Raw genomic sequence first — 44743 nt, 5'->3', positions numbered from 1 at the left:
CTGACCCCATGCCGAACTCAGAAGTGAAACGCCGTAGCGCCGATGGTAGTGTGGGGTCTCCCCATGTGAGAGTAGGGAACTGCCAGACATCAAACAAGTAGAAAGGCCATCCGAAAGGATGGCCTTTTTGCGTTATCTCTCCAGCTAAACCAATTCCCTCATTCGATGTTTTCACTGGTGCCGTTAATACCTTACGGACGTAGCGCTTTACCCTACTGAAACTGAAGTGGTGAAATGCATCCTGCTGGCTCGCAGTAGCGTTAAATGAATTAAATGTTATGCCAAATACTGTACAGGTAAGGGATATAGCGAGGAGTAAGGTAGCGTATTGAATTTAATTAATATCTGATGCTATTCGTGATGGGGAATATACGTTTCTTATATCAGGTAAAAATAAAAGCGCGGCCATCACCGCGCTTTTAGAAGCCTTATTTAGTCAGGGCGACAATACCGAGTGTCAGGCCAGCGATTGCCGCGGCGCCACCAGCAATCGCACCTGCTGTTTCCCAGTTATCCTGGGTAGTGCCCTTCATACAGGTATTGGTGTGAACCAGTCGCCCCTGATCGTCGTATACCGGTACACATGGAGAGTCGTGCGCGCAACCAGCAAGCAGCGCAGCGAGAAGTGCAACGGAAAGGAATCTTTTCATGATGTTACCTCAATATGATCACCTATTCGCTAAAGAGCCGATGCGGCAATTAACGAATCGATGATTATTTTACCACCGCACTAATACCATGCAGCACGGGGAATAATCTCAATTTGTGTGGATTGTAAAAATTATGAAGAAAAAAGCGCGGGCACTGATTATTAATGGAGGAAATGTGAAGAGGCGGCGTTTTATTACCTTGTTTTCAGGAAATAAAAAAGGCACCAGAGGTGCCTTTATGATTTTCATTAATCCTTGTGCTTTGTAAATCGTCTCCGGACAACCACAAAGAAAACAGGAACAAAGAAAATGGCCAAGAGGGTGGCTGACAGCATCCCGCCCATCACGCCCGTCCCGACCGCATTTTGTGCCCCACTACCTGCACCGCTGCTGATGACCAGAGGCATAACACCAAGGATGAATGCCAGGGAAGTCATCAGGATAGGACGCAGACGCATACGCGAGGCTTCAAGCGTGGCTTCGATAATCCCTTTGCCTTCTTTATCCATGAGATCTTTGGCGAACTCAACGATCAGTATGGCGTTCTTGGCTGATAAACCAATTGTCGTAAGCAGACCAACCTGGAAGTAAACGTCATTGTTTAGCCCTCGCATTGATGCAGCCAGAAGCGCGCCGATCACACCCAGAGGCACAACCAGCATGACCGAGAAGGGAATAGACCAGCTTTCATAGAGAGCCGCCAGACACAGGAACACCACAATCAGTGAAATGGCGTACAGCGCCGGAGCCTGATTCCCGGAAAGTCGTTCCTGGTAAGACATCCCCGTCCAGTCGTAGCCGATGCCGGAAGGCAGTTTTGACGCAAGGCTTTCCATCAGCGCCATTGCCTCACCGGTACTTTTGCCTGGTGCAGACTCACCGAGGATCTCCATTGATGGCATCCCATTGTAACGTTCCAGACGCGGTGAACCGTACACCCAGTGAGAGCTGCTAAAGGCAGAGAAAGGCACCATTTCGCCGTTAGCGCTACGCACATACAGGCCGTTAATGTCTCCGGGTAGCATACGGAAGCGAGCATCAGCCTGGACATAAACTTTTTTCACCCGTCCGTGATCGATAAAGTCGTTCACGTAGGTGCCACCCAGCGCTGTTGAAATCGTCTGATTGACGTCAGACACGCTCACACCCAGCGCCTGTGCCTTCTCCTGATCGACATCCAGCTTGAACTGTGGCGTGTCTTCCAGTCCGTTAGGACGCACGCGGACCAGTAAGTCAGGATGTTCTCTCACCATGCCCAGCAGCTGGTTACGCGCCTGCGTTAACTGCGTATGTCCCAGGTTTGCCTGGTCAATCAATTCAAAGTCAAAGCCTGTTGCGGTACCCAGTTCAATAATGGCAGGCAGGTTAAACGGAAATACAAGACCATCTTTGATCTGGCTGAACGCTTTCGTCGCGCGGCTGACAATCGCCTCAACGCCGTTTTCCTTGCCCGGACGCTCTTCCCATGGCTTCAGGCTGACGAAAGCGATACCGGAGTTCTGCCCCTGTCCGCTAAAGCTAAACCCGTTTACGGTAAAGACCGATTCAACGTTCGCTTTCTCTTTCGACAGGTAATAATCCTGAACCTGATCGAGTACCTGCTGGGTACGCATCTGCGTCGCCCCTGCCGGCAACTGAACCATCGTCATAAACACCCCCTGATCCTCTTCCGGCAGGAAGGAGGAAGGCAGGCGCAGGAACAGTACTGCCATGCCGCCGACGATGATGACGTAAACCAGCAGATAGCGGCCGGTCTTACGTAAAATGCCGCTTACGCTGTTGCTGTAGTGCTCCACACTCTTATCAAAGAGCGCGTTAAACCAGCCGAAGAAACCACCTTTCTTTTCATGATGTTCGCTGGAAACCGGTTTGAGCAGCGTGGCACAAAGAGCAGGCGTTAATATCAACGCCACCAGTACCGACAAGGCCATCGCGGAGACAATGGTCAGCGAGAACTGGCGATAGATAGCCCCGGTTGAACCACCAAAGAATGCCATCGGAATAAATACCGCCGAAAGCACCATGGCAATGCCCACCAGAGCGCCCTGGATTTGCTCCATCGACTTCTGCGTCGCCTCTTTTGGCGGCAGCTTGTCCTCAACCATGACGCGTTCTACGTTCTCGACCACCACGATGGCGTCATCGACGAGAAGACCTATCGCCAATACCATCCCGAACATCGTCAGGGTGTTAATGGAGAACCCGAACGCAGCCAGTACCGCAAAGGTGCCCAGTAACACCACGGGCACGGCGATAGTGGGAATAAGCGTTGCCCGCAGGTTTTGCAGGAACAGGTACATCACCAGAAACACGAGAACAATCGCTTCAAACAGCGTCTTCACCACTTCATGGATGGAGATCTTCACGAATGGTGTGGTGTCGTACGGATATACGACTTTCAGACCCTGAGGGAAGAAGGGCTGCAACTGCGCCAGTTTACTCTTGATGGCGGCAGCGGTATCCAGCGCGTTTGCGCCAGTCGCCAGCTTGATCCCCAGCCCCGTTGCTGCCTGGCCATTGATTTTGGTGACCATGTTGTAGTTTTCGCCACCCAGCTCAATGCGGGCCACATCTTTCAGGTGGACCATTGAGCCGTCCTGGTTCACCTTCAGCGTCACACGACCAAACTCCTCCGGCGATTTCAGGCGCGTTTGAGCAATAATTGAGGCGTTCAGTTGCTGCCCAGGTACGGACGGCGTTCCTCCCAACTGGCCCGCAGCAATCTGGTCGTTTTGCGTTTTCAGCTGGTTAATAACATCCAGCGGCGTGAGCTGATATTTGTTCATCGCGTTGCTGTCCAGCCAGATGCGCATTGCATACTGGGCACCGAACAGCTGCACGTCACCGACGCCGGAAGTACGGCTGATCGCATCTTTTACGTTAGAAGCAACATAGTCGGAGATATCATCCTGCGTGAGGTTTTTATTGTCCGACACAAAGCCAGCAACCAGCAGGAAGCTGCTGCTGGATTTCTCCACGCCGATACCCTGCTGCTGCACTTCTTGCGGCAGCAGCGGCATGGCGAGCTGGAGTTTGTTCTGAACCTGCACCTGCGCGATATCAGGATCCGTGCCAGACTGGAATGTCAGCGTAATGGTGACGTTACCGGCGGAATCACTGGTGGACGACATGTACATCAGATTATCAATACCGTTCATGTTCTGTTCGATAACCTGAGTTACGGTGTCCTGTACCGTCTGGGCATCAGCGCCAGGGTAGGTTGCTGTCACTGCCACCGCCGGCGGCGCAATGGTCGGATATTGTGCGACCGGCAGTTTTAAAATGGCCAGCCCGCCCGCAATCATCAGAATGATGGCGAGTACCCAGGCGAAAACAGGCCGTTGAATAAAGAAATTAGCCATGTCGTTATTCCTTAACTGGCTGGAGTCGCGGCGGTATCAGGAATAGCCACGACGGTAACGCCAGGGCGAACTTTTTGCAGGCCGCTGATAATGACGCGGTCGCCGTTTTTCAGGCCTTCCGTGATCAGCCAGCGATCGCCAATCGCCTGCGGTGCAACGACAGTGCGTGATTCCACCTGGTTTTTATCGTTTACCACAAGCACGGTGGCATCCCCGCGTGGTGTGCGGGTTACCCCCTGCTGGGGAACAAGAATGGCGTCAGGTTGCGTGCCTTCATCAATGCGCGCACGGACAAACATACCTGGTAACAGCATATGCTGTGGATTAGGGAAGAGGGCGCGAAGGGTGATTGAGCCGGTACTTTCATCTACCGTGACATCAGAGAACTGGAGCGTTCCTTTCAGCGGATAAGGCTGACCATTTTCCATCAGCAACTCGACGCTGCTGGTGTCTCCTTTTTGCAGGCTCGTCTGCTGCTTCAGGCGCATAAAATCGCTGCTGGATTGCGTCACATCGACATAAATGGGATCGAGTTGCTGAACCGTCGCCAGTGCAGTTGACTGACCATTAGTGACTAACGCCCCTTCGGTGACGCTGGATTTACCAATACGCCCGTTGATTGGGGATGTAACTTTCGTATAAGCCAGGTTGATCCGCGCGCTTTCAACGCCAGCCTTCGCGGCAACGACGCTCGCATCCGCCTGCTGGGCGGTTGCCACCGCCTGATCGTACTCCTGCTTGCTCACATATTGCGTACCGACCAGCGGAACGTAACGTTTCACCGTCAGATGAGCGATATTGGCCGCCGCCTGTGCTTTTACCAGTTCACCTTTCGCATTGTCGTAGGCTGCCTGATAGGTGGCCGGATCGATCTGATAAAGGGAGTCACCCGCTTTGACGTCGCTGCCTTCGGTAAAATTACGGTGCAGAATGATACCACTTACCTGGGGACGAACCTCCGCAACACGATACGCGTCAGTTCTGCCAGGCAATTCTGTCGTTACGGCCAGTGGCGCGCTTTTAACAATATGAACACTGACCTGAGGAGCTTGCGCATGCTGCTGTGGGTTTTCTTGCCCATCGCACCCGGTGAGCAGAGCGGCACAGACAATGAAACCGTATAAGGGTAAGCATCTGAAGTGATTCGTCATTACTGTTCCTTAAACTACCCCTGAACCGATATTTGTCATGAATCGGTGAAAGGGTGTGAGGCAAAAAAAGAAATGTAGCTGCGTATAATAATGAGGGTATTTAATGTTTTTTAATTTATACGTGCTGATGGAGCTTTTAAAAAGTAAAAATCGGAATCTGACCCAGTGCATTCGACACGCTATTTCTGTCAGGATAATCAACGAAATGCTTTTGGGTGAATGCCATTCATATCTTTTATGTATTTAATGCATTCGATTTATTCACAGGATTTATAAATTAAATGAATTGACTTTTTTTGTGCAAAACTAATACGGATTTTGGTTAATACTTTGTCTGACACGACCACGGCAATATCCTTTGATAACGTATCAATCTTGTAAGTAACGAGTAGCAGGTTATGGCGCGCAAAAAGAAAGAAGAGGCTCAAAAGACCCGCCAGCAGCTGATTGAAGCCGCTATCAGGCTATTCGCGACGCGTGGCGTGGCCAGCACCACGCTTACCGACATTGCCGATGCTGCTCAACTCACTCGCGGGGCGGTTTACTGGCATTTCTCGAGTAAAGCGGAAATATTTAACGCAATATGGGAACAGCAATTGCCGCTGCGTGAAATCATTCGTGGCAGGCTAATGCTTTCCGAAAATGACGACCCTTTGTTAATGCTTCGTGAACAATTTATTGTCGCGTTGCAATATATTGCGAGCGAACCCCGACAGTATGCGCTTTTACAAATTTTGTATCATAAGTGTGAATTTCATGACGATGTGATTTCAGAATGTGAAATACGCAAGCGGATCGGTTTAAACGATGATTATCTTCGCAAGACGCTAAAACGATGCATTGCTCATAACATTATCTCTTCACAAACTAATATTGAACTGGCGCTGATTGTTTTCCATGCCTTTTTTAGCGGAATCATTAAAAACTGGTTAATGGATAACACCCGTTTTAATCTGTACAAACAAGCACCGGCGCTGGTGGATAATATTCTGGCGACACTAAATATCACCCGAGTGGCGCCAGTGGTTTACGATACAGCCTTATGACTGCGCCCGGGGTGGCGACATCTCCCCGTGCTGGCACTGTTCCATAATAGCTTGCGCGGTAATTGGTTTGCCCAGCAGATAACCCTGTAGCGTATTGCATCCCAGTTCTGTCAGGAAGGTCTGCTGCGCTGCGGTTTCGACCCCTTCCGCCACGACCTTCAGATTCAGCGTTTTTGCCAGGGCGACAATCGCCGAGACAATTGTCGCATCTTCGCTCTCTCCACTTAACTCTTTCACAAAAGCACGATCGATTTTCAACTCGCAGGCGGGAAGCCGCTTAAGATAGAGAAGGCTTGAGTAACCTGTACCAAAATCGTCTATTGAGGCTTTTACTCCCGCATCCGTCAGCGCGGTCAGGACGCGTACGCTTTCGTCCGGATTGTTCATTGCCGTGGTTTCAGTCACCTCAAGGATCAACATGCCGGGCGGCACGCTATGGCGCGTCAGACAATCGAGAACCGTTTTAACCAGCGACGGCTGTTCGAACTGCAACGTAGAAAGATTCACCGCCATTGACCAGTCCGTGTGGCCCTGAAGGTGCCATTCACGCAGCTGGCGGCAGGCCTCGTCGATTACCCAGTTTCCAATGGGAATAATCAGCCCCGTTTTTTCTGCCAGCGGTAGAAACAGGTCGGGGGGGAGTAACCCCTGTTTGGGATGCTGCCAGCGTAACAGCGCTTCGAACCCGAGAACCGGCCCGGCAGGGGCGTGGAATTTAGGTTGATAAAGCAGGCGTAACTCATTACGGTCGATGGCCTGCCACAGATCATTCATCAGCTGTAGATGCGTCTGCGCCAGCGTATTCATTGACGGCTGGAAGAAGTGATAGCCGTTACGACCCATATGTTTTGTGTGGTACATCGCAGCATCAGCGTTAAACATCAGTTCACGATCGGTTTTGCCATCGTGTGGATAGAGCGCAATGCCAATGCTCAGGGTGACCATCAGTTCGTAAGGATCGAGATGGAACGGGCTATCAATGACGCGCACCAGTGAATTTGCCAGTGAGGCAGCATCATCCGGAGTGGCGGTTTCGGCCAGCAGGACGAATTCATCCCCACCGATACGCGCCAGCGTGTACTGACCTTTCAACTGCAACAGCAAACGCTGAGTCACCGCTACCAGAAGCTTGTCACCGACATCATGACCATAGGCATCGTTGACGGTTTTAAAGCCGTCGAGATCCATAAACATCAGCGCGAAAGGGCTTCCTTCGCGATCGGCCTTGCTGATGGCCTGATCGAGGCGATCCTCAAGCAGAATACGATTGGGTAATCGCGTCAGCGTATCATGCAACGCCAGCTGTGCGAGTTCACGGTTCGCTTCTGCCAGTGATGAGGCCAGCAGCGAGGTACGAGCCTGAAGGCGGGCATCGAACATCGACACCAGCAGCGTAATCCCCAGAATAGCGAGCGCGACCACGCTAACCAGTATCGCCAGCCAGCTCCCGTTAATGCCATGATGGTGGACCATCGTCGACATCGGAAATTGTGCTGCTTCCATGCCAGCGTAATGCATGCCAGCGATAGCGATGCCCATGGTGATCGCCGCCCCCAGCCGCATCAACGCCATTCGTGCAGCTTCCTGACGTAAACGGAACGTCAGCCAAAGAGCGGCCAGTGAAGCGGCAAGGGCTATGACCACAGAGATAGCCACCCACGTTTTATCCCAGACAATACCCGGTGTGACCTCCAGGGCAGCCATACCGGTGTAGTGCATGGCAACAATGCCCGTTCCCATCACGACGGCGCCAGGCAGTAACCGACGCAAACGTAGCTGCTCGCCGCTAACGAGCCACAGGGCGAACATTGACGAGCTGATGGCGATGACCATCGAAAGCACGGTCAGGGCCGCGTTGTAACTCATGCTCATGGAAAGATCCATCGCCAGCATACCGATGAAATGCATCGCCCACACGCCAATCCCCATCGAAACACCGCCACCTGTCAGCCAGACGCGTGCAGCGACGCCCTGGCTTCCGGCAACGCGCGCAGCCATATTCAGTGCGGTATAGGCGGCAAGAATGGCAACAATAAAGGAGATGACTACGAGGATTTGGTTGTATTGGCTAACCAGCATGGTCTGTTCACTCGTTGTGAGACGTTAAGCAAGAGCGGTTGGAAAGGGCACAGACATTATCATCGTCAGGAAATGACGAAAAGTGATTTAAATCCCTGTTTTTATTAGGTGTTAACAGGGGTTTTACAGGATGGAAGCGGTTAGTCCAGCTCTGAGCAGTTGACCAGTTTAAGCGGGTTCACGGAATTCATATTGCGACATTTATCGGTTTCGGTGCTCATCAGTTCAATCCACTGCATCAGCAGCGCATCGAAAATGAAAACAGAGACAGCAAAAACGACCAGCCACCAGTATTTACGAATCATGTGTCATTCCGCGAAAAGAGAGCCTGTAAGTCGGTGGAAATATACACGAAAAGCGGGCGTTGAAAAGTGGGGAAAGGGAAGGTTTACAAAGCGTTGACGGTTGCCCGCCCGGACGATAAAAAAGGCGCTTCCCCATGCCGAAGAGCGCCTTTTTAAACAAGCAGTTAGCTAATCGAAATTAGTTCATGCCGTATTTTTTCAGTTTCTTACGCAGGGTACCACGGTTGATGCCCATCATCAGGGCAGCGCGGGTTTGATTACCACGGGTGTATTGCATCACCATGTCCAACAGTGGCTGTTCAACTTCAGCCAGTACCAGCTCATACAGGTCATTAACATCCTGACCGTTCAGTTGAGCAAAATAGTTCTTCAGTGCCTGTTTAACCGAGTCACGCAGGGGCTTTTGAGTCACCTGATCCTGAGAGTTAACGGTAGAAACGGTCAGTACGTCAGAATTTACGCGTTGTTCGAACATAGTTCTGTCAGCTCTTTATTTCATTACGCAAGATTTTCGAAGTATGCCTCCAACGCCTCCAGCTGTTCGCTGGCATCCTCAATGGCGTTGAATGTGCGCCGAAACTGGTCATTTGGAGCGTGCTCCTGGAGATACCAGGAGACGTGTTTACGCGCAATTCGGTACCCTTTTGCCTGGCCGTAGTGGTCATGCAATTCCCGAACATGCGAACAAAGCAAGCGCTTGACCTCTGCCAGAGGCAGTGGGGCAAGCAGCTCCCCAGTGTCCAGATAATGCTGGATTTCCCGAAAGATCCAGGGTCTTCCCTGAGCGGCACGTCCTATCATCAGAGCATCAGCTCCCGTATAGTCGAGCACAGCTCTGGCTTTAAGCGGGTCAGTAATGTCGCCATTCGCGATAATCGGAATGGAAACTTTCTGCTTAACTGCCCGAATGCTGTCGTATTCAGCTTCACCGTTGAACAAACAGGCGCGAGTGCGTCCATGAATGGTCAGGGCCTGAATGCCACAGTCTTCGGCCAGTTGGGCAATCTCTACGCAGTTACGGTGTTCCGGCGACCAACCCGTGCGAATCTTCAACGTAACAGGAACGTCCACTGCGCTGACAACCGCCGTCAGGATTGACTTCACCTGGTCGGGGTATTGCAGAAGGGCTGAACCTGCAAGCTTGCGATTCACCTTTTTGGCCGGGCAACCCATATTGATATCAATAATCTGGGCGCCACTTTCCACGTTAATACGCGCGGCATCTGCCATCTCTTCAGGCACGCTTCCGGCAATTTGCACGGTGCGGATACCTGGTTCATCCACGTGCACCATCCGAAGGCGGGATTTGTCGCTTTCCCAAACCTGCGGGTTAGACGACATCATCTCGGAAACGGTTAATCCTGCTCCCATCTCGTAGCACAGCGTCCTGAACGGCCGGTCGGTAATACCTGCCATTGGGGCTGCGATCAGGCGATTTCTGAGCTGGTGGTGTCCGATGCGCATGAGTTAAGAAATGACCATACTGTGACTGCAAGGCGGCGTATATTACGCATTTTTTGCACGAGATGAAAGGCCAAACTTTGAACAATCCTCTGTTGTAGATCAAGGAATCGCCAGTCATTCTTTTCGGATAAGATTATTCGCTATTTAAATCATTGTGTTATGAATAAATGAACATTTTGTGGGCGCTTACAATTTCCCGTAACTTCTCATCATTTCTGAATAAATGGATCAATTGTCCGGGATAATCTGCTGCTATAAGCAGCAGATTATGGCGCTTCTTTGCGATCTGCGTCGCATTTCAGCACAGGATATCAACGTACAAAATCGACTTATTCAACAACCAGACGGCCATGAAGCGGCTGAACCGGGCGGCTGTTTTCGTGGTGCATGGTGTGAGTGAATTTTTGCAGCTGTTCAGCAGAGACGGTCAGCGGATGCTTGAGCACCAGCCACGTTACCCCTTCTGAACACGGTGGCGTGGTCAGAGAGCCGCTAAAACGCCAGTAGGTTTTATCCGCGGGCAGTAATTTATTCACATCGAGGGTTGGCTTAATCGTGACGTTCTGGTCAACCTGTCCTGGCATCACGCCCCAGAGTTTATCCAGCTCAGTGTTTGCCGCGCCCTGATCGAACATAACGGCAACGACCGTCAGTTCGCCGTCAGCGTTTTTATGGACCAGATGCATTTCCATTGCGTATTTTTTACCGTGCACCGTGTTTTCGGATGGTGCATGGAAATGGAACTGCTGTAACGTCCAGCGCTGTTTATCAAGCGTGATGCTGTCGCGTGTATCGGCATTTTCACTCGCCTGGATAGTATGGCCGTTGTTTGTCAGAATGACCGGGCCGTCGATATAGTGCGTTTCCAGCGGAGAGATGTGGGCTTTGACCGTGTTGTCTATGTTGACCGGCGACTGATACATTCCGCTTTTACACGTCTTGTACGCCTCGTCCAGTTCGCCCCAGTGTTCCGGTGCGCCTTCACCCTGATAGCTCCAGTGTGATGCGTAAGCCGTAGCCGAAATCATGCTCAGCGCCAGCAGCGCTGCCTTGCCTGAAATGTGTTTCATCATATTCTTCCTGTGAATTTTATTATCCAAATCAATAATTAACATTATTATTTGTGTGGTTATTTTATCGAAGAAAGGAAGAAGGCGGGAGAAAAAACCGAAGGGAAAAGGCGTGGTCAGACGACCACGCCAAACGCTTATTTTTTACGGCCGGTGATGCGACACCACTCTTCTTTCTCGACCACCGGGTCGAGCGCAAAGAGATCGGCGTAGGCTTCACAGACGCTGTCTGCCTGGCTGGCAAGGATACCGGACAGGCCCAGCAGACCGCCTTCAACCGGCAGGACGCTGATTAACGGCGCCAGCTCGCGTAACGGGCCAGCCAGGATATTCGCGACCACCACATCGGCTTTCATCGCCTCTGGCTGGGCGTCCGGCAGATACAGTTCAAGGCGATCGGAAACGCCATTACGCTCGGCGTTATCACGGCTGGCCTGAATCGCCTGCGGATCGATATCGATCCCGATGGCTTTTGCCGCGCCCAGTTTCAGTGCTGCGATAGCAAGGATCCCGGAACCGCAACCGAAGTCGATCACGGTTTTGCCTTCCAGATCCAGGCCATCCAGCCATTGCAGGCACAGGGAGGTTGTCGGGTGAGTACCGGTGCCGAACGCCAGACCCGGATCCAGCATCACGTTGACGGCGTTTTCATCGGGCACTTCACGCCAGCTTGGGCAGATCCACAGACGCTGACCAAACTGCATCGGATGGAAGTTGTCCATCCACTCGCGTTCCCAGTCTTTGTCTTCCAGCTGTTCAATTTTATGCGCGAAACCCGCGCCCAGCAGCGGATGGTTTTCCAGAATCGCCACGACCTCTTTCATGTCGGTTTCTGCATCGAACAGGCCGATAACGTCCGTATCACCCCACAGGCGCGTTTCGCCTGGCAGCGGCTCAAAGACAGGCGTGTCATGCGTGTCCTGGAAGGTGATAGAGACCGAACCGGCCTCCATCAGCGCATCACTCAGTTCTTCGGCGTTCGCGCCGGTTGTGTTCAGTTTTAATTGGATCCACGGCATGGCAAAACTCTTTATTTATCAGTAGAAATCAGGGCAGTTTGTGGCACCGGTCGACCAAAACGGTTTCCCACCACAAACGCCAGTAAACTTAACAGTAACGAAGGCACGATCGGATGGAAGCCCAGATACTGTATTTTAAACGTGGCGAGAACGGCATACAGGACGCCCCCGACAATCATACCGCTTAATGCACCCGCGGCATTCGCGCGTTCCCAATACAGCCCCAGCACCAGCGGCCACAGGAAAACGGCCTCAAGCCCGCCAAAGGCGAGCAGGTTCAGCCAGATGATCATCTCCGGTGGACGCCATGCGGCCAGCAGCAGCAACGCCCCCAGCACCAGGGTAATCACCGCCGACATACGCTTGAGGCGTCGCTCATTTTCGACCTGTTCAGGGCGTAAATTCAGATAGAGATCTTTAATGATCGTAGCGGAACTTTGCAGCAACTGAGCGTTGATGGTCGACATAATGGCCGCCATGGGTGCGGCGAGGAAAATCCCGGCGGCAAACGGCGGAAGCACTTTCACCATCAGGGTCGGAATGACCAGATCCGGTACGGTAAGGTCAGGGATCACTGCGCGTCCCAGCGCGCCCGCCAGGTGCATACCGAACATCAGGATCGCCACCACAATTGTCCCGATAATGATCCCGCGGTGCACCGCTTTGCTGTCTTTATATGAGATGCAGCGCACGGCGGTATGCGGCAGGCCAATCACGCCAAAGCACACCAGCACCCAGAACGAGGTCATAAAGGTTGGCGAGAGGATGTCATCCGCCCCCTGCGGCGAGACCAGTTTCGGATCGATCGCTTCTAGGGTTTCAACCGCATGGCTCAGGCCTCCTGCGGCATGCACGATACCTACCAGAAGAACGAGGGTGCCAATGAGCATCACCATCCCCTGCATCGTGTCGTTGAGTACGCTGGCGCGGAACCCGCCAAACGCGGTATACAGCGCGATACTCACACCGAAAATGACCAGACCTGTCTCATAGGGGATACCGGCTGCCGTCTCCAGCAGTCGCGCCCCGCCGATAAACTGCACCGTCATTGCGGCAATAAACGCCACCAGCAGACTCAGGCTTGCCAGCCATACCAGCAAGCGACTCTGATAGCGGGCAAACAGCATATCGTTCAGCGTTACGGCATTGTAGCGACGGGCCAGAATGGCAAACTTTTTACCCAGTATGCCCAGAGAGAGCCAGATGGCAGGCAGCTGGATCATGGCCAGCAGTACCCAGCCCAGCCCGTACTTATAAGCGGCGCCGGGGCCACCGATAAACGAGCTGGCGCTGATGTACGTGGCGGTCAGCGTCATGGCCAGCACGACGCCACCCATAGAGCGGCTCCCGAGGAAATACTCGTTCAGAAAGGTGCCGGTCGAACGTTTACGCATCGCATAAACCGACAGGCCAAACACCAGGAACAGGTAAGCGATAAGGGGCAGAATGACTTCAAGCTGCATCATCGTCCTCCAGTGAAATATCGCGATAGATGAATTTCACCATCGCCCAGCACAGCAGGATAAACACCAGCGGCAGCAGCAGGCAGGCCATTTCAAACCAGTGCGGGAGGCCGGTAATGCCAATCGCCGAATCAGGTAAGTAAGCAGTTACTAACCACGCGGCGAGATAGAGAAGGGTCAGCCACAGCGCCCAGCGCGCTTCTTTATGGGCCTGAACAAAACGTTTGTCCATTTTTTGTCCCTTGTGGATGAAGAAAGCGGGGATTGTACATGATGGGGCTTAGCGATCCCCAGAAATAAAAAAGGCCGGATAATCCGGCCTTTTAGCAACACTGGTCTCTTACTTCTCGTTCAGACCGAGTTTTTTCTCCAGGTAGTGGATGTTAGTCCCACCATTCTGGAAGTGCTCGTCGCTCATAATGCGCATCTGGAGATCAACGTTGGTTTTGATCCCGTCGATGATCAGCTCCTGAAGGGCGTTCTTCATGCGGGCAATGGCCACGTCACGGTTTTCGCCGTAGCAGATCAGCTTACCAATCATTGAGTCATAATACGGCGGTACGGTGTAACCGGCGTAGATATGGGACTCCCAGCGCACACCAAAGCCACCCGGCGCGTGGAAACGCGTGATTTTACCCGGGCTTGGCAGGAAGGTATTCGGGTCTTCGGCGTTGATACGGCACTCTACCGCATGGCCTTTAACCACAACTTCTTCCTGTTTGATGGACAGCGGCTGACCGGCAGCGATACGCAGCTGTTCTTTGATCAGGTCAACGCCGGTGATCATTTCAGTAACCGGGTGTTCAACCTGAATACGGGTGTTCATCTCAATGAAGTAGAACTCGCCGTTTTCGAACAGGAACTCAAAGGTACCTGCACCGCGATAGCCGATATCGACACACGCTTTGGCGCAACGCTCGCCGATGTAGCGACGCAGTTCCGGCGTAATGCCCGGCGCTGGCGCTTCTTCGACCACTTTCTGGTGACGACGCTGCATGGAGCAGTCACGTTCTGCCAGATAGATCGCGTTACCCTGACCGTCAGCCAGCACCTGAATTTCGATGTGGCGTGGGTTTTCCAGGTATTTTTCCATGTACACCATGTCATTGCTGAAGGCCGCTTTCGCTTCCGCTTTGGTCATGGAGATGGACTGCGCCAGTTCAGCATCGCTGCGTACAACGCGCATACCGCGACCGCCGCCGCCGCCGGACGCTTTGATGATCACCGGGTAGCCAATGCGTTTAGCATGGGCGCGGTTAGCATCCATATCGTCGGTCAGCGGGCCGTCAGAGCCCGGTACGGTTGGCACTCCAGCTTTTTTCATCGCGGTGATGGCAGACACTTTGTCACCCATCAGGCGAATGGTGTCGGCTTTCGGGCCAATGAAGATAAAGCCAGAGCGTTCAACCTGCTCAGCAAAGTTGGCGTTCTCAGAGAGGAAACCATAACCCGGGTGAATCGCGACCGCGCCAGTGATTTCGGCGGCGCTGATGATCGCCGGGATGTTCAGATAGCTTTTTACGGACGGAGCCGGACCGATACAGACCGTCTCATCCGCCAGCAATACGTGTTTTAAATCGCGATCCGCGCTTGAGTGCACGGCCACGGTCTTGATGCCCAGCTCTTTACAGGCACGAAGAATACGCAGTGCAATCTCGCCACGGTTGGCGATAACAATTTTATCCAGCATGTTCGCCTCGTTACTCGATGACGACCAGCGGCTCGTCAAATTCTACCGGCTGACCACTTTCGACCAGGATCGCTTTCACAGTACCTGATTTGTCTGCTTCGATCTGGTTCATCATTTTCATGGCTTCAACGATGCACAGGGTATCGCCTACGTTGACTTTCTGACCCACTTCGATGAACGCCTTCGCGTCCGGGCTCGGGGTGCGGTAGAAAGTACCAACCATTGGGGAACGTACGATGTGACCACTGATTTCTGTTGCAGCCGCAGGTGCCGCTTCTGCTGCCGCTGGCGCAACGGCTGCGGAGAGCGCAGGCTGCTGCACTGGCGCAGCGTAAGCTTGCTGCATTACCGGGAAGCTAGCGGCTGGGGCTGCACGGCTGATGCGTACAGACTCTTCGCCTTCAGAAATTTCCAGTTCGGAGATGCCTGATTCTTCAACCAGCTCGATCAGTTTTTTAATCTTACGAATATCCATGAGTGGGTTCCGTACTCTTGTTTAGTGTGATTGTGACAAGCGTTTTACCGCTGTCTGTAAAGCGTATGAATAGCCGTCTGCACCCAGCCCACAAATCACGCCAGCGGCGATATCTGACAGGTAGGAATGGTGGCGGAACGGCTCTCGGGCGTGCACGTTACTCAGGTGGATCTCGATAAACGGGATACTCACCGCGAGCAGTGCGTCGCGTATAGCAACACTGGTGTGCGTAAACGCGGCCGGATTGATCAGGATATAGTCCACAGTGTCTTTAGCCTGATGAATACGGTCGATGATTGCGTACTCCGCGTTTGACTGAAAATGGTCCAAATCCACATCCAGCGACGCTGCTTCCGTACTCAGACGGTTAACAATTTCGCTCAATGTCAGCGTGCCGTACTTCTCTGGCTCACGGGTGCCGAGCATGTTCAGGTTCGGTCCGTTTAAAACTAAAATTTGGAATTTATCAGCCATTGTGCCGCTATCTCCTGCGATTTTCGGGTAAAAAACAACATATACCCTCAAAGCGCAATTGTCACCCTTTCAGAGGTCTAAAACCCCTGTCCGGAAAACCGAAGTCGCACATTATAACGATTTCGTAGCATTTGGCAGCTAAATACTGGTCTTATCAGGGAAGATTATCAACCGCTATCCGAAAAAGATTCGCGGTTGATAAATAATCTGCGGGAAAACGCACAGTTTCGTGAACTATCGCAACCACTGGCGGAACTTCTTGTAACGCCACGCTAAAAGGGCCAGGGCCAGCAGGGCGTAGATGACCGGCTGAGGGGATAAAATCTTCACCGACCACAGGTAATGAATGGGGGCGAGGATCGCGACAAGATAGACGAAGTTATGCAGCAGTTGCCAGCGTCGACCCAGTTTTCGCTGCGCATACTGCGTGGATGTCAGCGTCAGCGCCAGTAAAACCAGCCAGCTTACGATACCCAGCGTCAGATAGGGACGCGTCACCAGTTCGCTGCCAAGGAGTGCCAGGTTGTTAATGCCCAGTTCCAGCAGGGCGTAGCTGGTGAGATGCAGCGTCGCCCAGGCAAAACACCATAGCCCTAAAAGCCGACGGGTACGTATCAATAATGGCTGTTTAGCGTAGCGCGCCAGCGGTGAGACGAGCAAGGTCGCCAGCAAAAATTTCAGAGCCATCCGACCCGTAAAATGCTGAATATCTTTCGCCGGATCGGCACTGAACTGTCCCTGGCTGGCTGCCCAGAAGAGCCAGATAAAGGGGAGCAATCCGGCTAAATGCAGGAGTACCTTCAGCCAGGTTATCTGCTTTGCCGTTAAACGCACTTAGAAGTTCTCCCGTAAGTTCAGACCACGGTAGAGGGATGCCACCTCATCCGCATAGCCGTTAAACAGCAGCGTTGGCTGGCGTTTAACATCCAGCGCGCCGCCGGAACCGATAAAACGTTCCGTTGCCTGCGACCAGCGCGGATGGTCAACGTGCGGGTTAACGTTGGCAAAAAAACCATACTCGTCAGGCGCTGCCAGGTTCCAGGTGGTGGGGGGGCGTTCACGGGTGAGCGTAATGCTGACGATCGATTTGATACCCTTGAAACCGTATTTCCACGGTACGGTCAGGCGAATGGGCGCCCCGTTTTGCGGCGGCAGCGCTTTGCCATAAACCCCGACGGTGAGCAGCGTAAGCGGATGCATGGCTTCGTCGAGACGTAAACCTTCAACGTAGGGATACTCCAGCCCGCCGCCGATAAACCGATCCTTCTGGCCTGGCATCTCGTCCGGGGCATAGCGCGTCTGGAAGGAAACATACTTCGCGTTGCTGGTGGGCTCAACCAGCGCCAGCAGTTTGTGCAAAGGGAAACCTACCCACGGCACCACCATCGACCAGGCTTCCACACAGCGCATACGGTAAATGCGTTCTTCAAGGGGGAAGCGGGTGGTGAGGTCATGATGATCCAGCGTCAGCGGTTTTGCCACCTCGCCATCTATCTTCAGCGTCCAGGGATCGGTTTTCATGCTCCCGGCGTTGGCGGCAGGATCGGCCTTATCAAGACCAAACTCATAGAAGTTGTTATAGCCGGTGACTTTGTCTTCCGGCGTTAGCGTCAGTTTATTCTGCCACTGCGCCGGTTTCGTGAAGTTAAGCGGTGCGCCGGAGGGGGCTTTCGGGCGATCGTTGCCCTTAAACCAGTCGAGTAGATCGGCATGAGCCGCAGGGGTGAGCGTCAGGGCGGTGGCGCTGATGCCAAGCATTTTCAGGATCTGGCGGCGCTGTAGCATAAAGACAGATTCAGACGTTACGTCGGCTTCTGTCAGTTTTCGGGTTTTCATGGCATCCTCCGTCAGGCGTTTTTCTAAGCATGACGGAGGAGGAGGGTTAGCGCGAATATGTCACGAAAATTTGAAGATTAGGCGATTTTAACCAGCGCACGACCGTGGAACTGGTTGTCCATGATTTTACTGGCGAACTCAGGCGCCTGGCTCAGGGTAATCTCCGTGGCGCTCTGGTCAAAGAATGAGGCTGGCAGATCCTGCACCAGACGTTCCCAGGCCTCAGCCCGCCGCTCGGCTGGGGCCATGACCGAATCGACACCCTGAAGACGCACGTTACGCAGAATAAATGGCATCACCGTCGTCGGCAGGGCAAAACCACCCGCCAGTCCACAGGCCGCCACGCAGCCGCCGTAATTCATTTGCGCCAGCACCTTCGCCAGCACTTTGTCGCCGACGGTATCTACTGCGCCAGCCCAGACCTGTTTTTCCAGCGGGCGGGTCTCGGTAAATTCGTCGCGGCTCAGAATGCGGCTTGCGCCCAGCTGACGTAGGTACTCATGCGTACTTTCGCGGCCAGAGACGGCGGCGACCTGATACCCCAGCTTGTGCAGCAGCGTGACGGCCGTGCTGCCCACGCCGCCGCTGGCGCCGGTGACGACAATTTCGCCCGACTCAGGACGGATCCCGGCCTCTTCCAGCGCCATCACGCACAGCATGGCGGTGAAACCTGCCGTGCCGATGATCATCGCCTTACGACCGTCCAGGCCTTTGGGCATCGGGACCAGCCAGTCACCTTTTACGCGCGCCTGTGCTGCCAGTCCGCCCCAGTGGTTTTCACCTACTCCCCAGCCGGTGAGCAGCACCTGCTGTCCGGCGTGAAAACGCGGATCTTCACTGGTATGCACGCGGCCTGCAAAGTCGATTCCTGGCACCATCGGGAAATTTCGGATGATTTTACCTTTTCCCGTAATCGCCAGTGCATCCTTATAGTTCAGGCTGGACCAGTCGATATCTACGGTCACGTCGCCCTCCGGCAGGCGGCTCTCCTCAATGGTTTGCACCGAGGCAACGGTTTTGCCGTCCTGCTGTTCTAAGATCAAAGCCTGCATACAGGGTCCTCACTAGGTTTGATGATGGGAAAATATGTTCTGATGACTATACTCGCTCAATGAAACGCAGTGCCGATTTAACGCAATAAATTGCCAGATACACCAGGTTTGGTAGTATGTCGCATTTGAAATGCAAGTTAGTGCTCACTTGCACCCCCCTTCAACCCACGGAGTAATCTCAAGGATGCGATTAACGACGAAGTTCTCAGCTTTTATTACCTTGCTGACGGGGCTGACCATATTTGTCACGCTAATCGGCTGCTCGCTGAGCTTTTACAATGCCATCCAGGATAAGCTGGTTAACCGGGTTGAATCGGTTGCATCGGTTATCGACACTCGCCTGATTACAACCTCCTTCCCGGCGCTTTCGCGTGAGCTGGATGAGTTAATGGTGCCTGTGGATATAGTGCAGATCGACATTAAACAGGGGAAGCAGACCGTTTTCAGCCATACCCGCCAGGGCAGCTATCGTCCTGCCGGCACGGTAGATCAGTATCGGGACGTTACGGTTCATTCGCTTAAACATCCGGGTATGACAATTCATCTGATGTACCAGGATCCGATGAGCAACTATTTACGCTCGCTCATGACCACCGCGCCCTTAACCATCGCCGTTGCCTTTATCGTACTGCTGATTTTCCTCGCGGTTCGCTGGCAGCGTCGTCAACTTTCCGGCCAGGAACTGCTGGAAACACGCTCCGTGCGGATACTGAATGGCGAGAGGGGTCCGCAGGTGCGGGGATCGGTTTATGAATGGCCATCACGCACCAGTAGCGCCCTGGACGTGCTGCTCTCCGAAATCCAGTTTGCCAGCGATCAGCGTAGCCGTATGGACACGTTAATTCGCTCTTACGCCGCGCAGGATAACAAAACGGGCCTGAACAACCGTCTCTTCTTTGATAATCAGCTGGCTACGCTTCTTGATGACCCCGAAAAGGTGGGTACGCATGGCGTGGTAATGATGATTCGCCTGCCCGACTTCGATCTGCTCCGTGATACCTGGGGCCAGCGCGTGGCGGAAGAGAACCTCTTCACGCTGATTAACCTGCTGTCCACCTTTATTATGCGCTACCCCGGCGCGTTACTGGCACGCTACCACCGCAGCGACTTTGCCGTCTTGCTGCCGCATCGCACCTTAAAGGAGTCCGAGAGTATCGCCAGCCAGCTGCTGAAAGCCGTCGATGCGCTGCCCCAGAGCAAAATGCTCGACAGAGACGACATGGTGCATATGGGCATCTGTGCCTGGCGCGGCGGTCAGTCAACGGAGCAGGTGATGGAACATGCGGAAGCGGCCACGCGTAACGCCGTATTGCAGGGGGCGAACGGCTGGGCGGTCTATGATGATACGCTGCCGGAGAAAGGGCGTGGCAACGTGCGCTGGCGAACCCTGATTGAACAGATGCTGAGCCGGGGCGGGCCGCGCATCTATCAAAAACCGGCGGTCATGAAGAGTGGTCATGTCCATCATCGTGAGTTGATGTGCCGTATTTTTGATGGCACCGAAGAGGTTATCTCCGCGGAATATCTGCCCATGGTGTTGCAATTCGGATTGTCCGAAGAGTATGACCGTCAGCAAATCACCCGCCTCATTCCGTTTTTATCGTACTGGCCTGAAGAAAATCTGGCTTTGCAGGTGACCGTCGAATCGCTGATCCGTCCGCGCTTCCAGCGCTGGTTACGTGACACGTTAATGCAATGCGAAAAATCGCAACGCAAACGCATTATTTTTGAACTTGCAGAGGCAGATGTAGGTCAACACATCAGCCGGTTGCGCCCTGTGGTGCGTTTAATCAATGCGCTAGGGGCTCGTGTGGCGGTAACCCAGGCGGGTCTGACGCTGGTGAGCACCAGCTGGATCAAAGAGCTGGATGTTGAATTATTGAAGCTGCATCCGGGTCTGGTAAGGAATATTGAAAAACGCACCGAAAACCAGCTGCTGGTACAAAGCCTGGTGGAAGCGTGCAAAGGAACGCAAACGCAAGTATTTGCCGCAGGCGTACGTTCACGAAGTGAATGGCAGATGTTGACAGAGCGCGGCGTGACGGGCGGTCAGGGGGATTTTTTTGCCGCCTCTCAGCCGCTTGACACCAATGTGAAAAAATATTTGCAAAGATACTCTGTTTGACCTGCCGTTTACTTTGTTTTCACGTAGAATATCGCGCCTGTAGCTTTGAGTAAGACGAGCATAAAAGCCAGTGAACGACCTTTAATGGGTTACAAGTGAAAGTGAGGGACGCTGCTGTTTACTCAGCCCTGAGGGATTCAGGGGATGAATTTGTAACAAAGGAAACGTGCTGCACTAATTTTCACCGTAGCAGACGATTTTTGCGCCTTGTCGCTGCTGCGTGTGGTTGGTAAAGTAAGCGGATTTTGTTTTCCGCCCCAGCTTTCAGGATTATCCCTTAGTATGTTGAAAAAATTTCGTGGCATGTTTTCCAATGACCTGTCCATTGACCTGGGTACCGCGAATACCCTTATTTATGTAAAAGGACAAGGCATCGTATTGAATGAGCCTTCCGTTGTGGCCATTCGTCAGGATCGTGCCGGCTCGCCAAAAAGCGTGGCCGCAGTAGGTCATGATGCGAAGCAGATGCTGGGCCGTACGCCGGGCAACATCGCCGCGATCCGCCCAATGAAAGACGGCGTTATTGCTGACTTCTTCGTGACCGAAAAAATGCTTCAGCACTTCATCAAGCAGGTTCACAGCAACAGCTTCATGCGCCCAAGCCCGCGCGTGCTGGTGTGTGTGCCGGTTGGCGCAACCCAGGTTGAACGCCGTGCGATCCGTGAATCCGCTCAGGGTGCCGGTGCGCGTGAAGTATTCCTGATTGAAGAACCGATGGCTGCGGCAATTGGTGCGGGTCTGCCGGTTTCTGAAGCTACCGGTTCTATGGTGGTGGATATCGGTGGCGGTACCACTGAAGTGGCCGTTATCTCCCTGAACGGCGTGGTCTACTCCTCTTCCGTGCGTATCGGCGGTGACCGTTTCGACGAAGCCATCATCAACTACGTTCGTCGTAACTACGGCTCTCTGATCGGTGAAGCGACCGCAGAGCGCATCAAGCACGAAATCGGTTCTGCCTATCCGGGTGATGAAGTTCGCGAGATCGAAGTTCGTGGTCGTAACCTGGCGGAAGGCGTGCCACGCGGATTCACCCTGAACTCCAACGAAATCCTGGAAGCGTTGCAGGAGCCGCTGACCGGCATCGTGAGCGCGGTGATGGTTGCGCTGGAACAGTGCCCGCCAGAGCTGGCCTCCGATATCTCCGAGCGCGGTATGGTACTGACCGGTGGTGGTGCGCTGCTGCGTAACCTCGACCGCCTGTTAATGGAAGAGACAGGTATTCCTGTCGTAGTTGCAGAAGATCCACTGACTTGCGTCGCCCGTGGTGGTGGCAAGGCGCTGGAAATGATCGACATGCACGGCGGCGACTTGTTTAGCGAAGAGTAGTCGGGTGTGAGAGGGTAGCAATTTGCTACCCTTTCTCTCTGACGCGAGAATACGCATAGCCTATGAAGCCAATTTTTAGCCGTGGCCCGTCGCTACAGTTTCGCCTGATCCTGGCGGTTCTGGTTGCGCTCGGGGTCATTATTGCCGATAGCCGCCTCGGTACGTTCAGCCAGATCCGAACGTACATGGATACCGCCGTCAGTCCTTTCTACTTTATTTCAAATGGTCCCCGTGAACTGCTCGACTCCGTGTCGCAAACGCTTTCATCGCGTGACCAGCTCGAACTCGAAAACCGTGCGTTACGCCAGGAACTGCTGCTGAAAAACAGCGAGCTGCTGATGCTGGGGCAATATAAGCAGGAAAACGCACGCCTGCGTGAACTGCTTGGCTCGCCGCTGCGCCAGGATGAACAGAAAATGGTCACCCAGGTGATCTCCACCGTAAACGATCCGTACAGCGATCAGGTGGTGATTGATAAAGGCAGCGTGAACGGCGTATACGAAGGTCAGCCTGTCATCAGCGATAAAGGCGTCGTGGGCCAGGTTGTGGCGGTTGCCAAACTGACCAGCCGCGTGCTGCTGATTTGCGATGCCACCCATGCACTGCCGATTCAGGTGCTGCGTAACGATATTCGCGTGATTGCCGCCGGTAATGGCTGCACGGACGATCTGCAACTGGAACACCTGCCTGCCAACACGGATATCCGCGTGGGCGACGTGCTGGTGACGTCCGGTCTGGGCGGTCGTTTCCCTGAGGGCTACCCGGTTGCGGTTGTCTCTTCCGTGAAGCTCGATACTCAGCGTGCCTACACCGTGATTCAGGCGCGTCCAACGGCTGGCTTGCAGCGTTTGCGCTACCTGCTACTGCTGTGGGGCGCCGATCGTAACGGCGCTAACCCGATGACACCGGAAGATGTGCATCGCGTGGCCAATGAACGCCTGATGCAGATGATGCCGCAGGTGCTGCCTGCGCCGGATGCGATGGGACCACCTGCACCCGTACCGGCTCCGGCGACGGGGTTAACGCAGCCGCTGCCGGATGCGCCGCCACCGCCGCAAGTCTCGGGTGGAGGGCAGTAGTGGCCAGTTATCGTAGCCAGGGGCGCTGGGTAATCTGGCTCTCATTCCTCGTTGCACTATTGCTGCAAATTATGCCCTGGCCGGACGACATTCTTGTTTTCCGGCCAAACTGGGTATTGCTCATTTTGCTCTACTGGATCCTTGCCCTGCCGCACCGCGTAAATGTCGGCACAGGTTTTGTGATGGGTGCCATACTGGATCTTATCAGTGGCTCTACGCTTGGCGTCCGCGCCTTATCCATGAGCATTATTGCGTATCTCGTCGCACTCAAATTCCAGCTCTTTCGTAACCTTGCGCTCTGGCAACAGGCGCTGGTGGTGATGTTGTTGTCGCTCGCTGCGGATATCGTTGTTTTCTGGGCAGAGTTTTTAGTGATCAACGTCTCTTTCCGACCGGAAGTGTTCTGGAGTAGTGTAGTAAACGGTGTGCTCTGGCCGTGGCTGTTCCTGCTGATGCGTAAAATTCGCCAGCAGTTTGCCGTGCAATAAAAGGTTTCTATGACGTCTTTGTATCTTGCCTCCGGTTCTCCGCGTCGCCAGGAACTGCTCGCGCAGTTGGGTGTCTCCTTCGAACGCATCGTTACCGGTATCGAAGAAAAACGCGCTGAGGGTGAAAGCGCTCAGCAGTATGTCTCTCGTCTGGCGCGTGAAAAAGCGCAGGCGGGCGTCGCATGCGTGCCGCGTGACTTACCGGTGCTGGGTGCGGATACCATCGTCATTCTCAATGGTGAGGTGCTTGAGAAACCCCGCGACGCAGACCATGCGGCGCGGATGCTGCGTAGCATGTCCGGACAAACCCATCAGGTGATGACGGCGGTAGCGCTGGCAGACAGCCAGTACGTTCTGGATTGCCTTGTGGTAACGGAAGTGACGTTCAGAGTCCTCACCGACGAGGAGATCGCCGGCTATATCGCCAGCGGTGAACCTATGGATAAAGCAGGTGCATACGGTATTCAAGGGTTGGGTGGCTGTTTTGTCAGGAAGATAAATGGCAGCTATCACGCCGTAGTCGGCTTACCGCTGGTGGAAACGTATGAGTTGCTGAGCAATTTTAACTCACTGCGTGAGGGAAGGGATAATTATGACGGCTGAATTGTTGGTAAACGTAACGCCATCGGAAACCCGTGTGGCCTACATTGATGGTGGCATTCTTCAGGAAATTCATATTGAGCGTGAAGCGCGACGCGGAATCGTAGGCAATATCTACAAAGGTCGTGTCAGTCGTGTACTGCCGGGTATGCAGGCGGCTTTTGTAGATATTGGGCTCGATAAGGCGGCGTTTTTACATGCCTCCGATATCATGCCGCACACCGAATGCGTGGCAGGCGAAGAGCAAAAGCAGTTTGCCGTGCGCGACATTTCTGAGCTGGTGCGTCAGGGCCAGGATCTGATGGTGCAGGTGGTAAAAGATCCGCTGGGCACCAAAGGCGCGCGTCTGACCACCGACATCACCCTGCCTTCACGCTATCTGGTCTTTATGCCGGGGGCGTCGCACGTCGGCGTGTCACAGCGTATTGAGAGCGAAAGCGAGCGTGAGCGCCTGAAAAAGGTGGTCAGCGCCTACTGCGACGAGCAGGGCGGGTTTATTATCCGTACCGCGGCGGAAGGGATCAGCGAAGAAGATCTGGCCTCGGATGCGGCCTACCTGAAGCGCGTCTGGACCAAAGTGATGGAGCGTAAAAAACGCAACCAAACCCGCTACCGGTTGTACGGTGAGCTGGCGCTCGCTCAGCGCGTATTACGCGATTTCGCCGACGCCCAGCTTGACCGCATCCGCGTGGATTCCCGTCTGACGTACGAAGCCTTACTGGAGTTCACCGCCGAGTACATTCCGGAGATGCCGGGTCTGCTGGAGCATTACACCGGACGCCAGCCGATATTTGACCTCTATGACGTTGAAAACGAAATCCAGCGTGCGCTGGAGCGTAAGGTTGAGCTGAAATCAGGTGGCTATCTGATCATCGATCAAACCGAAGCGATGACCACCGTCGACATTAACACCGGCGCGTTCGTCGGCCATCGCAACCTCGATGACACCATCTTCAACACCAACATAGAAGCGACGCAGGCCATCGCGCGTCAGCTTCGTCTGCGTAATCTGGGCGGCATTATCATCATCGACTTTATCGATATGAACAATGAAGATCACCGCCGTCGCGTGCTGCACTCCCTGGAGCAGGCGCTGAGTAAAGATCGCGTGAAAACCAGCATCAATGGCTTCTCGCAGCTCGGTCTGGTGGAAATGACCCGGAAACGGACCCGCGAAAGCGTGGAACATGTCCTGTGTAATGAGTGTCCAACCTGCCATGGACGCGGAACGGTAAAGACGGTGGAGACGGTCTGCTACGAGATCATGCGTGAGATTGTCCGTGTCCATCATGCCTACGACTCAGACCGTTTTCTGGTCTATGCTTCCCCTGCGGTGGCGGAGGCCCTGAAAGGGGAAGAGTCGCACGCGCTGGCGGAAGTGGAAATCTTTGTCGGCAAACAGGTAAAAGTGCAAATTGAGCCGCTCTATAACCAGGAGCAGTTTGACGTCGTCATGATGTAAACGCAGTTCGCTGCGAGATTTAAGGCTGACAAGGAGAGACGCGTGAGGCGATTGCCGGGGATTTTACTGCTTACAGGGGCAACGCTGGTCGTGATTGTCGCGTTGCTCGTGAGCGGGCTGCGTCTCGCCTTGCCGCATCTGGACAGCTGGCGTCCGCAGATCCTGGCAAAAATCGAATCCGCCACCGGCCTGCCGGTGGACGTGAGCCATATCGAGGCAAGCTGGCAGAACTTTGGCCCGACGCTTGATGCGCGGGATATCCGCGCCAGCCTGAAAGATGGCGGCCACCTCAAAATCAAACGCGTCACCCTGGCGCTGGATGTCTGGCAAAGCCTGCTGCATCTGCGCTGGCAGTTTCGCGATCTCACCTTTTATCAACTTCAGCTGATGACTAACACGCCGCTGCAAAGCGGCGACAGCGATCGGGGGCTGGAAACCAGCCGTATCAACGATCTGTTCCTGCGGCAGTTCGATCATTTCGATCTGCGCGACAGCGAAGTGAGCTTTATTACCCTTTCCGGGCAGCGCGCTGAGCTGGCGATCCCACAGCTGACCTGGCTTAACGGGAAAGATCGCCACCGCGCCGAGGGGCAGGTGAATCTCTCCAGCCTGAACGGGCAGCACGGCGTGATGCAGGTGCGGATGGATCTGCGTGACGACAATGGCCTGCTGAACAACGGCAGGGTGTGGCTACAGGCGGACGACGTGGATGTGAAGCCGTGGCTCGGTGAGTGGCTACAGCAGAATATGCAGCTGGAGACCGCGCGCTTCAGCCTGGAAGGCTGGATGACCCTGACGAACGGGGCGTTCGCCAGCGGCGATATCTGGCTTAAGCAGGGGGGCGCGAGCTGGAAGGGGGAAAACCATCAGCATCAACTTTCCGTCGATAACCTCACCGCACACGTGACGCAGGATAAAGGCGGCTGGCAGTTCGCTATCCCGGATACGCGCATCTCCATGGATAACAAACCCTGGCCGCGCGGCGCGCTGACGCTGGCGTGGATGCCGGAACAGGACGTCGGCGGGATAAACGGTAAACGCAGCGACGAGCTGCGTATCCGCGCCAGTAACCTGGATCTGACGGCGATCGAAGGGCTGCGTTCAATGGCCGCAAAACTCTCCCCGGAGCTGGGCGAAATCTGGCTGGCGACGCAGCCGAGCGGGCAGATAAACCGGCTGGCGCTGGATATTCCGCTCCAGGCTACGGAAAAGACGCGTTTTCAGGCGGCATGGAAAAACCTCGCATGGAAACAGTGGAAACTGCTGCCGGGTGCCGAGCACTTCAGCGGTAAACTGGAAGGAAGCGTGGAAAACGGCAGGCTGACGGCAGAAATGCAGGACGCGAAAATGCCGTACGAAACGGTTTTCCGTGCGCCACTGGAGATCGAAAAGGGAAATGCCACCCTCAACTGGCTGAAGAATGACAAAGGTTTTCAGCTCGATGGCCGCGATATCGATGTGAAAGCCAAAGCGGTCCATGCGCGCGGTAATTTTCGTTATCTACAGCCTGAAGGCGATGAGCCGTGGCTGGGTATTCTGGCGGGCATCAGCACGGATGACGGTTCACAGGCGTGGCGCTATTTCCCGGAAAACCTGATGGGGAAAGCGCTGGTGGACTATCTCAGCGGCGCCATTCAGGGCGGCCAGGCGGATAACGCCACGCTGGTCTACGGCGGCAACCCGCACCTGTTCCCGTATAAGCACAACGAAGGCCAGTTCCAGGTTCTGGTGCCGCTACGCAACGCCACCTATGCCTTCCAGCCGGACTGGCCGGCGCTGAAGAATCTGGATATTGAACTCAACTTCCTGAATGACGGCCTGTGGATGAAGACGGACAACGTTGCGCTGGGCGGCATAACGGCAAGCAACCTGACGGCAAACATCCCGGATTACTCCAAAGAGAAACTGCTGATTGATGCGGATATTAAGGGGCCGGGCAAAGCGGTTGGCCCGTACTTTGAAGATACGCCGCTGAATGACTCCCTGGCAGCCACCCTTCAGCAGTTGCAATTAGATGGCGATGTGAATGCTCGCTTACATCTGGATATCCCGCTGGACGGTGAAATGACCACCGCCAAAGGCGACGTTCGCCTTAATAACAACAGCCTCTATATCAAGCCGCTGGACAGCACGCTGAACAACCTCAGCGGTCAGTTCAGCTTTGTTAACGGCACGCTGAAAAGTGAGCCGCTGAAAGCGACCTGGTTCAATCAACCCGTCAATATCGATTTCTCCACTACCGAGGGCGATAAAGCCTACCAGGTGGCGGTCAATATGGACGCGAACTGGCAGCCGTCACGCATGGATGTTCTGCCGAAGCCGATTGAGAATGCGGTGGACGGCGCGGTGTCATGGAATGGCAAGGTCGCCATCGACCTGCCTTATCATGCCGGTGCGCGCTATAACGTCGACATTACGGGCGATCTGAAAAACCTCAGCAGCCAGCTTCCCGCGCCGCTGAATAAGAAAAGCGGTGAAGCATTGCCCGTCAACGTTAAGGTTGCGGGCAACCTTAACAGCTTCGATTTAACCGGAAATGCTGGCGGCACAAACCACTTCAATAGCCGCTGGCTGCTTAACCGCAAGCTGACGCTGGACAGGGCGATCTGGACGACGGACAGCCGTACCACGCCGCCGCTGCCGGAGCAGGCGGGCGTTGAACTGAATCTCCCGCCGATGGATGGCGCAGAGTGGCTGGCACTGTTCCAGAAAGGTGTCGGGCAAAACGTCGACCAAACGGCGCAGTTCCCGCAGTCCATTACCTTGCGAACGCCTGCGCTGACGCTGGGCGGGCAGCAGTGGAACAACCTGAGTATTGTCTCCCGGCCGACGGTAAACGGCTCAAAGGTCGAAGCGCAGGGGCGTGAGATTAACGGTTCGTTGACGATGCGCGATAACGCCCCATGGCAGGCGGCTATCCGTTATCTCTATTACAACCCGACCTTTGCGGCATCTCACGCTCAGTCGACAAGCGCTTCTCCGTTAAGCGAGGCCACGCGCGTGGATTTCAGCGGCTGGCCCGATCTCCAGCTACGCTGTGCGGAGTGCTGGCTGTGGGGGCAAAAATATGGCCGTATCGACGGTGATTTTGCTATTCAGGGCAATACGCTGAACCTCTCTGGTGGGCTGGTGGATACCGGCTTTGGCCGCATGACTGCCGCGGGCGAATGGGTGAACAAACCGGGTGAACAGCGCACCTCGCTGAAGGGCGATATTAAAGGCAACAAGCTGGACGCCGCGGCTAACTTCTTCGGCATTAGCACCCCGCTGCGCGGATCGTCCTTCGATGTGAATTACGATCTGCACTGGCGCGCTGCGCCATGGACACCCGATGAAGCTTCGCTTAACGGCATCCTGAAAACCAACTTCGGTAAGGGTGAGATTGCCGATGTGAGCACGGGGCGCGCCGGGCAGATCCTGCGTCTGCTGAGTTTTGACGCGCTGCTGCGCAAGCTGCGCTTCGACTTTAGCGACACCTTCAGCGAAGGTTTCTACTACGATTCCATTCGCAGCACGGCGTGGATCAAAGACGGCGTTCTGCACACCGACGACACGCTGGTGGACGGCCTGGAAGCGGATATCGCGATGAAAGGGTCAGTGGATCTCGTGCGCCGCGAGCTGGATATGGAAGCCGTGGTGGCGCCGGAGATTTCCGCAAGCGTGGGCGTTGCGGCAGCCTTTGTGGTTAACCCGATTGTCGGTGCGGCGGTGTTTGCGGCCAGTAAAGTGCTGGGGCCGCTCTGGAGCAAAGTCTCGATTCTGCGCTATCGCATTACCGGGCCGGTTGATAAACCACAGATTAATGAGGTGCTGCGCCAGCCGCGCAAAGAAGCACAGCAATGATTTGACGTGGGCAGGTAATTGCCTCACTCTCAATAAATACGATCTTTATACCGCCACGGGCGGCAACGAACGAGTAGCAATACGATGAGTCTGAACCTGGTAAGTGAACATTTGCTCGCAGCGAACGGCCTGAGCCATCAGGACCTGTTCTCCATTCTTGGTCAACTGACCGAACGCCGCCTCGACTACGGCGATCTCTATTTCCAGTCGAGCTATCACGAATCCTGGGTTTTAGAAGACAGCATCATTAAAGATGGCTCTTATAACATTGACCAGGGCGTCGGCGTGCGCGCCGTCAGCGGCGAAAAAACCGGTTTTGCCTATGCAGACCAGATAAGCCTGGCCGCGCTGGAGCAGAGCGCGCAGGCGGCGCGAACCATTGTGCGCGATACGGGCGACGGACGGGTGAAAACGCTGGGTGAAGTGCAGCACGCTGCGCTCTATACCAGCATCGACCCGCTGCAAAGCATGAGCCGCGAAGAGAAGCTGGACATCCTGCGTCGCGTGGACAAAGTGGCTCGCGCGGCGGATAAACGCGTGCAGGAAGTCTCTGCCAGCCTGACCGGGGTTTATGAACTGATTCTGGTGGCGGCGACGGACGGTACGCTGGCCGCCGACGTGCGTCCGCTGGTGCGTCTTTCTATTAGCGTTCAGGTTGAAGACGACGGCAAGCGCGAGCGCGGCTCAAGCGGTGGCGGCGGTCGTTTTGGCTATGACTGGTTCCTGGGCGATGTTGACGGCGAAGCCCGCGCAGATGCATGGGCAAAAGAAGCCGTGCGCATGGCGCTGGTTAATCTTTCTGCCGTGGCTGCACCCGCCGGTACGTTGCCGGTGGTACTGGGAGCAGGCTGGCCGGGCGTGCTGCTGCACGAAGCGGTCGGTCACGGCCTGGAAGGTGATTTCAACCGTCGCGGGACGTCCGTATTCAGCGGTCAGATGGGGCAGCTTGTCTCCTCCGAACTGTGTACCGTGGTGGATGATGGCACCATGCTCGACCGTCGCGGCTCGATTTCTGTCGACGATGAAGGTACGCCGGGTCAGTACAACGTGCTGATCGAAAACGGCGTACTGAAAGGCTACATGCAGGACAAGCTTAACGCGCGGCTGATGGGCGTTGCGCCGACGGGTAACGGCCGTCGCGAATCCTACGCGCACCTGCCGATGCCGCGCATGACCAACACCTACATGCTGCCGGGTAAATCCACGCCGCAGGAGATTATCGAATCCGTTGATTACGGGATCTTCGCGCCAAACTTTGGCGGCGGTCAGGTGGATATCACCTCCGGCAAATTTGTCTTCTCTACCTCAGAGGCGTATCTGATTGAGAAGGGCAAAGTGACCAAAGCGGTGAAGGGCGCAACCCTGATTGGATCCGGCATTGAGGCCATGCAGCAGATTTCCATGGTCGGTAACGACCTGAAACTGGATAACGGCGTGGGCGTTTGCGGCAAAGAGGGCCAGAGCCTGCCTGTGGGCGTCGGTCAGCCTACGCTGAAAGTGGATAATCTGACGGTGGGCGGCACGGCGTAAATTTTCCCCCGCACCCTAACCCTCTCCCCAACGGGGAGAGGGGAAAAGCCTACTCTTTCCTTCTGCCTCGCATGCCCTGAAACAGCTCCGCCACTTCCACAAAATAGTCCGTCAGATAGTTAATACAGACCTGCACCTTCAGCGGCAGCTTGTCCTTTTCGGTATAGAGCGCGTACACAGGGCGCGGATCGGACTGGTAGCGCGGGAAGAGGATCTCCAGCACGCCGCTGTTGATCTCGTTGATCACCCACATCAGCGGTACGTAGGCGATCCCGGCCCCGGCCACCAGCCAGCGTGAGATAGTCATCGGATCGTTGGTCACGAAGCGGCCTTCAGGCAGCAGTTTAGTGGAAAGCCCTTCCGGGGCGATCAGTTCAAATTCGTTATCTGGCCGAACGCTGTATTCCAGCCACGAGTGGTTGCTCAGGTCGGCAGGTTTTTCCGGCACGCCATACTGTGCCAGATAGCTTTTCGACGCGCAGACCACCATCGGCATGCTGCCCAGTCGACGCGAGAACAGGCTTGAGTCCTGCAACGCGCCAACGCGGATCACCACGTCTAACCCATCGGCAATCAGATCCGGTGCCGGAATGCCCGTAACCAGATTAACGGTTAAACCGGGGTACTCTTTCAGCATTTCCGCCGTCATGGCAGCGAGAACATTTTGTGCCATAGTTGAAGAACACCCGATACGCAGCGTGCCGATAGGGGTGTTGTTAAAGGCATAGAGCTGCTCGTGAACGTCCTGCACCTCATGCAGCATTCGACGGCAGCCCTGATAGTAAATTTTACCCGCTTCCGTCAGCCCAATGCTGCGGGTGCTGCGGTTGAGCAGCTTCACCTGAAGCTCATCTTCCAGTTTTGACACTGTCTGGCTAATGGATGAGACGCTCATTTGTAGCTGACGTGCTGCGGCGGTAAAAGAGCCTTGCTCAACCACTTTCGCAAAGACGGACATGCGTTTTAGACGTTCCATTATTCACTCTGGCTTAAAAGTGATTTAGATCACATATGATAGATAACAGCATAACAGTTACGTTAATATATTATTAATTACATAACGGCTGCGCCACTCTCGCCCGGCAATTCTTGCTCTCCTGCGGCGGCGCGAGCTTAAAAATCCAGTAACCTGCACTCTCTTTAATCAAGGTCAACATGAGTCTGTTTCCCGTTATCGTGGTGTTCGGTTTGTCGTTCCCACCGATATTTTTCGAGCTTCTTTTATCACTGGCGATCTTCTGGCTGGTGCGCAAGGTGCTGGTCCCTACCGGGATTTATGATTTCGTCTGGCATCCTGCATTGTTCAATACCGCGCTGTATTGCTGCCTGTTCTATTTAATATCGCGCATGTTTGTCTGAGGTTGATGTGAAAACGCTAACAAGAAAAATCTCCCGCACTGCCATCACTATGGCGCTGGTCATCCTGGCGTTCATCGCTATTTTTCGCGCCTGGGTTTATTACACCGAATCCCCGTGGACGCGCGATGCGCGTTTCAGCGCGGAGGTGGTCGCGATAGCGCCCGATGTCGCCGGTCTCATTACGGCGGTCAACGTCCACGATAACCAACTGGTGAAAAAAGATCAGGTACTGTTCACCATCGACCAGCCGCGCTATCAAAAAGCGCTGGAAGAAGCGGAAGCCGACGTAGCGTATTACAACGCGCTGGCCGCTGAAAAACGCCGTGAAGCAGGACGCCGTAACAAGCTGGGCATCCAGGCTATGTCCCGGGAAGAGATTGACCAGTCCAATAACGTGCTGCAAACCGTGCTGCATCAGCTGGCAAAAGCGCAGGCGACGCGCGATCTGGCGAAGCTCGATCTGGAACGTACCGTTATCCGCGCCCCGTCCGATGGCTGGGTGACCAACCTCAACGTCTATGCGGGTGAGTTTATCACGCGCGGCTCTACTGCCGTGGCGCTGGTGAAACAGAACTCTTTCTACGTCCTCGCCTATATGGAAGAGACCAAGCTGGAAGGCGTGCGTCCGGGCTATCGCGCCGAAATCACGCCGCTCGGCAGCAACCGGGTCCTGAAGGGAACCGTGGACAGCGTGGCCGCGGGGGTGACCAACTCCAGCAGTACCAATGATTCAAAAGGGATGGCGACCGTCGATTCTAACCTCGAGTGGGTACGCCTGGCGCAGCGCGTACCGGTACGCATTCGTCTGGATGAGCAGCAGAGCAACCTCTGGCCCGCAGGCACCACGGCGACGGTGGTGATCACGGGTGAAAAAGACCGTGATGCCAGCCAGGATTCCATCTTCCGTCAAATCGCCCATCGCCTGCGCGAGTTTGGTTGATCGCTATGGGCATTTTTTCCATCGCCAGCCAGCACATCCGCTTCGCCGTGAAGCTGGCATGCGCCATTGTGCTGGCGCTGTTTGTTGGCTTCCATTTCCAGCTTGAAACGCCGCGCTGGGCCGTTCTGACCGCCGCGATCGTCGCCGCCGGTCCTGCCTTCGCGGCGGGTGGCGAACCTTACTCCGGGGCAATTCGCTATCGCGGAATGCTGCGTATTATCGGCACCTTTATCGGCTGTATCGCCGCCCTGACCATTATCATCCTGATGATCCGCACGCCGCTGCTGATGCTGATTGTGTGCTGTATCTGGGCGGGTTTTTGCACCTGGGTCTCTTCGCTGGTGAAGGTGGAGAACTCGTACGCCTGGGGCCTGGCGGGATATACCGCGCTGATTATTATCATCACCATTCAGAGTGAACCGCTGCTTGCTCCGCAGTTCGCCGTGGAACGTTGCAGTGAGATTGTCATTGGTATCGTCTGCGCGATTGTCGCGGATCTGCTTTTCTCTCCGCGATCCATCAAGCAGGAAGTCGATCGTGAGCTGGACGCGCTGATTGTTGCCCAGTACCAGCTCATGCAACTGTGCATTAAGCACGGCGACAGCGAAGAGGTCGACAAGGCCTGGAGTGCGCTGGTGCGCCGCACGCAGGCGCTGGAAGGGATGCGCAGTAATCTCAATATGGAGTCTTCCCGCTGGGAGCGGGCCAATCGTCGTCTGAAAGCGATCAATACCGTCTCGCTAACGCTGATCACCCAGGCGTGTGAAACCTACCTGATTCAGAACATCCGCCCCGAAGTGGTAACGGATACCTTCCGCGAACTGTTTGATGAGCCCGTGGAGACGGTGCAGGATGTGCATCGACAGCTTAAACGCATGCGTCGTGTGATTGCCTGGACGGGAGAACGGGATACGCCAGTCACCATTTATACCTGGGTTGGCGCCGCAACGCGTTACCTGCTCCTGAAACGCGGCGTGATTAGTAACACCAAAATCAGTGCGGCGGAAGAAGAGGTGTTACAGGGCGAAGTGGTGATCAAACCGGAATCCGCCGAGCGCCACCATGCGATGGTTAACTTCTGGCGTACCACCCTGGCCTGTATACTCGGCACGCTGTTCTGGCTGTGGACCGGCTGGACGTCCGGCAGCGGCGCGATGGTGATGATTGCCGTCGTCACCGCGCTGGCGATGCGTCTGCCCAACCCACGCATGGTCGCGATCGATTTTCTGTACGGCACCATTGCAGCGTTACCCATTGGCGCGCTCTACTTCCTGGTGATTATTCCCTCGACGCAGCAAAGCATGCTTTTGCTCTGCATCAGCCTGGCGGTGATGGCGTTCTTTATCGGGATCGAGGTACAAAAACGCCGTCTGGGATCGTTAGGCGCGCTGGCGAGCACGATTAACATCATCGTGCTGGATAACCCGATGACCTTCCATTTCAGCCAGTTCCTGGATAGCGCATTAGGTCAGCTGGTGGGCTGTTTCCTGGCGATGATGGTGATCCTGCTGGTGCGGGATAACTCTCAGGCGCGGACAGGGCGCGTACTTCTGAATCAGTTTGTGTCGGCCGCCGTATCGTCCTTGACCACCAACACCGCGCGGCGCAAGGAGAACCACCTGCCGGCGCTCTATCAGCAGTTGTTCCTGTTGCTGAATAAATTCCCGGGCGATGTCGCCCGCTTCCGCCTGGCGTTAATCATGATTATCGCGCACCAGCGTCTGCGGAACGCGCCAGTGCCGATCAACGATGATTTGTCCGCCTTCCACCGCCAGCTACGGCGAACGGCGGACCATGTGATATCGGCATCGAGTGATGACAAACGTCGCCGCTACTTTAAGCAACTGCTGGAGGAGCTGGATATCTACCAGGAGAAACTGCGGATCTGGGAAGCGCCGCCGCAGGTTACCGAGCCGGTAGAGCGGCTGGTGTTTATGCTGCGCCGCTACCAGAATGCGCTGACAGACAGCTAACGAAGAGAAAACCGACGCCAAAAGTGTCGGTTTTTTTGTGGCTATACTTATTCTTGCAGGTTCAAACATTCAGGAAGGGAGGACACATGACAACCCAGGCTCTTCAGGACAGTATTCTTTTTCAGACCGGGTATCTGGTTAACGGTATCTGGAAAACACTCGACACCACGTTTGATGTGCTAAACCCGGCCACGGGCGAGGTCATTGCGAAAGTGGCGAAAGCAGGAAAAGCCGAAACCGAAGAGGCCATTGCGGCCGCGACGAAGGCCTTTCCCGCATGGCGCGCAAAAACGGCAAAAGAGCGTTCCGCGATCCTCTATCGCTGGTATGAACTGATTATCGAGAATAAAAGCTGGCTCGGGCGGCTGATGACTACCGAGCAGGGCAAGCCGCTGAAAGAGGCTGAAGGTGAGGTGGACTACGCTGCCAGCTTCATTCAGTGGTTTGCCGAGCAGGCCAAGCGCGCCAACGGTGAAATCATTCCTCCGGTTAAACCCGGCTCCCGTATTCTGGCCACTCGTGAACCTGTCGGGGTGGTTGCTGCTATTACGCCATGGAACTTCCCGATGGCTATGCTCACCCGTAAGCTCGGCCCGGCGCTGGCAGCAGGATGTACCGGCGTCATCAAGCCTGCAAACAACACGCCGCTGAGCGCCTTTGCGCTGCTGACGCTGGCGAAGCAGGCCGGTGTGCCGGACGGTGTGCTGAATGCGGTCGCGGGGAGCACCTCAGAAATTAGCGACGCCATTATGGCCAGCCATGACGTGCGCAAAATCTCGTTTACGGGGTCAACCGCCGTCGGGAAAACGCTGGTTCGCAATTCCGCAGAGACCATGAAAAAGGTATCGATGGAGCTGGGCGGTAATGCGCCGTATATCGTCTTCGAGGACGCGGATATTGAGGCCGCCGTCAAAGGGGCGATCGCCAATAAGTTCCGTAACGCCGGGCAGGTCTGCGTCAGCGTAAACCGTTTCTATATTCAGGAGACGGTCTATGACAAGTTCGTCAATCAACTTGCCGATGCGGTAAAGACGCTGAAGGTGGGTAACGGTCTGGACGAGGGCGTCGTTGTCGGCCCGCTGATTGAGCCTTCAGCTGTCGAGAAAGTGCGTGAGCACGTCGAAGATGCGGTCGCGAAGGGCGCCACGGTGCTGGCTGGGGGTAAACCGCACGAACTTGGCGGCAACTTCTGGATGCCAACCGTACTCGGTGACTGCCATGAAGGCATGAAGCTGGCAGAAGAGGAGACCTTTGGTCCCGTTGCCGCCTGCTTCCGCTTCACGTCGGAAGACGAAGTGGTTATGCGCGCTAACAATACGCCTTACGGGCTGGCAGCCTACTTTTATACCCAGAATCTTTCGCGCGTGTTCCGCGTCTCACAGGCCATTGAGAGCGGCATGATCGGAATTAACGAATGTGCTGTGTCGACCGAGCTGGGTCCGTTTGGGGGCGTAAAAGAGTCCGGGCTGGGCCGCGAAGGGTCCGTGCTGGGGCTGGAGGAGTTTCTGGAAGTCAAAACCCTGCATATCGGGGGATTATAATAGACAGGGCGGCATTTGCCGCCCGCCTGTACCGGGTGGCTGGCAATGAAAATTTATACCTTTGATTTTGACGAAATTGAGAGTCAGGAAGACTTCTATCGCGAGTTTATTCGGGCGTTCGACCTGGAGCGGGGCAGCGTAAGCAATCTTGATATGCTGTGGGATGTGGTTACCGGCAATCATCTGCCGTTACCGCTGGAAATCGAATTTACCCATCTGCCTGAAAAACTGCGCAGACGCTTTGGCGCATTGATTTTACTGTTTGATGAAGCGGAGGAGGAGCTGGAAGGGCAACTGCGTTTCAACGTGCGCCAGTGATAAAAAAGCCCCTGACCGGGAGGTCAGGGGCAAGTCGTATGATGAGATACGACGAGGGTTTATTTGTACAGTTCTGCGGTAGCGTGCCAGTGGTCGCCACTGCGCGCTTCGATGATGCGATAGGATGACGCACCCTGTTCTTCCGCTTTTTTGTTCAGCATTTCGTGCATGTCCATCGGAGACGTACCGATGGCGCCAACAGAAACAGTCCCGATAGCCTGACGGGATTGTGCCTGTTCAGCATTAATAGTGTCGGCTGCAAACGCACCGAATGACAGGACTGACAGTACGCTCAGGGCAGCTACAGTGGTTTTAATTTTCATGATTATTTACCTCGTCAATTATTTTACTGGGGTCTTTGTTCTGTGACCCTCATCACAAAATCAAGTATACACTAATCACTCAAAAAATTAATACCAGGCTAATGGTTTCGTCTGTTATTACGTGTTAAAAAAATAATTTTTATAACGAGAATGCATAAAAAAGGGCGCTAAAGTGCGAGGTTTGTGGTTTTTTGATCTGTAAATCAAATGGATAAGCGAATTTGATTTTTTGTGCGATCTTGCGGCAGATCATTCACTGAATGAATGTTAACAGGCGGTAAAAAGCACTATTTGCAAAAGCAGCAGGCAGAGCAAAGCAGGGTAAAACGCGGCAACAGCAGAATGATCCCCCGCAGCCATGCGCTACGGGGCAGACAATTACAGCTCCTGTTCGAACAGGACCAGAATCGCTTCGTAGAGGTCTTTCACCGAGAAACCATTTGCCGGGGTGGTGAAAATGGTGTCATCACCGGCGATGGTTCCGAGGATCCCCTCTGCTTTACCCAGCGAGTCCAGCAGGCGGGCAATCAGCTGGGCTGCGCCCGGGCTGGTGTGGATCACGACCACGGCATCGTTATAGTCGATGTCCAGAACCAGGTTTTTCAGCGGGCTGGAGGTCGTTGGCACGCCAAGTTCAGCAGGCAGGCAATAAACCATTTCCATTTTGGCGTTGCGCGTACGCACCGCCCCAAACTTGGTTAACATGCGAGAGACCTTCGACTGGTTGATGTTGTCGAAGCCTTGTTCCTGCAACGCCTGAACAATTTCTCCCTGAGAACTGAATTTCTCTTCTTTGAGTAGCGCTTTAAACGCCTTCACTAATTCTTCTTGCTTAGACGAGCTTCGCATAAGTCACCCGGAATATGACGATAGAAACAACATTATTATGCATGTGGATGAATTTTTATGCAAATTATCTACCTGGCGGCAGGCTGAAATAATGTTATGAAAGGGAGAGATTTTATCAGATTTCGTTATCGGAAAACATGCCTGGGTCACGCCGCGCAAATAACCTTAAAAGTAAATTAAATGTTATCAAAATGATGTTGTTTTGGTGGCGTGGCAGGGTGTATTGTAACCCCCTCTTAATTCGTTGTTGCCTACAGCCCGATAGCATTCAGGTGAAGGCGAAAGACGTGCGACCTCAAATTCTTTAGCGATGAAAATTGTAATTAATGACGTGCTGAATTATGGTCGCCGCAACGGAGTTACAGATACTTAAGTTAACCATAATAAGGAGTTTAGGATGAAAGTCGCAGTCCTCGGCGCTGCTGGTGGTATCGGCCAGGCGCTTGCCCTACTACTGAAAACCCAACTGCCTTCAGGCTCAGAACTCTCCCTGTACGATATTGCTCCGGTAACCCCAGGTGTGGCGGTTGACCTGAGCCACATCCCGACAGCTGTGAAAATCAAAGGCTTCTCCGGTGAAGATGCGCGTCCTGCGTTGCAGGGTGCCGACGTGGTGCTGATCTCCGCAGGTGTTGCACGTAAACCGGGTATGGATCGTTCAGACCTGTTCAACGTCAACGCGGGCATCGTGAAAAACCTGGTTCAGCAGATCGCTGAAACCTGCCCGAAAGCGTGCATCGGGATCATCACCAACCCGGTGAACACCACCGTTGCCATCGCAGCAGAAGTGCTGAAGAAAGCAGGCATTTACGACAAGAACAAACTGTTCGGCGTAACTACGCTGGATATCATCCGCTCCAATACCTTCGTGGCCGAGCTGAAAGGCAAGCAGCCAACGGAAGTGGAAGTGCCGGTTATCGGCGGTCACTCTGGCGTGACCATCCTGCCTCTGCTGTCGCAGATCCCGGGCGTGAGCTTTACCGAGCAGGAAGTGGCTGACCTGACCAAACGTATTCAGAACGCAGGCACCGAAGTGGTGGAAGCGAAGGCGGGTGGCGGTTCTGCGACCCTGTCTATGGGTCAGGCGGCGGCACGTTTCGGCCTGTCTCTGGTTCGCGCGTTGCAGGGCGAAAAAGGCGTTGTTGAATGCGCCTATGTTGAAGGCGACGGTGAACACGCGCGCTTCTTCTCTCAGCCGCTGCTGCTGGGTAAAAACGGTGTTGAAGAGCGTAAGTCTATCGGTACGCTGAGCGCGTTTGAGCAAAACGCGATGGAAGGCATGCTGGATACGTTGAAGAAAGACATCACGCTGGGCGAAGAATTCGTTAACAAGTGATCTTGTCCCGGTAAAAAAAACGGAGCGCTAAGCTCCGTTTTTTTATGCCCGTCAGTTAGTGGCCGGGTATTCCTGAATGGTGACCTGAATCGTCAGCTTTTTGTCATTACGCATGACTTCAACAGGGATGATGGAGCCCGGGCGAATCTCAGCCACCTGGTCCATGGTTTCCAGCGCAGAGACCGCTGGCGTACCGTTGACGGAAAGGATAACGTCGTTCACCTGGATACCTGCGTTGGCCGCCGGGCCGCCAGGCGCCACTTCGTTGACCACAATCCCCTGGATCTGATCGATACCACCGCCCTGCGTATGCATCGGCGCGATTTCACGCCCGCCAATACCGATGTAGCCACGGATCACGCGGCCATCGCGGATCAGCTTGTCCATGATCTTGGTCGCCAGCTGGAACGGAATGGCAAAGCCAATCCCTTCCGGCGTTTCGCCGTCGTTGCTCTTGTCGAAGGAGAGGGTGTTAATGCCCATCAGTTCGCCCAGAGAGTTCACCAGCGCACCGCCGGAGTTACCGTGGTTGATCGAGGCGTCGGTTTGCAGGAAGTTCTGCCGCCCTGACGGGTTCAGGCCGATTCGACCGGTCGCGCTGATGATCCCCTGAGTGATGGTCTGGCCCAGGTTGTACGGGTTACCGATCGCCAGCACCACATCGCCGATGTGCGGCGTGCGTTTGCGATTAATCGGGATAGTCGGCAGACCGCCCGTGGCGTTGATCTTCAGCACCGCCAGATCGGTCAGGCTGTCCGACCCCACCAGCAGGGCTTCAAACACGCGGCCATCCTGCAAGGCGACGATAATCTGGTCGGCATCGTTAATGACGTGTTTATTGGTGATGATGTAGCCCCGGTCATCCATGATCACACCGGAACCGAGCGTGCGGATCTCCAGCTGGTTATGAGCGGAACTGTTAAGCCCGCGGTTATAGACGTTAACCACGGCGGGGGCGGCACGGCGTACCGCCTGATTGTACGTCGCAGGCGTTTCATCGGTGCTGTCGAACTGAGGAGCCGACAGTTTGTTGAACTGGCGTAAAGATGGCATAGCCACCAGCAGCAGACCGGCAACGATCAAACCAATGACAATTGAACGAAAGAGCTTTAAAAGCATGATGCGTGTGTCGTTAAAAAAGGAACGGTTTGCAGCATAACATGAGTTATCCGGACATCACACGCAGCGGCGATGTCCGGAGTCGCAAATGGTTAACGCAGTAAAATGTAGAGGGTGTCGTTGCCACGGATAATTTGCAGGGCAATGACCGCCGGTTTACTCTCCAGCACCTTACGCATTTCGGCAATAGACTGCACGCGAGTGCGGTTCACGCCCACGATCACGTCGTCCTGATGCAAACCTGCCTGCGCGGCCGGGCTGCTCTTCTCAACGGTCGTAACAGAAATGCCTTTCGTGCCGTTTTTAAGCTGACCGTCGCTCAGCGTAGCGCCCTGTAGAGCCGGGGAGATCTGTTCTGCGCTGGCGGAAGAGGAGGTGCTCTTATCCAGCGTCACTTCCACGGTCAGCGGTTTGCCCTCGCGGATCAGGCCCAGCTTCACTTTAGCGCCCGGCTCCGTGGTGGCAATGCGTGACCGTAATTCAGCGAAGCTGCTCAGCGGTTTATCGTTCAGGCTGACAATAACGTCGCCGGATTTCACGCCCGCTTTCGCAGAGCCTGAGTTGGGCAGCACTTCGCTGACAAACGCCCCGCGCTGGACGTTGAGCTTAAAGGCTTTGGCGATATCGGCGCTCATCTCCATGCCTTTGATGCCCAGCAGACCGCGCTTAACCTCGCCAAACTGAATCAGTTGTTGAGACAGGGTTTTCGCCATGTTACTCGGAATGGCAAAACCAATCCCGATGCTGCCGCCGCCTGGCGCGAGGATAGCGGTGTTGATGCCGATCAGCTCGCCGTTCAGATTAAGCAGCGCACCGCCGGAGTTGCCCCGGTTGATGGAAGCGTCGGTCTGAATGAAGTTTTCCAGCCCTTCGAGATTCAGGCCGCTGCGCCCCAGGGCGGAGACAATTCCGGAGGTGGCGGTCTGGCCTAAACCGAACGGGTTACCGACCGCGACGGCAAAATCACCGACGCGCAGCTTATCGGAATCTGCAATGGCGATCTGGGTCAGGTTGCTGGGGTTTTGCACCTGTAGCAGGGCGATATCACTCTGATCGTCACCGCCGATCAGTTTGGCGTCAAACTCCCGACCATCGTTCAGCTGAACGCTGATTTTATCGGCCTGGCTGATCACGTGGTTATTGGTCAGGATATAGCCCTTAGCCGCGTCGATAATCACCCCTGAGCCCAGGCCTTCAAACGGCTGAGCCTGCTGATCCGGCGCGTCTTCGCCAAAATATTTCTTCAGCTCTTCGGGAATACGCTGGCTTTGGCGTGCCGTCCCTTCCACCTGAACGCTGACTACCGCAGGCAGGACTTTTTCAAGCATCGGCGCAAGGCTGGGAATGGCTTCTTGTCCAGGCACCTGCGAAGGCAGTGCCGCACTGGCAGGGAAGGACGCCGAGAGAGATAACCCGACACTTAACGCTAAGGCGCTCAACAGCTGGTTTTTTTTCTTCATCGATGCTGACTCTCGTATCCTGGAATGAAAAAGAACGGCCCCAAAAACATCTTGATGTTATTGAATTTTCAACCGCTGAACAATGAGGTGTTTGACTAAATAATAGCTGGGGACGGGAAGAAAGGACGGGCGCATAAGGTGCGCCCGTAAAATTTATTCAGGTTGTGCGATTAATCGCGTTTTACGCCACCGCGCAGCAGGCCGGACGCGCCGTCTGAATAGTCGCGTGGCATCTGAACCGGTGCCTGATCGTTACCGGCTTCAGAATCAGCCAGACGATTGCGGAAGGGGTTGGTCTCCGCGGTCATTTCCGGCAGCAGGCTGCTGGAGCTTTTCGCCATGTGCTGGTAGAGCTGGCGATAATCTGTCGCCATGTTGTCCAGCAGCTCAGCGCTACGGGCAAAGTGGCTGACCAGCTCTTCGCGATACTCTTCCAGTTCGGCTTTGTTCTTTTCCAGTTCGTATTGCAGTGACTGCTGCTGACGCAATTTGCGGTTACCGAAACGCATGGCCACAGCACCAATGATGATGCCGACGACTAAACCGATTAGCGCATATTCCCAGGTCATGAACTTCTCCCGTTGTCTTGTTGTTCCGTAGGGTGTTGGCTCGGCTCCTGCCTGTGCCTGATTATGCCACTATAACCGCTATTTCCGCAGAAGTGGAATCCTGACGTATCATCGCGTAGTGTAGAACGGCCTTTTTTTCATCAGCCACGCGCGCTGGTGAGGTTTAACTAAAGGAATAACAACAACATCATGCAAAACCTGTCCCCTTCATCGCGTTACCAACTGGCCCTGAGCGAGGGCACACACCAGCCGGATGATGTCCAGCGTGAAGCGGTTAACCGCCTGGACACGATTTATCAGGAACTTCTGGCGAAACCCGCCGATGCGGTGCAGAGCAGTGGGCTGAAGGCGGCATTCGGCCGTTTGCTGGGCAAAAAAGAGCCCACGGCAAACGCACCGGTTCGTGGCTTATATATGTGGGGCGGCGTTGGGCGGGGTAAGACCTGGCTGATGGACATGTTCTACCAGAGCCTGCCCGGCACGCGTAAGCAGCGTCTGCACTTTCACCGTTTTATGCTGCGGGTCCATGAAGAGCTGACGGCGCTCCAGGGCGAAACCGACCCGCTGGACATCGTTGCCGATCGCTTTAAGGCGGAAACGGACGTGCTCTGCTTCGACGAGTTCTTTGTTTCCGATATTACGGATGCCATGCTGCTGGGGGGGCTTATGAAAGCGCTGTTTGCGCGTGGGATCACCCTGGTGGCGACCTCAAATATTCCACCGGATGAGCTTTATCGCAATGGTCTCCAGCGGGCGCGTTTCCTGCCGGCCATTGATGCTATCAAACAGCACTGCGACATCATGAACGTCGATGCCGGCGTCGATTATCGTCTGCGCACATTAACGCAGGCACACCTGTGGCTTTCGCCGTTGAACGCTGACACAGCCCGCGAGATGGATAAACTGTGGCTGGCGCTGGCGGGGGCGCCGCGGGGTAACGCGCCAGCGCTGGAGATTAATCATCGTCCGTTGCCGACGCTTGGCGTAGAAAACCAGACGCTGGCCGTCTCGTTTGCAACGCTCTGCGTGGACGCCCGCAGCCAGCATGACTACATTGCACTTTCGCGTCTGTTCCATACCGTTATGTTGTGGGATGTGCCCGTTATGACCCCACTCATGGAGAGCGAAGCGCGCCGCTTCATCGCGCTGGTAGATGAGTTTTACGAGCGCCACGTTAAGCTGGTGGTCAGCGCCGAGGTGCCTTTATATGAGGTTTATCAGGGCGAGCGCCTGAAGTTTGAGTTCCAGCGCTGCCTGTCGCGCCTGCAAGAGATGCAGAGCGAAGAGTACCTCAAGCGTGAGCATATGCCGTAATAAATGCTCCCCTCTCCCCGTGGGAGAGGGGAGCATTTATTACGGCATATGCT

Annotated in this window: 39 protein-coding genes and 1 rRNA gene; 17 read left to right on the top strand and 23 right to left on the bottom strand. The window is 54.7% G+C overall.

The annotated features are described in order from the left end of the window. Nucleotides 1-88: ribosomal RNA gene (rrf, locus tag ACNQ0W_RS20125) — 5S ribosomal RNA — on the top strand; the annotation flags it as partial. Nucleotides 89-428: 340 nt separating this feature from the next. On the opposite strand, the gene ACNQ0W_RS20120 is transcribed toward rrf, so the two are convergent. From ACNQ0W_RS20120 to ACNQ0W_RS20110, 3 genes are all read right to left on the bottom strand, one after another. After that, nucleotides 429-650, bottom strand: a complete 222-nt coding sequence (locus ACNQ0W_RS20120) for a lipoprotein (RefSeq protein WP_003860364.1) — start codon at nt 648-650, stop codon at nt 429-431. Between the two features lie 248 nt (nt 651-898). Next, the gene (locus tag ACNQ0W_RS20115; protein ID WP_116329945.1) at nt 899-4012 is read right to left on the bottom strand and encodes an efflux RND transporter permease subunit; all 3114 of its coding nucleotides are present in this window, start codon (nt 4010-4012) and stop codon (nt 899-901) included. A gap of 11 nt (nt 4013-4023) precedes the next feature. Beyond that, nucleotides 4024-5163 carry an efflux RND transporter periplasmic adaptor subunit gene (locus ACNQ0W_RS20110; protein WP_062933442.1) on the bottom strand — a complete coding sequence of 380 codons (1140 nt, stop codon included), beginning with the start codon at nt 5161-5163 and terminating at the stop codon, nt 4024-4026. A gap of 398 nt (nt 5164-5561) precedes the next feature. Here ACNQ0W_RS20110 and envR point away from each other — a divergent pair, with 398 nt between their 5' ends. Beyond that, nucleotides 5562-6209 (top strand): acrEF/envCD operon transcriptional regulator, encoded by a 648-nt coding sequence (envR, locus tag ACNQ0W_RS20105; RefSeq protein WP_417933250.1) that lies wholly within the window; start codon nt 5562-5564, stop codon nt 6207-6209. Here the strand turns inward: envR and ACNQ0W_RS20100 are convergent. The 14 genes from ACNQ0W_RS20100 to ACNQ0W_RS20035 all read right to left on the bottom strand — a co-directional run bounded on the left by ACNQ0W_RS20100 (nt 6204) and on the right by ACNQ0W_RS20035 (nt 19136). Then, nucleotides 6204-8288: a putative bifunctional diguanylate cyclase/phosphodiesterase gene (locus ACNQ0W_RS20100; protein WP_062933440.1), complete on the bottom strand. Its 2085-nt coding sequence runs from the start codon at nt 8286-8288 to the stop codon at nt 6204-6206. The two genes, envR and ACNQ0W_RS20100, sit on opposite strands and share 6 nt — an antisense overlap. 140 nt (nt 8289-8428) lie before the next feature. Then, a complete protein-coding gene (locus tag ACNQ0W_RS20095) occupies nt 8429-8593 on the bottom strand; it encodes a DUF2556 family protein (protein WP_003860373.1) in 165 nt (54 codons plus the stop codon). Nucleotides 8594-8771: 178 nt separating this feature from the next. Next, the gene (gene fis / locus ACNQ0W_RS20090; RefSeq protein WP_000462905.1) at nt 8772-9068 is read right to left on the bottom strand and encodes a DNA-binding transcriptional regulator Fis; all 297 of its coding nucleotides are present in this window, start codon (nt 9066-9068) and stop codon (nt 8772-8774) included. Nucleotides 9069-9091: 23 nt separating this feature from the next. Next, nucleotides 9092-10057 carry a tRNA dihydrouridine synthase DusB gene (gene dusB, locus ACNQ0W_RS20085; protein WP_006812176.1) on the bottom strand — a complete coding sequence of 322 codons (966 nt, stop codon included), beginning with the start codon at nt 10055-10057 and terminating at the stop codon, nt 9092-9094. 329 nt (nt 10058-10386) lie between these two features. Further along, nucleotides 10387-11127 carry a carbonic anhydrase gene (locus tag ACNQ0W_RS20080; RefSeq protein ID WP_045327378.1) on the bottom strand — a complete coding sequence of 247 codons (741 nt, stop codon included), beginning with the start codon at nt 11125-11127 and terminating at the stop codon, nt 10387-10389. A gap of 137 nt (nt 11128-11264) precedes the next feature. Further along, nucleotides 11265-12146: a 50S ribosomal protein L11 methyltransferase gene (prmA, locus tag ACNQ0W_RS20075; RefSeq protein WP_017382703.1), complete on the bottom strand. Its 882-nt coding sequence runs from the start codon at nt 12144-12146 to the stop codon at nt 11265-11267. Nucleotides 12147-12157: 11 nt separating this feature from the next. Further along, complete coding sequence (gene panF / locus ACNQ0W_RS20070; RefSeq protein WP_116329944.1) at nt 12158-13609, bottom strand: sodium/pantothenate symporter; 1452 nt, start codon at nt 13607-13609, stop codon at nt 12158-12160. Further along, nucleotides 13599-13841 carry a YhdT family protein gene (locus ACNQ0W_RS20065; RefSeq protein ID WP_003860385.1) on the bottom strand — a complete coding sequence of 81 codons (243 nt, stop codon included), beginning with the start codon at nt 13839-13841 and terminating at the stop codon, nt 13599-13601. Before ACNQ0W_RS20065 ends, panF begins: the two co-directional genes overlap by 11 nt. 108 nt (nt 13842-13949) lie before the next feature. Beyond that, nucleotides 13950-15299, bottom strand: coding sequence for an acetyl-CoA carboxylase biotin carboxylase subunit (gene accC, locus ACNQ0W_RS20060; protein ID WP_003860388.1), 1350 nt, complete (start codon nt 15297-15299; stop codon nt 13950-13952). Between the two features lie 10 nt (nt 15300-15309). Beyond that, complete coding sequence (gene accB, locus ACNQ0W_RS20055) at nt 15310-15774, bottom strand: acetyl-CoA carboxylase biotin carboxyl carrier protein (RefSeq protein WP_003860389.1); 465 nt, start codon at nt 15772-15774, stop codon at nt 15310-15312. Between the two features lie 21 nt (nt 15775-15795). After that, the gene (aroQ, locus tag ACNQ0W_RS20050) at nt 15796-16248 is read right to left on the bottom strand and encodes a type II 3-dehydroquinate dehydratase (RefSeq protein WP_062933439.1); all 453 of its coding nucleotides are present in this window, start codon (nt 16246-16248) and stop codon (nt 15796-15798) included. 234 nt (nt 16249-16482) lie between these two features. Continuing rightward, the gene (gene msrQ / locus ACNQ0W_RS20045; RefSeq protein ID WP_003860393.1) at nt 16483-17082 is read right to left on the bottom strand and encodes a protein-methionine-sulfoxide reductase heme-binding subunit MsrQ; all 600 of its coding nucleotides are present in this window, start codon (nt 17080-17082) and stop codon (nt 16483-16485) included. Next, nucleotides 17083-18084, bottom strand: a complete 1002-nt coding sequence (gene msrP / locus ACNQ0W_RS20040; RefSeq protein WP_062933437.1) for a protein-methionine-sulfoxide reductase catalytic subunit MsrP — start codon at nt 18082-18084, stop codon at nt 17083-17085. Between the two features lie 77 nt (nt 18085-18161). After that, nucleotides 18162-19136, bottom strand: coding sequence for an MDR family oxidoreductase (locus ACNQ0W_RS20035; RefSeq protein WP_062933436.1), 975 nt, complete (start codon nt 19134-19136; stop codon nt 18162-18164). Between the two features lie 184 nt (nt 19137-19320). Between ACNQ0W_RS20035 and csrD the strand changes: the two genes are divergently transcribed. The 8 genes from csrD to tldD all read left to right on the top strand — a co-directional run bounded on the left by csrD (nt 19321) and on the right by tldD (nt 31589). After that, nucleotides 19321-21261, top strand: coding sequence for an RNase E specificity factor CsrD (csrD, locus tag ACNQ0W_RS20030; protein ID WP_062933435.1), 1941 nt, complete (start codon nt 19321-19323; stop codon nt 21259-21261). A gap of 282 nt (nt 21262-21543) precedes the next feature. Continuing rightward, nucleotides 21544-22587 carry a rod shape-determining protein MreB gene (mreB, locus tag ACNQ0W_RS20025; protein WP_000913396.1) on the top strand — a complete coding sequence of 348 codons (1044 nt, stop codon included), beginning with the start codon at nt 21544-21546 and terminating at the stop codon, nt 22585-22587. Nucleotides 22588-22649: 62 nt separating this feature from the next. After that, entirely contained in the window at nt 22650-23666 is a 1017-nt protein-coding gene (gene mreC, locus ACNQ0W_RS20020; protein WP_003860400.1) for a rod shape-determining protein MreC, read from the top strand. Continuing rightward, entirely contained in the window at nt 23666-24154 is a 489-nt protein-coding gene (gene mreD / locus ACNQ0W_RS20015; RefSeq protein WP_003860402.1) for a rod shape-determining protein MreD, read from the top strand. Before mreC ends, mreD begins: the two co-directional genes overlap by 1 nt. A 9-nt stretch (nt 24155-24163) precedes the next feature. After that, nucleotides 24164-24757: a Maf family protein gene (locus ACNQ0W_RS20010; RefSeq protein ID WP_040118162.1), complete on the top strand. Its 594-nt coding sequence runs from the start codon at nt 24164-24166 to the stop codon at nt 24755-24757. Next, nucleotides 24747-26216, top strand: coding sequence for a ribonuclease G (gene rng / locus ACNQ0W_RS20005; RefSeq protein ID WP_003860405.1), 1470 nt, complete (start codon nt 24747-24749; stop codon nt 26214-26216). The genes ACNQ0W_RS20010 and rng overlap by 11 nt, the downstream gene beginning before the upstream one ends. Nucleotides 26217-26258: 42 nt before the next feature. Further along, the gene (gene yhdP, locus ACNQ0W_RS20000; protein ID WP_062933434.1) at nt 26259-30059 is read left to right on the top strand and encodes an AsmA2 domain-containing protein YhdP; all 3801 of its coding nucleotides are present in this window, start codon (nt 26259-26261) and stop codon (nt 30057-30059) included. An 84-nt stretch (nt 30060-30143) separates the two neighbouring features. Next, nucleotides 30144-31589 carry a metalloprotease TldD gene (gene tldD / locus ACNQ0W_RS19995; RefSeq protein ID WP_045340029.1) on the top strand — a complete coding sequence of 482 codons (1446 nt, stop codon included), beginning with the start codon at nt 30144-30146 and terminating at the stop codon, nt 31587-31589. Nucleotides 31590-31638: 49 nt separating this feature from the next. Here the strand turns inward: tldD and aaeR are convergent, their stop codons facing one another. Next, nucleotides 31639-32565 (bottom strand): HTH-type transcriptional activator AaeR, encoded by a 927-nt coding sequence (aaeR, locus tag ACNQ0W_RS19990; RefSeq protein WP_003860415.1) that lies wholly within the window; start codon nt 32563-32565, stop codon nt 31639-31641. A gap of 179 nt (nt 32566-32744) precedes the next feature. Between aaeR and aaeX the strand changes: the two genes are divergently transcribed. From aaeX to ACNQ0W_RS19965, 5 genes are all read left to right on the top strand, one after another. After that, nucleotides 32745-32948 carry a p-hydroxybenzoic acid efflux pump operon protein AaeX gene (gene aaeX, locus ACNQ0W_RS19985; protein ID WP_003860416.1) on the top strand — a complete coding sequence of 68 codons (204 nt, stop codon included), beginning with the start codon at nt 32745-32747 and terminating at the stop codon, nt 32946-32948. 7 nt (nt 32949-32955) lie between these two features. Further along, on the top strand, nt 32956-33888 hold the full coding sequence (aaeA, locus tag ACNQ0W_RS19980; protein ID WP_062933449.1) for a p-hydroxybenzoic acid efflux pump subunit AaeA: 933 nt from the start codon (nt 32956-32958) through the stop codon (nt 33886-33888). A 5-nt stretch (nt 33889-33893) separates the two neighbouring features. Then, a complete protein-coding gene (gene aaeB, locus ACNQ0W_RS19975; RefSeq protein ID WP_116329943.1) occupies nt 33894-35861 on the top strand; it encodes a p-hydroxybenzoic acid efflux pump subunit AaeB in 1968 nt (655 codons plus the stop codon). Nucleotides 35862-35947: 86 nt separating this feature from the next. After that, entirely contained in the window at nt 35948-37402 is a 1455-nt protein-coding gene (locus ACNQ0W_RS19970; protein WP_062933432.1) for an NAD-dependent succinate-semialdehyde dehydrogenase, read from the top strand. Between the two features lie 45 nt (nt 37403-37447). Then, the gene (locus ACNQ0W_RS19965; protein WP_048246795.1) at nt 37448-37720 is read left to right on the top strand and encodes a barstar family protein; all 273 of its coding nucleotides are present in this window, start codon (nt 37448-37450) and stop codon (nt 37718-37720) included. 59 nt (nt 37721-37779) lie between these two features. On the opposite strand, the gene yhcN is transcribed toward ACNQ0W_RS19965, so the two are convergent. Together yhcN and argR are read right to left on the bottom strand one after the other, a co-directional pair. Next, nucleotides 37780-38043, bottom strand: a complete 264-nt coding sequence (yhcN, locus tag ACNQ0W_RS19960; protein WP_006812160.1) for a peroxide/acid stress response protein YhcN — start codon at nt 38041-38043, stop codon at nt 37780-37782. A gap of 378 nt (nt 38044-38421) precedes the next feature. Continuing rightward, a complete protein-coding gene (gene argR / locus ACNQ0W_RS19955; protein ID WP_003860428.1) occupies nt 38422-38892 on the bottom strand; it encodes a transcriptional regulator ArgR in 471 nt (156 codons plus the stop codon). A gap of 397 nt (nt 38893-39289) precedes the next feature. Between argR and mdh the strand changes: the two genes are divergently transcribed. Continuing rightward, nucleotides 39290-40228, top strand: a complete 939-nt coding sequence (gene mdh / locus ACNQ0W_RS19950) for a malate dehydrogenase (RefSeq protein ID WP_116329942.1) — start codon at nt 39290-39292, stop codon at nt 40226-40228. Between the two features lie 51 nt (nt 40229-40279). On the opposite strand, the gene degS is transcribed toward mdh, so the two are convergent. The 3 genes from degS to zapG form a co-directional block, all read right to left on the bottom strand. Continuing rightward, entirely contained in the window at nt 40280-41347 is a 1068-nt protein-coding gene (degS, locus tag ACNQ0W_RS19945; RefSeq protein WP_003860430.1) for an outer membrane-stress sensor serine endopeptidase DegS, read from the bottom strand. A gap of 92 nt (nt 41348-41439) precedes the next feature. Further along, the gene (degQ, locus tag ACNQ0W_RS19940; protein ID WP_006812158.1) at nt 41440-42807 is read right to left on the bottom strand and encodes a serine endoprotease DegQ; all 1368 of its coding nucleotides are present in this window, start codon (nt 42805-42807) and stop codon (nt 41440-41442) included. Between the two features lie 170 nt (nt 42808-42977). Next, on the bottom strand, nt 42978-43376 hold the full coding sequence (gene zapG, locus ACNQ0W_RS19935) for a Z-ring associated protein ZapG (RefSeq protein ID WP_003860432.1): 399 nt from the start codon (nt 43374-43376) through the stop codon (nt 42978-42980). Between the two features lie 189 nt (nt 43377-43565). Between zapG and zapE the strand changes: the two genes are divergently transcribed. Further along, nucleotides 43566-44690: a cell division protein ZapE gene (gene zapE, locus ACNQ0W_RS19930; RefSeq protein WP_062933431.1), complete on the top strand. Its 1125-nt coding sequence runs from the start codon at nt 43566-43568 to the stop codon at nt 44688-44690. The last annotated feature ends 53 nt before the right edge of the window (nt 44691-44743 follow it).

This window comes from Enterobacter cloacae complex sp. 6730903 (assembly GCF_048283985.1).
GTDB classification, from domain to species: domain Bacteria; phylum Pseudomonadota; class Gammaproteobacteria; order Enterobacterales; family Enterobacteriaceae; genus Enterobacter; species Enterobacter hormaechei_C.
Note: the sequence above shows the minus strand (reverse complement) of the source record. Positions and strands in the feature narration are given on the sequence as shown.

What these genes read in the sequence shown, in the direction of transcription:
- panF (WP_116329944.1), bottom strand. Translation starts at nt 13,609, where the DNA reads ATGCAGCTTGAAGTCATTCTGCCCCTTATCGCTTACCTGTTCCTGGTG.
- rng (WP_003860405.1), top strand. Translation starts at nt 24,747, where the DNA reads ATGACGGCTGAATTGTTGGTAAACGTAACGCCATCGGAAACCCGTGTG.
- prmA (WP_017382703.1), bottom strand. Translation starts at nt 12,146, where the DNA reads ATGCCGTGGATCCAATTAAAACTGAACACAACCGGCGCGAACGCCGAA.
- aroQ (WP_062933439.1), bottom strand. Translation starts at nt 16,248, where the DNA reads ATGGCTGATAAATTCCAAATTTTAGTTTTAAACGGACCGAACCTGAAC.
- ACNQ0W_RS19965 (WP_048246795.1), top strand. Translation starts at nt 37,448, where the DNA reads ATGAAAATTTATACCTTTGATTTTGACGAAATTGAGAGTCAGGAAGAC.
- dusB (WP_006812176.1), bottom strand. Translation starts at nt 10,057, where the DNA reads ATGCGCATCGGACACCACCAGCTCAGAAATCGCCTGATCGCAGCCCCA.
- csrD (WP_062933435.1), top strand. Translation starts at nt 19,321, where the DNA reads ATGCGATTAACGACGAAGTTCTCAGCTTTTATTACCTTGCTGACGGGG.
- ACNQ0W_RS20120 (WP_003860364.1), bottom strand. Translation starts at nt 650, where the DNA reads ATGAAAAGATTCCTTTCCGTTGCACTTCTCGCTGCGCTGCTTGCTGGT.
- ACNQ0W_RS20100 (WP_062933440.1), bottom strand. Translation starts at nt 8,288, where the DNA reads ATGCTGGTTAGCCAATACAACCAAATCCTCGTAGTCATCTCCTTTATT.
- tldD (WP_045340029.1), top strand. Translation starts at nt 30,144, where the DNA reads ATGAGTCTGAACCTGGTAAGTGAACATTTGCTCGCAGCGAACGGCCTG.
- fis (WP_000462905.1), bottom strand. Translation starts at nt 9,068, where the DNA reads ATGTTCGAACAACGCGTAAATTCTGACGTACTGACCGTTTCTACCGTT.
- mreC (WP_003860400.1), top strand. Translation starts at nt 22,650, where the DNA reads ATGAAGCCAATTTTTAGCCGTGGCCCGTCGCTACAGTTTCGCCTGATC.
- zapE (WP_062933431.1), top strand. Translation starts at nt 43,566, where the DNA reads ATGCAAAACCTGTCCCCTTCATCGCGTTACCAACTGGCCCTGAGCGAG.
- accC (WP_003860388.1), bottom strand. Translation starts at nt 15,299, where the DNA reads ATGCTGGATAAAATTGTTATCGCCAACCGTGGCGAGATTGCACTGCGT.
- aaeX (WP_003860416.1), top strand. Translation starts at nt 32,745, where the DNA reads ATGAGTCTGTTTCCCGTTATCGTGGTGTTCGGTTTGTCGTTCCCACCG.
- aaeB (WP_116329943.1), top strand. Translation starts at nt 33,894, where the DNA reads ATGGGCATTTTTTCCATCGCCAGCCAGCACATCCGCTTCGCCGTGAAG.
- degS (WP_003860430.1), bottom strand. Translation starts at nt 41,347, where the DNA reads ATGCTTTTAAAGCTCTTTCGTTCAATTGTCATTGGTTTGATCGTTGCC.
- ACNQ0W_RS20110 (WP_062933442.1), bottom strand. Translation starts at nt 5,163, where the DNA reads ATGACGAATCACTTCAGATGCTTACCCTTATACGGTTTCATTGTCTGT.
- msrP (WP_062933437.1), bottom strand. Translation starts at nt 18,084, where the DNA reads ATGAAAACCCGAAAACTGACAGAAGCCGACGTAACGTCTGAATCTGTC.
- ACNQ0W_RS20065 (WP_003860385.1), bottom strand. Translation starts at nt 13,841, where the DNA reads ATGGACAAACGTTTTGTTCAGGCCCATAAAGAAGCGCGCTGGGCGCTG.
- mreB (WP_000913396.1), top strand. Translation starts at nt 21,544, where the DNA reads ATGTTGAAAAAATTTCGTGGCATGTTTTCCAATGACCTGTCCATTGAC.
- ACNQ0W_RS20095 (WP_003860373.1), bottom strand. Translation starts at nt 8,593, where the DNA reads ATGATTCGTAAATACTGGTGGCTGGTCGTTTTTGCTGTCTCTGTTTTC.
- yhcN (WP_006812160.1), bottom strand. Translation starts at nt 38,043, where the DNA reads ATGAAAATTAAAACCACTGTAGCTGCCCTGAGCGTACTGTCAGTCCTG.
- ACNQ0W_RS20010 (WP_040118162.1), top strand. Translation starts at nt 24,164, where the DNA reads ATGACGTCTTTGTATCTTGCCTCCGGTTCTCCGCGTCGCCAGGAACTG.
- argR (WP_003860428.1), bottom strand. Translation starts at nt 38,892, where the DNA reads ATGCGAAGCTCGTCTAAGCAAGAAGAATTAGTGAAGGCGTTTAAAGCG.
- degQ (WP_006812158.1), bottom strand. Translation starts at nt 42,807, where the DNA reads ATGAAGAAAAAAAACCAGCTGTTGAGCGCCTTAGCGTTAAGTGTCGGG.
- ACNQ0W_RS20035 (WP_062933436.1), bottom strand. Translation starts at nt 19,136, where the DNA reads ATGCAGGCTTTGATCTTAGAACAGCAGGACGGCAAAACCGTTGCCTCG.
- ACNQ0W_RS19970 (WP_062933432.1), top strand. Translation starts at nt 35,948, where the DNA reads ATGACAACCCAGGCTCTTCAGGACAGTATTCTTTTTCAGACCGGGTAT.
- zapG (WP_003860432.1), bottom strand. Translation starts at nt 43,376, where the DNA reads ATGACCTGGGAATATGCGCTAATCGGTTTAGTCGTCGGCATCATCATT.
- envR (WP_417933250.1), top strand. Translation starts at nt 5,562, where the DNA reads ATGGCGCGCAAAAAGAAAGAAGAGGCTCAAAAGACCCGCCAGCAGCTG.
- accB (WP_003860389.1), bottom strand. Translation starts at nt 15,774, where the DNA reads ATGGATATTCGTAAGATTAAAAAACTGATCGAGCTGGTTGAAGAATCA.
- ACNQ0W_RS20080 (WP_045327378.1), bottom strand. Translation starts at nt 11,127, where the DNA reads ATGAAACACATTTCAGGCAAGGCAGCGCTGCTGGCGCTGAGCATGATT.
- ACNQ0W_RS20115 (WP_116329945.1), bottom strand. Translation starts at nt 4,012, where the DNA reads ATGGCTAATTTCTTTATTCAACGGCCTGTTTTCGCCTGGGTACTCGCC.
- aaeR (WP_003860415.1), bottom strand. Translation starts at nt 32,565, where the DNA reads ATGGAACGTCTAAAACGCATGTCCGTCTTTGCGAAAGTGGTTGAGCAA.
- mdh (WP_116329942.1), top strand. Translation starts at nt 39,290, where the DNA reads ATGAAAGTCGCAGTCCTCGGCGCTGCTGGTGGTATCGGCCAGGCGCTT.